The 42924-nt window shown below is 50.1% G+C and carries 27 protein-coding genes; 13 read left to right on the forward strand and 14 right to left on the reverse strand.

All coding sequences use genetic code 11. From position 1 onward, the window contains the following. Positions 1-205 precede the first annotated feature (205 nt). Both MES37_RS09920 and MES37_RS09925 read right to left on the reverse strand, forming a co-directional pair. Positions 206-1387 carry an acetyl-CoA C-acetyltransferase gene (locus tag MES37_RS09920; protein WP_064543728.1) on the reverse strand — a complete coding sequence of 394 codons (1182 nt, stop codon included), beginning with the start codon at positions 1385-1387 and terminating at the stop codon, positions 206-208. A 22-nt stretch (positions 1388-1409) separates the two neighbouring features. Further along, positions 1410-2447: a sensor domain-containing diguanylate cyclase gene (locus MES37_RS09925; protein ID WP_064543725.1), complete on the reverse strand. Its 1038-nt coding sequence runs from the start codon at positions 2445-2447 to the stop codon at positions 1410-1412. A 237-nt stretch (positions 2448-2684) separates the two neighbouring features. On the opposite strand from MES37_RS09925, the gene MES37_RS09930 reads away from it, so the two are divergent. Then, entirely contained in the window at positions 2685-3521 is an 837-nt protein-coding gene (locus MES37_RS09930) for a cycloisomerase (protein ID WP_121814977.1), read from the forward strand. 64 nt (positions 3522-3585) lie between these two features. Here MES37_RS09930 and MES37_RS09935 read toward each other — a convergent pair whose 3' ends face one another. The 9 genes from MES37_RS09935 to MES37_RS09975 all read right to left on the reverse strand — a co-directional run bounded on the left by MES37_RS09935 (position 3586) and on the right by MES37_RS09975 (position 15503). Continuing rightward, the gene (locus tag MES37_RS09935; RefSeq protein ID WP_121814976.1) at positions 3586-3942 is read right to left on the reverse strand and encodes a hypothetical protein; all 357 of its coding nucleotides are present in this window, start codon (positions 3940-3942) and stop codon (positions 3586-3588) included. Beyond that, positions 3926-4450, reverse strand: coding sequence for a chemotaxis protein CheW (locus tag MES37_RS09940; RefSeq protein WP_232886967.1), 525 nt, complete (start codon positions 4448-4450; stop codon positions 3926-3928). The genes MES37_RS09935 and MES37_RS09940 overlap by 17 nt, the downstream gene beginning before the upstream one ends. Next, positions 4447-6135, reverse strand: coding sequence for a diguanylate cyclase (locus MES37_RS09945; protein ID WP_232886968.1), 1689 nt, complete (start codon positions 6133-6135; stop codon positions 4447-4449). Before MES37_RS09945 ends, MES37_RS09940 begins: the two co-directional genes overlap by 4 nt. Positions 6136-6146: 11 nt before the next feature. After that, positions 6147-6509: a response regulator gene (locus MES37_RS09950; protein WP_064543716.1), complete on the reverse strand. Its 363-nt coding sequence runs from the start codon at positions 6507-6509 to the stop codon at positions 6147-6149. An 11-nt stretch (positions 6510-6520) separates the two neighbouring features. Beyond that, positions 6521-8665 (reverse strand): hybrid sensor histidine kinase/response regulator, encoded by a 2145-nt coding sequence (locus MES37_RS09955; protein WP_121814973.1) that lies wholly within the window; start codon positions 8663-8665, stop codon positions 6521-6523. Between the two features lie 8 nt (positions 8666-8673). After that, positions 8674-10086: a CheR family methyltransferase gene (locus MES37_RS09960; protein WP_237931220.1), complete on the reverse strand. Its 1413-nt coding sequence runs from the start codon at positions 10084-10086 to the stop codon at positions 8674-8676. Then, positions 10083-11141 (reverse strand): chemotaxis protein CheB, encoded by a 1059-nt coding sequence (locus MES37_RS09965; protein ID WP_133522177.1) that lies wholly within the window; start codon positions 11139-11141, stop codon positions 10083-10085. The genes MES37_RS09960 and MES37_RS09965 overlap by 4 nt, the downstream gene beginning before the upstream one ends. Continuing rightward, positions 11128-13227, reverse strand: a complete 2100-nt coding sequence (locus tag MES37_RS09970; RefSeq protein WP_064543709.1) for a methyl-accepting chemotaxis protein — start codon at positions 13225-13227, stop codon at positions 11128-11130. The genes MES37_RS09965 and MES37_RS09970 overlap by 14 nt, the downstream gene beginning before the upstream one ends. Positions 13228-13367: 140 nt before the next feature. Beyond that, on the reverse strand, positions 13368-15503 hold the full coding sequence (locus tag MES37_RS09975; RefSeq protein ID WP_237931221.1) for an EAL domain-containing protein: 2136 nt from the start codon (positions 15501-15503) through the stop codon (positions 13368-13370). 1003 nt (positions 15504-16506) lie between these two features. Here MES37_RS09975 and MES37_RS24860 point away from each other — a divergent pair. From MES37_RS24860 to lapD, 5 genes are read left to right on the forward strand one after another with little or no spacing between them, the layout of a single operon-like run. Continuing rightward, positions 16507-18702 carry a putative bifunctional diguanylate cyclase/phosphodiesterase gene (locus MES37_RS24860; RefSeq protein ID WP_064543703.1) on the forward strand — a complete coding sequence of 732 codons (2196 nt, stop codon included), beginning with the start codon at positions 16507-16509 and terminating at the stop codon, positions 18700-18702. Continuing rightward, positions 18692-19597, forward strand: a complete 906-nt coding sequence (locus tag MES37_RS09985; RefSeq protein ID WP_064543702.1) for an amino acid ABC transporter substrate-binding protein — start codon at positions 18692-18694, stop codon at positions 19595-19597. Before MES37_RS24860 ends, MES37_RS09985 begins: the two co-directional genes overlap by 11 nt. 1 nt (position 19598) lies before the next feature. After that, positions 19599-20447, forward strand: coding sequence for an amino acid ABC transporter substrate-binding protein (locus tag MES37_RS09990; protein ID WP_237931226.1), 849 nt, complete (start codon positions 19599-19601; stop codon positions 20445-20447). Between the two features lie 16 nt (positions 20448-20463). Next, positions 20464-21141: a cysteine protease LapG gene (lapG, locus tag MES37_RS09995; protein ID WP_133522181.1), complete on the forward strand. Its 678-nt coding sequence runs from the start codon at positions 20464-20466 to the stop codon at positions 21139-21141. A 9-nt stretch (positions 21142-21150) separates the two neighbouring features. Beyond that, positions 21151-23088, forward strand: a complete 1938-nt coding sequence (gene lapD, locus MES37_RS10000; RefSeq protein WP_121814965.1) for a cyclic di-GMP receptor LapD — start codon at positions 21151-21153, stop codon at positions 23086-23088. A 574-nt stretch (positions 23089-23662) separates the two neighbouring features. Here the strand turns inward: lapD and MES37_RS10005 are convergent. Together MES37_RS10005 and MES37_RS10010 are read right to left on the reverse strand one after the other, a co-directional pair. Then, on the reverse strand, positions 23663-23881 hold the full coding sequence (locus tag MES37_RS10005) for a hypothetical protein (RefSeq protein WP_064543693.1): 219 nt from the start codon (positions 23879-23881) through the stop codon (positions 23663-23665). Positions 23882-23939: 58 nt separating this feature from the next. After that, positions 23940-32396 carry a retention module-containing protein gene (locus MES37_RS10010; RefSeq protein WP_237931228.1) on the reverse strand — a complete coding sequence of 2819 codons (8457 nt, stop codon included), beginning with the start codon at positions 32394-32396 and terminating at the stop codon, positions 23940-23942. Between the two features lie 525 nt (positions 32397-32921). Between MES37_RS10010 and MES37_RS10015 the strand changes: the two genes are divergently transcribed. The 3 genes from MES37_RS10015 to MES37_RS10025 all read left to right on the forward strand — a co-directional run bounded on the left by MES37_RS10015 (position 32922) and on the right by MES37_RS10025 (position 38079). Then, on the forward strand, positions 32922-34265 hold the full coding sequence (locus tag MES37_RS10015; RefSeq protein WP_064543689.1) for a TolC family outer membrane protein: 1344 nt from the start codon (positions 32922-32924) through the stop codon (positions 34263-34265). A gap of 282 nt (positions 34266-34547) precedes the next feature. Next, positions 34548-36719, forward strand: a complete 2172-nt coding sequence (locus MES37_RS10020) for a type I secretion system permease/ATPase (protein WP_202914349.1) — start codon at positions 34548-34550, stop codon at positions 36717-36719. Beyond that, a complete protein-coding gene (locus MES37_RS10025; RefSeq protein ID WP_064543685.1) occupies positions 36706-38079 on the forward strand; it encodes an HlyD family type I secretion periplasmic adaptor subunit in 1374 nt (457 codons plus the stop codon). The genes MES37_RS10020 and MES37_RS10025 overlap by 14 nt, the downstream gene beginning before the upstream one ends. 74 nt (positions 38080-38153) lie before the next feature. On the opposite strand, the gene MES37_RS10030 is transcribed toward MES37_RS10025, so the two are convergent. After that, entirely contained in the window at positions 38154-38762 is a 609-nt protein-coding gene (locus MES37_RS10030) for a helix-turn-helix domain-containing protein (RefSeq protein ID WP_064543683.1), read from the reverse strand. A 627-nt stretch (positions 38763-39389) separates the two neighbouring features. Between MES37_RS10030 and MES37_RS10035 the strand changes: the two genes are divergently transcribed. From MES37_RS10035 to MES37_RS10050, 4 genes are all read left to right on the forward strand, one after another. Continuing rightward, the gene (locus tag MES37_RS10035) at positions 39390-40175 is read left to right on the forward strand and encodes a winged helix-turn-helix domain-containing protein (RefSeq protein ID WP_121814961.1); all 786 of its coding nucleotides are present in this window, start codon (positions 39390-39392) and stop codon (positions 40173-40175) included. After that, the gene (locus MES37_RS10040; RefSeq protein ID WP_064543679.1) at positions 40172-40690 is read left to right on the forward strand and encodes a hypothetical protein; all 519 of its coding nucleotides are present in this window, start codon (positions 40172-40174) and stop codon (positions 40688-40690) included. The genes MES37_RS10035 and MES37_RS10040 overlap by 4 nt, the downstream gene beginning before the upstream one ends. A gap of 148 nt (positions 40691-40838) precedes the next feature. Next, the gene (locus tag MES37_RS10045; protein ID WP_237931230.1) at positions 40839-42131 is read left to right on the forward strand and encodes a sensor domain-containing diguanylate cyclase; all 1293 of its coding nucleotides are present in this window, start codon (positions 40839-40841) and stop codon (positions 42129-42131) included. A gap of 125 nt (positions 42132-42256) precedes the next feature. Next, on the forward strand, positions 42257-42924 hold a 668-nt coding region (locus MES37_RS10050), incomplete at its 3' end, for an MASE1 domain-containing protein (RefSeq protein WP_237931233.1).

Raw genomic sequence — 42924 nt, forward strand, 5'->3', positions numbered from 1 at the left:
TCACATTAGAATGCTCACGACCATAAATAATCAAATATTTCAATAAACTTTCAGTTTATTTACTTAAGGATATTCCAGGGCATAAAAATATGAATGAGATTAGGATGAGTTTAATAACTCAAGAAGGAGAGAAAGCAGATGAGTTGTACAAATGGAAAATGCAGGGTGGATTCGCGTTAGCGGCATCCACCCGGTGTAACTGAAATTAATCGCGCTCGATGGCCAGTGCTACGCCCTGCCCGCCACCAATACATAATGTCGCCAGCCCTTTCTTGGCATCGCGTTTAATCATTTCATGCACCAGTGAAACCAGGATTCGGCAGCCGGAGGCACCAATCGGATGCCCCAACGCCAGCGCGCCGCCGTTGACATTGACCTTGCGCTCATCCCACTCCAGCATTTTGCCAACCGAAAGCGCCTGTGCCGCAAAGGCTTCATTGGCTTCGATAAGATCCAGCTCATCAAGCGACCAGCCCGCGCGCTCAAGGCAACGCTGGGTGGCGGTCACTGGTGCAATCCCCATATACGCAGGATCCACACCCACGCTGGCAAAAGCACGGATGCGCGCCAGCACGGGCAGATTCAGTTCTTCGGCTTTACTGGCACTCATCATTAACACCGCGGCGGCACCATCATTAATCGACGATGCATTACCCGCGGTCACGCTGCCCTGGCTATCAAACGTTGGGCGTAGCTGCGCCAGAGCTTCCGCGCTGGCATCGGTTTGCGGCTGTTCGTCTGTATCGACAATCACCGATTTACCGGCATTCAACTCCACCGTCACCGGCACAATTTCATCTTTAAAACGCCCGGAATCGATAGCCACCCGCGCTTTGTGCTGCGACGCCAGAGCGTACGCATCCTGGCTTTCGCGGCTGATGCCATATTCGCGGGCGAGGTTTTCAGCGGTGACGCCCATATGGTAATCGTTAAATGCATCCCACAGCCCGTCATGCACCAGGCTGTCGATCAGTTGGCTGTTGCCTAAACCTGCGCCATTGCGGCTGTCCGCCAGCACATGCGGCGCCCGGCTCATATTCTCCTGACCGCCCGCAATCACCACATCGGCTTCACCGCATTGAATTGCCTGAGTCGCCAGGTGCAAGGCTTTTAAGCCAGAGCCACACACGTCGTTAATGGTGATTGCCGAAACAGACCACGGCAAACCGCTATTGATCGCCGTTTGTCGGGCAGGGTTTTGCCCGGCCCCAGCGGTCAACACCTGGCCGAGAATCACTTCGTCAACTTCTTGTTCGCTCACACCACTGCGCTCGAGCAAGGCTTTGACAACCGCACTGCCCAACTCGGAGGCAGTGCGTGGGGAAAGCGCACCCTGAAAACAACCGATGGCCGTGCGAGCGGCTCCAACGATAACGACGTCTTTCATCATTAACTCCGCAATATTAGAATTATTTAGGGGGGTTTAATGTAGTAATGGCCAGATCCCGCCGCCGTTCTTTCTCGAGATACATCGCGGTATCCGCTTCTCGCAAGGCCTGATCATGATCGGTTAGCGCCGGATTAACCGCGATAACCCCAATACTTGGGCCAGCATAATTAATCACACTGGAATGTAGCTGATACTTGCCCATCAGCAAGTTTGCCAGGCGAATTTTGAAGGCGTCTGCCGCAAATTGCGCCTCGTCAAACTCACCAGGCCCAACGCCTGCGACCACGAATTCATCGCCACCGACCCGGCCTAGTACTTCGTGAGCGCGAACCCCCTCTTTCAGGCGTTGCCCCACTGCCCGCAGGAAATCATCGCCAGCATCGTGACCATAAACATCATTGATCTGTTTGAAATCATCGAGATCGGTAAAGGCTAACAGCACGTAACGCGCTTCATCACGCGCCCTGGAAAAGAGTTTAGGTAACTCTTCAAAAACAGCGCGACGGTTGGGCAATCCCGTCAGCTCATCAGTATAGCTGGCGGTGGTCAGCGCGACATTGGCCTGCTGTAACTGCTGTAACAGCCGCTCATTCTGGATCTGTTGAGCAATCAACTGCGCGAAGAGTTGCAGAACTTGTTCACTGCGCTCATTCAACACCCGGTGTTCGGAGCTGGCCGCACAAAGCGTGCCATAAAGTGAGCCATCCGCAAGGGTAACTGGCGTGCTGACATAAGTAGTGATACCCAACACTTTCGCGGCCTGGGAATCGCCCCAGACACTGGCGACATCGCTGGTGTAGCGCTTTCCTTCGTCCAGCGCACGCTTGCAAAGCGTATCGCCCCACGGCACAGAAAGCCCTTCGGGAATCTGCATTTGCCGGGTGTTACGGGAAAAAAGGATATGTTGGAAGCTGCCATCCGGTTCAATGCGAGTCAGGTAAGTTGACTCCATATTGGTCACCAGTTCGAGCATTTCAAGCAGCTGTCGGACAAGACCTTCGAGGGTATATTCAGATTCTAACGCCGTGGAAATTCGCTCGATAAGATTGTCAGACATAAAGCATGATTACCTGTATTAAAAATAGTGCGCAGACGAAAGCCGGGTTCAGGCTCGTTTTTAACATATTTTTAATATGAGTGCTTCTGGCGGAGTTGAGAATTGAGTACGGAGGCGAATTTTACCTATTGGCGGGGGCGCAACACTTGCCCGCCCTACTGATAGCTCTGTTTTGTCATACCACTGAAATAAAAGATAATTAGCATGCTGAAAACTAATAATTCTGTAAGGATACTTATGAAAATTAATTACACTTCAGCATGTTTACTTTGCCTGTTCGCCTCATTTTCCTCTCTTGCTGAACAGGCAATACCAGAGACGTCTCAGGCCACCACCATTAAGCGTTATTCTGTTAAGGAAGCTCGTCAGGCTGTTGCGGTAGATGGCCAGGCATTTTATGCGATAAACAATCAGACCATCGTAAAAATGGATAAAAACACCGGCCGCGAATTAGCACGCTGGCAAGGTGAAAAAGAGGGGCCTTTAAGCCATCTTGATAGCGGTGTGGTATTCGATGGGAAGCTCTATGCAGCCCATACAAACTACCCGCAGTGGCCGATGACCAGTTCTGTTGAAATCTGGGATACCGCAACATTGGCGCATGTTAGCAGTTACAGTTTCGGTATTGACCGTGGCTCGCTAACCTGGATTGATCGCGATGCGAACGGGGTTTGGTGGGGGACTTTTGCTAATTACAATCGTGTCTTTGGAAAAAGCTCTTCGGTATACGGCAATAAATATAATACCCAACTTGTGCGCTTCGACGATAAGTGGCAAGTACAGGAAAGCTGGGTGTTCCCCGATGCTTTAATTGATCTGTTTGATGACATGAGCAATTCTGGCGGTTCATGGGGAAAGGATGGCAAACTCTATATAACAGGGCATGACAACCCGGCTATATATGTTCTGGAAATTCCAAAAATGGGATCAGTGCTCAATTGGGTCAATACCATTAAGGCTGATATTTCCGGGCAAGGCATTGCTTATGATCGCAGTGTAGAAAACAAAATAATTTACGGCATTGTCCGTCGCGATAATTCAGAATCTGAAATTACGGTAAACCAGCTTGAATAAATCAGAGTGTGAGCCTTAAAGGCTGGCGGGGGCGCTGCGCTTGCGCGCCCTACGTGACGGTGTCTCACCAACTCAACAACGGGCTAAAACTTTCATCTTTCACTAACGCCCGCAGCGCCGGGAGCTGGCAACAGTGCTGCATAAGCGCGGGCAGTGGGAAAATATCACTCGCTGGCAGCGTCACATTTTCCAGCTCGCCCCAGAAATACCAGCCCTCTGCCACACCGCTGGCGGGTACCCACAAATGCAGATGCAAACCCTGCTCTGGCTCATCAGGTAAACCTAGCCATTGGCTAAAACGTGGGACGTCATCGGTTTCATAATCCACCAGCGCACAACGCTGCACCTGGTCTGCCGGAATATAAAAATGCACATCCCCAAGCGTGATACGCACGCTCGCAAGGTTAAGCGAGTGCGTCATAACCGCAGGTTTCCAGGTAACGCTCAAAAATTAAATCCAAATCTAATAAAGCGAAATACTCTTTCCCAACAGGCACAATCCCCACTACCACTTTCTGCATGGCGGCAGATAAATGCTCAGCCGCCGGATGAATCTGGCTCTGCGCGACGTCCAGCACATCGACTAATTTGTCGACCAGAATCCCGCTTTGCATTTTCTGGCCACGCCCCATCAGGATAGTGCGCTTAGCGACGTTCTCCGCCGCAGGCGTTTCAATCAGCGAGTTAAGGGTAATCACTGACTCCACGCGCCCACGGTGATTGATTACCCCTTCAAGCGAGGGCGGGCAACCTGGCACCCAGGAAATCGGGCGGTCGGCCAGAATCTCTTTGATTTGCGCGCCGTAAAAAGCAAAGTTTTTATCGGCGACTTTAAATAACACCAGGCTGCACTGCGGCTCGTCGACATTGGTAATTTCGCGCTTTTCGGTCTGATACTGGCTGAGGATTTGCTCTAATGGCTCGCTCATGCGACCTCCCTATCTTCAGCCAGGCAATAGCGATTGCGGCCACGCTGTTTGGCGCTATACAACGCCTGGTCGGCACGGTCGCGGATGGTGTCGATTTCGTCACCCGGCAGCCACGAGGCAATGCCAGCACTGAACGTGTTGCTAAAACGCGTCTGGTTGACCGAGAAGTGAATCTTTTCAAACCCCTGGCGCAGCCGTTCCACCACCGCCGCTGCCTGCTCTTTGGTGGTCCCCGGCATAATGATCGCGAACTCTTCACCACCGTAGCGGCCAACAATATCGGTGCTGCGCAGGCGATGAGAAAACAGCTGTGAGATCCCGAGGATCACCTGGTCGCCCGCCACATGGCCGTAAGTATCATTGATGCTTTTGAAGTGATCTAAATCGACCATCACCAGGCTGAAAGGCACGCCGCTATATTTGGATTCAGTGATCGCACTTTCCAGATAATGGGTGGTGGTCGAGTGGTTATACAAACCGGTCAAGCTGTCTTGCGACATACGGGCACGCAGGGTGCGCATTCTTTCCGCGCGAATCGACACCGCGTTAATCAGCTCCTGCGGGTCGGCCTGCTTGATAATGAAATCTTCCGCACCGGTGCTCATCGCGCCAAACTGGGTGGTTTTATTGGTTTCGCTGGAAAGATACGCGATAGGCAAACCGATGTGCTGCGGGATCTGGCGGATCAGTTTGGTCAGCTCTTCGCCGCTGTATTCCGGCATATGGAAATCCATCAGCACAATGTCGATCGGATGGGTATTCAGGACATTCAGCAAATGTGGAATTCGCGAAAGCACGTGTACTTCCATGCCCGCCATGCGCAGCATTTCTGCGTTGTACTGCGCCACTTCCGGCTCATCGTCAATCAACAACACCTGATACGGTTTTTTCAGCGAAGGCTGCGTTAAGCGATGCAGCTCCTGCACTAAATCGGTGGTGGCGGCGGGTTTCACGTAGTAACCATCGCAGCCCGCTTTTATCGCATTAATCCGCGCGTGGAAATGGCTGTGACAGGAAAGATAGAGCACCGGGAACGGCGTGCCGACTTTCTTTTTCAGATCCGACATTGCCAGCGGGCCGCCGTAGGCGTGCTCGGGGAAACTGACATCCATAATCACCACCGACGGCGGCTGTGAAATCACCGCCTTGGTAAAATCGGCGGTGTTGGTAAAGACATAACAAATGAAGCCAAAACAACGCAACTGAGTCGCCAGCAATTCGGCCTGCTCGCTTTCATCATCACACAGGTAAACGGGCTTGATGGTGCGGTTAATCGCCACTTCTTCCTGGCTGGAGGCAGCAATCGGGAATTTAACCAACGCATCTCCACCGCGACGCGCGCTTTCCGCTTGCTCTTCCGTCAACGCATACAACTGCCTGATAACCTGCGCTAATTTTCCAAACAGCGCCTCATCAAGCGGATGATTCACCAATAAATACTCACCTTCAGACGCCTGGCTGGAGATTTTACTGAAGCCAAACGAAGCGCTGGTGCCATGAATACTGTGCAACAGCAGATGCAGTTGCTTGCTGTCCGTTTCATTCGGCTGGGCGCTTAATTTAGCCAACAGCTCTTCGGCCTGGCCCAGCATCTTCGGGATGCGCTCCAAAAAGCGCTGGCGTAGGCGAGCAATTTTATCCTGCGCGGTATTCATCGTGGTTTGCGTCAATTCTTGTTTCATCATGATTGAGTAATCTATTCAGCCGCCGCAACTGGCATCAGTAATTCATTCACCACCGCCACCAGTCTTTCCGCCATATTCTCGTCTTTCTTCACCCAACAATCGGGGATAACGGTAATGTCGGTCATCTCGCTGGCGCTGAGTAACACAAACGGTTTGTTCCAGCCGTTGGCACGCAGCATCTCTAACAGATCCAACCCGGTAATTTCCGGCATATGGAAATCACTGATCACCAGCTCAATCGAACGGTCAGAATCCAGGTTGGCTAATGCGCTCAAAGCGCTTTCGGCAATCAGCACGTCGTAGCCGTTCATTTCCAGAAATAACGCCGCCAGTTCAGCCGCGAATAAGTCGTCATCCACAAGTAATACACGCATCTTTTTCTCTCTTAACACAGCAGCATTTTCAGTGTTTCTATCAGGCTATCTTGTTCAAAATCACCCTTGGCGATATACGCATCCGCACCGACCTGGATCCCGCGGCGGCGGTCTTCTTCTTTGGCTCGTGATGTCACGATAATAATCGGGATATGCTGGTAGTTTTCTTCGGCGCGCAGCGCCCTGGTGAGCGAGAAACCGTCCATCACCGGCATTTCGACATCCGTCAGTACCGCGTCAAACTGCGTCAGCCGTGCTTTTTGCAAACCAGCTAAACCATCTTCAGCCAGCGTCACCTGGTAGCCGTGGGCTTCAAGCACGTTTTTCTCGATTTCACGGGTGTTCATAGAATCGTCGACGATCAGCACATGCCAGGCATTCGCCCGCACTTGCGGTTTTGTCGCCGTGGCTCGCGATTGCCCGCGCTTCTGCGCCATCTCCATCAGCACCGGAACCTGCAAAATACTCACCAGTTGGTTATCGGGCGACAACACCATGCCGGAGACTAAAGCCTGCGAGCGCATGTGCTTCGGCAGCGGCTTAATCATCATGTTGCGCTCGTCGAGCAGGTTATCCACCAGCATCGCCATCTTGCCGAACTGGTTCTGAATGATGATCAGCAGCAAGCTGGTTGCCATGGGCGCGGGCGCAGTCTGGCTTGCAGGACGGTCCTGAATGCGCAGCAACTCGGCGGCGGAAATCACCGGGATAAATTCGTTATGCAGAATGATCGCCGGGCGGCCAGCAATGTCGCGGATTTCATCACGCGAGTATTTCACCACTTCCACCACATATTGCGCGGCGAGGCCAAAGAGATGGTTCTGCTGCTCGAATTGCAAAATGCGCATCATCGCCAGCGAAATAGGCAAGCGGATAATAAAGGTGGTGCCAACCCCGGCGCGGCTGTGTACCTGCAAAGTGCCTTGCAGATCCGCGACAATGGTTTTGCGCACAATATCCAGCCCGACACCACGGCCAGATAATTCGGTGACAATCTTGCTGGTTGAAAAACCAGGGTGGAAAATTAGCTCGTTACATTCCTGCTCGGAAAGCTGATCGACCACCGCCGCCTCCACCAGCCCCCGCGCCACCGCTTTGGCACGAATACCGGGATAATCCAGACCACGGCCGTCATCTTCCACGCGCAGTAAAATGCCACGCCCGTCTTGTTGGGTGGTCAGCGTGATGGTGCCACGCGCCGATTTACCTGCTGCCAGCCGTTCCGCAGCCTCGCCAATGCCATGATCGATGGCGTTACGCAGCAGGTGCGTTAACGGTTCAGACAGACGATCAATTAACTGCCGGTCAATCTCAACTTCGCCGCCCAAAATACGGCAATCCACCTGCTTATTGAGCGCGGTCGCCAGTTCGCGCACCTGCGTCGAAACCGGTTCGAACAACATCGATACCGGCAACATACGGATGGTGGTCGCCACGTCGTACAGTTCGAACATCTGCAAATGCTGAACCTGGAAATCTTCTTTAAATTGGCGGCTAAATTGCACGATCTGCTGGCGAAGCTGTGCTGCGTCCATTTGCGCCAGCCGCGGCCCAAGGTTCGCCAGGCTTTGCACTTGCTGCTCCAGGCGGTCATGGCTGGCGACCACTTCGCCCAAAATGTTTATCAGGTCATCGAGTTTCTCGAGCCTGACACGCACCGAACTGGCCTGTTTCAGCCCGTTATCCACCGCCTCAAGATTTAGCGCACTGAACGGTTTTTCCAGTGGCGGCGGCGTGCTCTGCTCCGCGCTGCTATCCATTTCGCCACGGCTGGCGCGCGCCAGTCGCTCGCATAAGGCTTCATCGGCTGGCGGTAACTGATTGTTGCCGTCGGTGGCCGAAAGCTGGGCCAGTTGATCCGAAATGTAATCACAGGCTTGCAGGATCAAGGTGCCAAGCTGTTGGTCCGGCGCGAGCTTTTTATCGCGTAGCTCGCTTAAGATCTCTTCAAGCTGATGGGTGACGTCAGCGATGCTTTGCAGCTTCAGCATCCGCGCCCCCCCTTTCAGGGTATGGGCGGCACGAAACATCTCGCCGATTTGCGCGTCGCTACTTTCGCCGGACGAGAGCAAAAACGCGCCCTCTTTTACGGTGTGTAAATGGCCATTGGCTTCATCAATAAAGCGCAGCACAAATTTTTTAAGATCGATAGCCATACGCTTCTCTATTGCCCATCCTGACCGGTGAACTGCGCCAACTGATGTTCACAAAGAAAACGAAACGAATTACTCGGAAATGACAGCGGCAGCCGCAGTGCGCAGGCGTTGCTGGTGTTGTTCAATTCCGCATTGAGCAATTGCAGAGTGATGCGATAAGTGCGCAGCGCCGGGCGATACAGCTCGCTTTGGCGATACATTTCCGCCAGGTAATAATGCGCGGGCCAGTAGCCAGGCTGTTGATAAACCACCTGTTTAAACCAGGCAATCGCCTGCTGGGTGTGGTGCTGCCACATCATTGCCAGCCCCAGCAGCATTTTCGCTTCTGCCGACCATTCATCCAGTTCCAGAACGTGTTGCGCGCTTTGCGCAGTCTGCTCGAACTCGCATTTTTCCAGCGCAATCGCCCCTTTGATAACCAACGCTTCCTGATGATGAATATCGCAATCCAGCACCTGGCTTATCCACTCTTCGGCCTGGGCAAAGCGTTTTTCCGCCACACACTCCAGCGCCTTTTTAATCCAGATTTCACACTGTTGCGTGGCACGAACGGGAACCGCAACACAAGGTGCAGCGGCAGGCATAACGACGGGTTTCACACTGGCGCTGGCGACCTGAGCACGGGAAATTTTCGGCTGGCAGAAGTAAAACAGGCCGTGTTCCTGCTTTAATTTCAGGATGCCAAAGTTATTGGCCAGCGTTTCCGCATTGCCGAAGAACAGCGCGCCATCGGGTTGTAACATGGTGAGCAAATTGAATTGCAGCAGACGCCGCGTTTCGTCATCAAAATAGATCGAGACATTGCGCAGCAAAATAATGTCGAACTTCGGCTGTAGCTGCTCTTTGACAATGTTCGAACGGTGGAACGTCACCTTACTACGAATCAGATCGTGTAACTGGAACTGGTTGCCGTTGCGGGTGAAATAATTTTGCTGCAAAAGCGGATCAACACCGCGAAACGAATAACTGGAATAGTTTGCCGCGCGCGCTTTGTCGAGAATTTTGGTGTCGATGTCGCAACCGTGAATTTCTACACGGGCGGCAAAATGGTCGTGGTATTTCTGGTGCAGTTTAATCGCCAGCGAGTAAGCTTCTTCACCGGATGAACAACCCGCGCTTAAGATGCGCACCGGGCCGCCGCGCTGCTCGAGCATTCTCGGCACCAGCGTGTCGCAGACCATATCCAGCACTTCCGGCTCACGGAAAAAGTAGGTTTCGTTGATGGTCAGCAGGCTAAGAAGCTTGTCGAACTCGCTGGTCGAGACGCAGAGTTTTTCATAGTACTTTTCGCTGCTCTCTTTCCCGCGCTCGCCCATACGCTGCAACAAAGCGGTGTTGAGCAACCCTTCCATGCCGTTAAAAAAATGCAGACCGACTCTGTCTTTGATCAGCGCTTTGAAGTCCGCAATATTGGGGATCATGGCAATTTGCCCTCGAATTTCCCTTGATGAGCCATCGCCAGCAACGCTCCCGCCAGCTTTTCCAGCGGCAAAATTTTATGGATGACGTTTTTATCGATGGCGAATTTATTCATGCCAAACACTACGGAAGTGACTTCATCTTGCGCGAGGGTTTTACCGCCCTTGTGAAAAATGGCTTCAATGCCGCGACACCCGTCGCTGCCCATACCGGTCATGATCAGCCCTACGGATTTTTCGCCATACACTTCCGCTACCGACTCCAGCAGCAAGTTGCAGCTTGGGTGATAAACATCGCTCGTCTTACGCGGAATGGTGGCTAAACGATGGTGTTTTTTAACCACCAGATGGTGCTCAGGCGGCAAGATATACACCCGCCCCGCGGTCAAAATGTCATTCTCCCCGGCAAGACACACTTCCAGTTCGGTGACGCTATCCAGCCACTGCACCATGCTTTTCGCAAAACCGTCAGCGATATGCTGGGCGATAATTATCGGGCAGGGAAACACCGCCGGTAGCGCCTGCAACAATTTGCTCAAAGCCTGCGGCCCGCCGGTTGAGCAGGCAATCGCCAGCACAAACGGCCATTGATGATGCGGGGCTTCGGTTACGCTGGCGGGTTTTGTTGGCGGCTCGGCATGGTGGCGCAACCCCTGGATATGGCGAATCACCTTTACGCCCACCAGCATTTCAACCTGGCGATGCAGAGCCTGAGTCGCTTGCAGCGATTCCCCCTGGTTGTCGACCACCGCCAGCGCGCCACGGGTAATGTATTCCGTGTCCCACTGCGCGTCGGCGTAGTAACGCATCACCATGATGGGAATCGCACAGGTCGCCATAATGGTTTCGACGGTTTCGACGTTTTCGCTATCGGGCGCACCTAAAGTCAGCACCAGCAGATTGGGCGCCATCTTTTGCACCAGGCTCGCCGCCTGTTCGCGTTGCACCGCCTGCCCGACCACGACAATGTTCTTATTCATCTCAAGCTGGCGGATCAGCGAGTCTCGCGACTCGCTGCCATGATCGACGATCAGCACGCGGATTTTAGGTAGGGTCATCAGGGTTATCCGTCAATTTGAAGGACCCGGTGGCCTGGTTCAGCTCTTTGGAGAGCTGAGTCATATCCTGGCTAATTGAAAGAATGTCTTTGATGGATTGCGAGGTGTAATTACTGGCCACCACGATTTCACGCAGCGCCATCACCACCTGATTACTCGCCGTTTTCTGCTGCTGAGTGGACAGCGAAATCTGCATCGCCGCCGTCGAAGTTTGTTCTGCGGTCGCCACAATGTCATGCAAACGGTCGGCGCTCACTTTGCAGGCTTTGGTGCCCGCTTTAATGCTGTTGCTGCCTTTTTCGGCGTTGAGCACCAGGCGGTTAATCGAGTTTTGAATCTCGCTGATTTTATTCTCAATTTCAAAAGTCGATTCGGTGACTGAATCGGCCAGGCGGCGAATTTCTGCCGCCACCACTGAGAAACGCTTGCCGGATTCACCGGCACTTGATGCTTCCAGTGCCGCATTAAAAGCAATCAGTTTGGTTTGATCCGCCACGTTGTTGATGATCACCATCACGCGGCTGATTTCTTTGGACTTGTTCCCGAGCATCATGATTTCACGCATGCTTTGCTGGTTGTCGCTATCGATGTCGGCCATGCGGGTCAGCAACTCACCCATCGAGTCGGAGCCTTTGTTGCAGTCTTCCAGCGTGACGTTGGCAATATCGACCACCGCACGCGAATGCTCGGCAATCTGCGTTGAGGAGGCGGACAACTCTTCCATCGTCGAAGTAATTTCCGCCACCGAGGAAGACGTTTCGACGCTGGTTGAGGCTTGCCCGTCTACCGCTTCGGTAATGTTTAACGCCGCTTCATGAACGTGATGAGCATGGGAAACCACTTCGCCCACCAGCGCATGCAGCGAGGCGCGCATCTTCTCATTGGCACTGAGCAAATCACCGATTTCATCGTTGTGATCAACATGCACATCAACGCTCAGATCGCCCTGCGCAATAGACTGCGAAACTTTCAGCACGTTGTTTAAACGGCGGGAAATCAGGATGCGGCTGGTTCCGGCAATCAGCAGCAAAATCACCGGCATCAGCAGCACGCTAAACAGCAACAGGCTGTTACGCACCAGATTGCTGCTTTTGGCAACGTCATCCACGTAACTGGTGGTGGCGATGATCCAGTTAATCCCTTCAATATGCTCAAACACCGAGACTCGCTTGCGCGGTGCCGCGCCGTAGCCGCTAACGGTTTCGTAATAAATGGTGCCGTTTTTGCGCGCCAGAATATCGGCATAGCGTTTGTAGCCGTGGGCGTCAGTAATATTCTCGACGTTCTGGTTGGCTAATGTTGGGTGAGCCACCATGTGACCGGGGTTAAATCCGGCATCCAGCACGTAGGCGTAACCGCCTTCGCCAATATGCACCGCCAGCAGCTCTTTAATCACCGGTTGCAGCGCCAGTTTGACGTCAAAACCAATCGCCACCGCCCCGACAACCTGGCCGTATTTATCGGCAATCGGTTCGTAATGGCTGATGAATTGTTTGCCGTATAACACCACCACGCCGGTAAAAGGTTTGTTGCGGGCTAATTCAGCCAGCGCCGGGTTGTCATGGCTGAGGACGGTGGAGGTGGCAATTCGTCCCTCTTTGCCCTGTAACGAGGTAGAGACGCGCACAAATTGATCGCCTTCGCGAACAAAGGTCGAGGCAAATACACTGGTTAATTCAGTGAAATGAGCATTAATGCTTTTGTCATTTAATAGCGCTTTTAATGGCTCGGCATCCATTGAGTGCAGCGGTACCGAAGACATATTTTGATAGTTGTTGATATAAACGTTGCTGTAGCGTTCAGCGTCGCGCGTCACGCGTTTATATTCAGTGAGAATATTGTTATGGAATATCCGGGTATTGGAACGCAGCACTTCCAGCGCATTGCTTTCCAGCTGCGTCGATAAATAATTCGACAGCAGAAATGACGCGCCAACCAGCAACACGCCAATACACGCCACCAGCATCAACCCCAGCTTCATGGCGACACCCACGTGTAACTTATGCAGCCATGCTGTCAGACCACTTTCCCTGGTAGCGGAATATTCAGCCTCTTCCTGACGCTTGAATTTAAATAAGTGACTCATGGGTTTCCATTTTTATTGTGGTGTAAGAAGGTTCTGCTGTTCGTTTCATTGCTGTTCATTGGTGGATGACGCTGCGCTTATCCACCCTACAACGGCTGTTTCGTAGGTCGGGCAAGCGCAGCGCCCCCGACACCATCGGATCACACAAGCGTAAGCAAAGGCACTGGCTTACCAATGTGATAACCCTGCAACCAGTCAACATTCATTCTTTCCAGGCAGAGCTGAATACCTTCGTTCTCAACATATTCGGCCACCACCTGCATATTTTTCATTCTTGCGACATGGCAAAACGACTCAACAATGTAATGGCTGACTTCGCTCTCGGTAATTTCACGGATAAACGAACCGTCGATTTTTAAAATATCGGCGCTGACATCACGTAACCGCGCATGGCTGGAAAAACCGGTGCCAAAGTCATCAATCGCTACCCGACAACCGAGGCTTTTGAGCGAGCGCACGGTGTTCTGCGATTGTTCGGTATCGGACAGTGCGTCTGCTTCGGTTATCTCAAAGATGATGCGCTGCGGATCCACACCAAACTCGGCCAGCAACAACTGCACGCTGTGAACAAAACTGGCGCGACACACCGTGACCGGTGCGAGATTGATCGAGAAGCTGCGATCCGGCTGCTGCTGCATGGTTTTTAGCGTGTTGCGGATCACCCAAAGATCGATATCCGGCGCGAGGCCCGCTTCGGTCGCTACTGGCAAAAAGCGGTCCGGCGGAATAAAGCGCCCTTCTTCGTCCAGCATACGCAGCAAGATCTCGTGGTAGCGCTCTTCGCCACGGGTGCTGACAATCGGCTGCGCCATTAACACGAAGGCGTCGTTATCCAGCGTTTTTTGGAGCACCGTACGAATATCAGTGCGCCCGACGATGTAACTTTCCAGAATGCGGCTGGACTGCGCTTCAAGGTTTTCAGGTTTGCCATTGACCAGCGACAGCCCGGAAACAATCCCCAGCTTTCCGGTCAGGCTGTAAACGTCATTACAGAACTGAGTTGCCCGGCAATAGCCGAGGCCGCTGCGGAAACCAAGCTGCTGATTGTTATGTGAATAACGAAAGGTGTTGGCGGATTGATACAGCAGGCTGAGCCTTCCCCAGCTCGGGTCGTCAAGCTTGAGCAGCAGGCCATAACCCGCGTGGTAGTAAATTTTCTCATCGCCTCGCAGATTGCTACGCAGGTGATCGGCGAGCTTTTTTTGGTATCTGGCGCGAAAGTGCAAACCGTAACGGCGCGAGAAAAGTTCCATTTCGGGAACCTGAATCAGGCCAACCGTGGAGTGTGGCGACTGTTTAATATCCGCCTTTAAGGCACGCAGATTCGGCATGTTGGTCATCGGGTCGGTTAACCCCATTTCCAGCAGCTGATCAAAGCGTAACTTATTGAATCTGGACAATACGCCCATGATGACGATGGTCAGCGTAAAGACAAAAATAGCCGTCGACACCAGCACCTGGTGCAACATGAAGTCGTCGTTGAGGGCAATGTAGTTTTCGTTATTCTTAGCCAAAATGATAAGCATCACCGTCCAGATTGGCGCGGTGAAGAGATAGCCGATGCGCACTGAGCTCCACAGCATCAGCGGGAAAATCAGGATCAGGCTGTAAAAGGTAAAAAAGACGTTGTCTTTGAAAGGGATGTTGAGAAAAATCATCAAGACAAGCAGCGATACCGCCCAGAGCGTAAAACGGATGTACCCGACGCTTTCTGAAAACTGTGCGCCGATAGACTTCAGGCATATCGCGGCATATTTCGGGCGGCAGATAATCCTTAACACGGTATAAAACAGCGGAATACCAGTTACGCAGCCGTTCATCACCCCCTGGATTCTGACCAGCGTTTCCGCGTTAAACACATGCTCAAACGCCATCGCAGCGCAGGGATGATAAGTGGTAAACAGGCAGACCACTTCGCTAAACACGGTATTGAGCAAGGCGTTGCACAAGCACAGCCAGATGAGCCGTTGACTGGTGAGAATGATGCGCCCAAAACTGGATGGGCTACGCCAGCCGGTGCTTTTGGCATAGAAGAAATAGCTAATCAAGGCGGCGGCCAGATAGCCAAGCAGCTCATAAAATTCAGTCAGAGGGCGCAATAACAGGGTTAATACGCTGAGCAAAGCCAGGCCTGCTACGGCGCGGTAGCCAAACAATACCAGTACGGCAGAGATGGCCGCTAATTCGAGGTCATAGACCACCAGAACCTGGTCATCAACGATGAGATGGCTGCTGAGCAGTTGCGCCAGTGCGTAAAGCAGGCAGGGGAGAATCAACGGTAAACCCCACCGTTTATTAGTATGCGCTGTGCTATCGCTCGCTATAGAGTCCAAGAATTTAACCCGTGTTGTATGCTTTAGAGTGCTATTTATGTGATTTGGAGAATGGACAGAATATTGCAGAATACATAATCAAAAAAAACAAATACGCTGTTAAATTAGCAAGTAATTAACAACTATAATTTTTAACTATTCTTTTTAATAATACCGAAGATGATGAATCGTAAAAATCATCGGCACACTGAAAACGTTTTGGATTGTATTCATTTTTTGTTCAGAAAAGAACAGTCATTTATAGGTAAAAATGGACATTAATTAGTACGATGACAATTAATTAAGCACAACATAAAAACCACCTAACACACTGATAGTTATTAATATATTTATTTTAACGGTAATATAAAACTGTCTTATATTGTGGATTGCAGAACAAAAACAAACAGCGACAAACGTCTTTATTTAACGCCATTGTTAAAGAGAATCAATCAACAGAACAATTAATGTTTGAAGGGTATTCTTAATGATTGACTTGACTATCAGGGTTATCTATAGTCCTGCCGCGTGTTTTGTCATTATTTATTTTTTCAGCAGCGATGTTACACAACCGTTATTTGTTGTTGATACAACACACAACTCTATTAATAAAAAACTCACATAATAATCGGCTAATAAACGGTGGATGACGCTGCGCTTATCCACCCTACAAAATCTTAACCGTAGGTCGGATAAGCGAAGCGTCACCCGACAAAACCATAACCGTAGGTCGGATAAGCGCAGCGTCACCCGACAAAACCATAACCGTAGGTCGGATAAGCACAGCGTCACCCGACAAAACCATAACCGTAGGTCGGATAAGCGCAGCGTCACCCGACAAAACCATAACCGTAGGTCGGATAAGCGCAGCGTCATCCGACAAAACCATAACCGTAGGTCGGATAAGCGCAGCGTCATCCGACAGCCCCGACAAACCCAAGTATCATTCTCAGGAAGCTGGTAATCAGTGGCTAAAAGTTTTATCTCGCTCAAAGGCGTAAAAGGTTGGCACCATTCCATTGCCGGGAAAATTACCCAGTTTTTGCTGGCGGGTATCCTTATTGCCTTTGGGGCGGGAGCCTGTGCAGGCTGGGGGCTGATTGACAGCTTCTCTTACCAGCAATGGGTACACCAGGCTGAAGCGAATGCCCAGATAATGACCTACATCGTGCGTAACGTGTATACCAATGTCGCGGTGGGGACCAGCTCTACGGGGCAAATAACCCGCATTGTTTCTGAACACAAATTGGGTGACCCCGACTCGGTAATCCAAACCGGTTACAACCCTGTCGATGTGCTGGCTCTGGCATCAGTGCAAACCCGTAACCCGACCTGGCTGTTCCTTTACACGCCTGAAAAAGGCTTCCAGGGCATCAGCAACAACTCAGAATCGCAAGACGCCAGTATCCGCTTCAAGGGACACCGCGCCACTGATGTGCTGGTTAACTACTATATTGGTTTTGCCACCATCAACGGCAAAGAGTGCTTTATCAGTGCCGTCCCTATTCTTGCGCCTTCAGGCGAAATCCTTGGCAGTTTGATCAGCAGCATTGGCAACAAAAGCCAGCTTTACGCGGCTTATGACGCGATGCTCAAAAAAACGCTGGTGATTCTGGCGCTGATTTTGCTCGGCACGCTGGCCCTGGTGACGCTGTTTATGCGCCGTCTGTTCCGCCCGGTACCGCTGTTGATTAACTCTTTGACGCGCATTGCTCATGAGCAAACCGACCACATAACCCCTTACTTAGATCAGGATGACGAAATCGGCCGGTTAGCAGCAGCGATTGAAAAACTCCGTATTGCGATGGTGGAGCGTGATTACCTGCAACGCATGCAGGATATGTCGCAAAAAATGGAGTACATGGCGCACCATGATTCACTGACCGGTTTCCCGAACCGCGCTTCCTTTAGCCAGGCGTTGGATAAATGTATCCGTGAAATGAATCAGAACGGGCAGCTATTCAACCTGTTGCTGATTGATCTGGATAACTTCAAACCGGTGAACGATACCTTCGGCCACTCGGCGGGTGATGAAGTGCTGATCGGCGTGGCACAGCGTCTTTCTTTGCTGTTAGGCCCAATGGATTTTGCCGCACGCTTAGGCGGTGACGAATTTGCGATTTTGCAGAGCGTGAAAGCAGACAATTGCCAGGAAGCGGGCGCGCTATCGCAAAAAATTGTCCGCGCGTTGAGTATTCCATTCACCTACGGCACCAACACATTCGCCATTAGCTGCAGCGTCGGCATTGTTACCGCCCCCGATCAGGGCAACAGCGCGACCACGCTGATGATTAACGCCGACCTCGCCTTGTATGCCTCAAAGCATAGTGGCCGTGGCTGCTACCACTTCTTTGAAGATGGCATGATGATGAAGCACACCAATAGCGTGTTTGTGAATCAGGAAATCATCAACGGCATTGATAACAATGAGTTTGTGCTGCACTACCAGCCGATTATCGATCTGGAAAATGAAACCGTTTGTGGCTACGAATCACTGATCCGCTGGAACCATCCGACCAAGGGGATGATTTACCCGGACTACTTTATTAATATCGCCGAAGAGTCCGGTTTAATTATCCGTCTTGGCGAATGGATTATTCGCCAGTCCTGTATGGCGGCGGCTAAGTGGCCAGAATCCACCAAAGTGGCGGTTAACATTTCGGCGTATCAATTACATGGCCCAGGCTTAATCGATATTATTATTGATGCCCTAAAACAGAGCGGCCTGGCGGCTAATCGACTGGAAATTGAAGTCACTGAATCAGAAAAACTCGATCAGTCGATTGCCCTGCCGGTATTTAAGAAAATCCGTGAGATGGGTATTTCCATTGCAATGGATGATTTAGGCACCGGATATGCGGCGCTGGATTACCTGCTTATTTATCCGTTTACGCGTATTAAAATTGCCCGCACGCTGATTATGAAACTCGAGAAAGAGAGTGCCAGCCAATATCTGGTGGTGATGCTGATTCAGTTTGCGCAAAAATATGGCATGAGCGTGACGGCAGAAGGGGTGGAAACCGAGCAACAACGGACTATTTTGCGGCGTATTTCTTGCCAGAATGTGCAGGGCTACTATTACAGCCGACCGTTACCAGAAAAAGATCTGCAACCGACTTTTGGTAACCGAGTCATCGATGGGGAAATTTGCAATGCAGTCTAAGTCTTTGCTTTGCCATTTCTTTCTCGGGCTGCTGCTGCTGAGTAGCCCGTTGTGTCGGGCGCACAACCTGCATAGCAAGAAAACGCTCGAAAAAATAACCGAAACCAACACCATCTCGCTCGGCTACCAGGATGACGCCTTCCCCTTTTCCTATGTCGAAAACAAACAGCCAGCAGGCTATTCCATCGAGATTTGTAATAAAGTCGTTGAGGCGATTAAAACTAAACTGAAATTAAAAGATCTGAAAGTTCGCTGGATAAAAAGCAGCACCGCCTCACAGTTTGTGTTAATCAAAAACCATGCCACCGATATTATGTGTATTCCGGCTTTTTACTCTGAGGCGCGCCACCAGAAAGCTGAGTTTTCCATCCCTTACTTCTTCTCCAGCACCCGCTTTATTACACGTAAAAATAACCACACCGACACCATCGAAGATTTAGCCGGGCATAGCATTCTGGTCAAAAGTGGCACTATCTATGTTGAGCAATTGCATAATATAAACAGAACCAACGATCTCAACTTAAATATTGAACTGGATAACAATAACCGCGCCGCCTTTGAAGAAGTGCAGAGCGGTGAATTACCGGCACTGGTTTCCAGTTCAGCGATCCTGAAAGGCATGCTGGCACTTTCCCCGGAGCCGGACTCATTAGAAATATCTGATGAAACGTTAAGCCCACCGATCCCCGCAGGTTTATTACTGCCGCTCGATGACAATGAATTCAAAAGTTTCCTCGATGAAACGTTGCTGTCATTGATTACCAGTAAGGATTTTACCGCACTCTATCAGCGCTGGTTCCTGTCACCGATCCCGCCGAAAGCCATAAATCTTAATATTCCGATGTCGGCCGATCTCAAAGCACTGACCACAACAACGGCTAAGTATGTGTACTAATATGAAAAAGACATTTTCCAGCAAGCTTAAATTGTTGTTCCGAACGGTTTCGTGGTTGCCATTAATGTGTGTTCCCCATTATCTGGCAGCCGCCCCCACTTCCGTCACTCTTGAACATATCAAAGCAAGCCACATCATTAATATCGGCTATCGCCAGCTGGAGCCTTTTTCGTTTCGGGATAATAGCGGCGAAGTATCCGGCTACACCATTTCACTGTGTAATAAAGTCGCTGATGAAATAAAACATTCGCTGGGGCTGAAAAAGCTCGACATTCATTATATTCCCACATTGTTTACCGAGCGTGTTTCAGCACTTAACTCCAGTAAAATAGATTTTGATTGCAGTGTGAATACCGATGCACCTGAAAGACAAAAGAGTGTGTCGTTTTCCATTGATTATTACACGGCCAATATGCGTATTGTTTCGCTACGCCAAAACAATATTCAGACGCTTAATGACTTAAAAGGCCATACCGTTAGCGTGCCACGGGGCTCTAAAGATCTGTTAGAGTTGAATCGGGTAAATCGTGAGAAACATCTTAGTCTGTCGATTATTACCTCAGATACGGTGGCCGATGCTTTCGATATGGTGGCGCAGAAGCGCACGGCAGCAGTCGTGCTGGATGATATCCTGGCTTATCCATTCATCAACCAAAGCGAGAAGCCTGAAGCATTCACGGTTTCGCATGAGATTGTCGGTGAAAAGATGAAATACGCCATCATGATGCGCAAAGAAGATCCGCTGTTTGTGGCGTTTGTCGACAAAACGCTGGAGCACATTTTCGATTCACCACTGAATACTCAGTGGACCAATAAGTGGTTGACGCAAAAAGTGGTGTTAAAAAATTAAGCCTGGGAAATGGTGGATGTCGCTTACGCTAATCCACCCTACGAAAATATTCATCGCGGTGTTGTTGATATTTGCGGGCAGCACGTTACGTGCCGCCTGGGATTTCACCACCATTCAACAGCGCGCGGATAACCTCTATGGCCCCGCCAGCCCTGAGGGTGGAAAACGTATTGATGCCTGGCAGCAATTGCTTATGCAGCAACGCAATAAAAGTGAGTCTGAACAATTAACCGCGGTGAATCTCTTTTTTAACCAAAAGCTGCATTACCGCGAAGATAGCGATATCTGGAATAATATTGATTATTGGGCCACGCCGATAGAATCGCTGCGAAAAGGGGAAGCAGATTGCGAAGATTATGCAATCGCTAAATATTTCACATTACGCCAGTTAGGTGTTTCAGGCGAAAAACTACGGATTACTTACGTTAAAGCCATCCGTCTTAATCGCGCGCATATGGTATTAACCTGGTATGAAACACCTAATGCGATCCCTGTGGTTTTAGACAGTTTGACGAATAATATTTTACCCGCAACACAACGTGCAGATTTATTACCGGTTTACTCTTTTAATGATAGCGGACTGTGGTTACCTGGCAGTCAAAATAATAAACGTGTCGGGGATAGTAAACACCTTTCTCGCTGGCAAGATGTATTGAAAAAAATGCGCGAAGAAGGATTCCCGATTGATGAATAGGATAAGCCTGTGTCACTTTTCAAACAGCTTCTGATAGCTATCTTTGTTTTTATGCTGATTATTTTCAGCGGCAGTTTTGTGGTTAATCTCGAAAGTTCGCGGGATCAATATACTAATCAGCTGCTGTCTCATGCTCAGGATGCCGCCACCGCATTAGGCCTGTCGCTGACCCCGCATGTTGACGATCCGGCGATGATTGAGCTGATGGTCAGTTCGATTTTTGATAGCGGCTACTACAATACGATTCGCATTGTTGACCAGAGCAACGGCAAAACCATTCTGGAGCGCAGCACGTCTACGTCTATCCCGGATGTGCCGCACTGGTTTGTCGGCCTGGTCGATGTGAAACCACAAGCGGGTGAAGCGACGATTATGCGCGGCTGGCAACAGGCGGCGCGCGTCGAAGTGGTCAGCAATCCGGTGTTTGCCATCAAACGTTTATGGGACAGCACGCTGGCGAATTTGCTGTGGATGCTGGCGTGTTGCGCCGTGTGTATTCTGGCAGGTGCCATGCTGTTGCGCCGCCAGTTACGCCCACTCAATTATATGGTGGAGCAATCACAAGCGATTACCCGCCGCGAATATCTGACGCAGCTCGATTTGCCGAAAACCCCAGAGCTGCGCCGTGTCGTCGAAGCGATGAACCTGATGGTCACCAAGCTTAAATCGCTGTTTGAGGATCAAGCTGAACACAGCGAACGTCTGCACAATGAAGCCTATCTCGACAGCCAAACCGGTGTTGCCAACCGCCGCGCCTTCGACCTGCAAATGCAGTCGCGTTTGAGCGATGAAGAAACCGCGCCGGGTTATTTGTTGCTGCTGCGTATTCAGGATCTCAGTGGCCTGAACCAGCGTTTTGGCGGCCCGCATACTGATAATTTGCTGAAGCATGTCGCCGATATGATGAGCGTGGTGAAAAGCCAGCACGCCAAGGCGGACAGTATTCTGGCGCGTATCCGTGGCGGCGAATTCGCGCTGTTGTGCCCGGGCGTGACGCACGCCGAGATGCTGAATTTGCAGCATGCCCTCACCCAGCAGCTTTCGGCATTTTATGCCACCGGCATGTCGGACATTAACCCGGTGGCGCATACCGGAATGGTGCCTTTTAATTCCGGCGATACGCCGCAGTCGCTGTTCGTGCAGGCTGACCGCGTATTAATCGAAGCCGAAACGCGCACCACACACCAGACAAACGATGTGCCCGCCATCGACAATGCCGCGACAGAAGATCAGCATTTGTGGTTTACCCGTCTTGATAATGCGCTGAGCCAACGGCAGTTCCAGTTATTCTTCCAGCCGGTAGTGGACTGTAAAAATCCGAAGAAAGTGATTCATTACAAAGTGTTGTCACGCATGGTGGATGAAGACGGCAATAGCATTACTGCCGGGCGTTTCCTGCCGTGGGTGCATCGTTTTGGCTGGAGCCATCGTCTTGATCAGGTGATGCTGGCGCTGACGTTGAAGCAACTGAAAAGTTATCCGGGTTCACTGGCGCTGAGTTTGTCGGGGCATTCGCTGGCCAATGAAGCCACGATTAAGCAGTTGCTGAACCCGTTGAAGGTCAATTCCGCATTAGCCAACCGGTTAATTCTGGAACTCGACGAAAACCAGTTGCCGGAGCCTGCGCAGATGGAAGTGTTTGTGAAGTCGCTGAATCAGTTTGGTTGTGGGCTGGGCTTGCAACACTTCGGTAGCCGTTTCGATATGATTGGCCATTTCTCGCAGTGGGGGCTGGCGTATCTGAAAATCGATTCCAGCTATATTCGCCATATTGATATTGAGAGCGATAAGCGCTTGTTTATTGATGTGTTGCACAGTGCGACCAACAATATCGATTTGCCGTTAATTGCCGAGCGTGTAGAAACCGCAGGCGAATTGCGCGTGTTGCAAGAGGTGGGGATTTACGGCGCGATGGGCCAGTTGTTGGGGGAGCCTGCGCCGTTTTAATTTGGGTAAATGCCCTCACCCCGGCCCTCTCCCACAGGAGAGGGAGAAGACCGTCTTATCTACTGGCTCGCAGGCTGTCTCTTAGTCACATCTCGCTCTGGCAATCTTGTCAGGGCGAGATCTGTTAGCCTCGCAGGTTTTCCGTTCACCCGTGCGTTCAGTTATCTCTTTAATTCCTGCAAACGGTGAACGTATCAAGGTGTTAACGCCAACCCCTTGATAATCCAGGCGCCCGGCAAATCAATCGCCGCTAAAGCGGTAAACACCGTTTTTCACCCAACATTCGGGGTCGTTCGCGATTCGTTCCAGACGATCGCTCTCTCACGTGGTTCCCGACCACGTGACCCCAACTGAAGGGTGAAAAACGGTGCGACTGAAGCCGGGAACAAGGTCAAAACCGGCCTGGTTTTTGACTTTGACCTTGAATTTCTGGTCCGGCTTAAATCGCCTGGTGAACGGAACCTTCTCCGAATTGGCAGGAACTGTTCTTCAAAGTTGTGACTAAGAGACAGCGCCCGCACCGTTCAATCCCCACTCCCTCAGGGAGAGGGTTAGGGTGAGGGTGGTTTAATCACTAGAAAATTCCGTTATCGTCGCTATTCAATAAATCTTCCAGCCCACCTAATCCCTGGCGCGCCTGCGCACGGTTCATCAACTTCACCTGCGCCATCTCTGGCAAATCGGTAATGGTGATCACCCCTTTCTGAATCAACAGAAAAATCAGGTCATCCAGAACACGTACCATTTCCAGGTCGCTTTTTTGCAGTAGTTCACGATGCTGAACGTCATTCATTTTTAATACCTTAAATTGCCGGTGATTTCACCGCCCGGTGAAGGGCGGTGACTATCAATTAGTGAGTAATATGCTCAGGTTTTGCGATGAGGTGATCCAGCGAGTAGTGCGATGAGCCATGTGAATCCTGCCCCATATCCCCCGCGCTGTGCACCGAATGCGTTGGGTTTGCCGCATCGCCTTTGCCACCATGAGGTTCAGCGCCGCCTTTAATCAGCTGCGCAATGTCGCTCACTTCGTGCAGTTCATGAGCCAGCGAGCTGAGATCGTGTTTACTGTCGTGGCGGTCATCTTTTCCGGTAAAGACTTTAGGATCTTGCCCGCCTTGCAGGCCTTTACCGTCTGGATGCAGCGCAAAGGTAAGCGGTTCGTGGCTGTCATCAAACAGGTTGCTTAAACCATGATCATGCGCCGCCGCGTGATGGGCTTTGTCTGCAACGTCCGTTCGCTGGTCGCCGGAGTGGCGCGGTGGCTCTACCGTGACATCCACCGTCTGGTAGATTGGGGTTTGGTTGCCGCTGGCATCGTGCGCCGTCACTATGACCGTCACGTTGTTATGCCCGGCCGCAAACTCCGAGGTATGCACCGGAAGGTCATACTTCATTTCACCGTTTTCTAAGTAAATGTTGGTGTGGTGCGGCTTGCCGTTGATCATTGCCGTCACCTGGTCGCCATCCTGCACTTCACCGGTGATGTGGCCGGTAATATGGGTGAAGGTGTGACGGGCTTCGCGATCGCCATCAATGTGGTTATCACCGGTGACTTTATCGAGGACGATCACCGCGTCGGCGTGGGTGTCGAGCTCAATATGGTGAGTATCAGTCGAGGTCGCCACGTTACCAGGCTTATCTTGCCCGGTGAGCGTGACATCGATCTTGTTATCCCCCTCTTTTAAGAGGTGGTTATCCACCGGAATTTCAAAGGTTTTCAGGCCATCATGCAGGGTATACACGCCTGGCAGTTGTGTGCCATTAAGCGTTAACGTCACGGTGTCGCCGTTCTGCGCATCGCCCGTGATTGTGCCTGTGACCAGGGTGGTAGGGTTGCTATGCTCCGCAGCATTCACCTTGTCGTCACCGGCAAGAGTGTCGATATGGATGCTGTTGGCCGCTTGCTGGTCGATGGTGATGTCGTTGGTTTTGACGACCGTTAAGGTATTGCCGACGTCATCTTCGCCAGTCACTCGGTAGGTAATCGTCTGATCCGCGAGCAGCTCAGAGGTAGCCACATCCAGTTTGAAGATGAACCCACCATGCCCGTCACTGTGCAGCGCTGCTGGCAGTTCGTGGCCATTAACAGTAAGAATAACTTTGTCATTCTCTTTCACATCACCAGTGACTTTGCCGCTAATTTCCGTGGTGGCTTTGCCACTTTCGACAAGGTTAAGGATGTTATCTTGCGTGACGTTATCGAAGGTCAGCGTCACCACGGCGTGGTCGTCAATGCTGACCGCTTTGCTTGCACTCTGGCTAAAGTCATTACCGGCGTCGTCTTTGCCGGATACCGTCACCGTGATATCCGGGTGGTTTTGTAACTCCACTTTTAAATCGTCAGTTTTGACATCCAGCGAGTAGCCCAACTGCCCGTTCATATTCGGCAGTTCGATCACTTTAGTGTCATACGGGATGCCATTAAGTATCACCGTCACTTTGTCATCCACTGCGGCATCCCCACCGACAGTGCCGCTGATCCCGGTAAATTCTGCGCCCAGATCTTTGGCGCTGAGGATATTGTCACCAGAAACGGTATTAATGGTGAGGGTCGCGGCAGCAGCGAGGTCGGTTGAATAATGCTGTGTGGCGTGACCGACAGTGATGTTGTGAGCATCATCATGGCCGGTCACTTGCGCTGTGATGGTGTCGCCTTTCTTCAAATCATCAGTTAAGACATCAAGCGAATATTTCAGGTTGTCATCAATCTCAACGTCTTTATATTCCACGCCATTCACGTTCAACGTGACATGCTCATGCGGCTTCACATCGCCGGAAACATGGCCGCTGATGGTGGTTTTTGGCTGCTGGGTTTCAGCCAGGTTGAGGATGTTATCGTCAGTGACCTTGTCGATAAAGATATTGGCTGAAACGTCCGTATCCACGGTGATGGTTTTATCGTCGCTCACCGTCAAAGTGTTGCCCTGGTCATCATGCGCGGTGACGCTAACGGAGACATGCGGGTCCTGGCGCAGATCGGCAATGCTGACTTTCTGGTTGAATCTCAACTCCCCGTTACTGTCGGTATGCACCTGGGTGGTCACCTGGTGACCGTTAATCATCAGCGTCACATTGCTGCCGTCATGGATGCCATCACCTTTGACGGTACCGGTGACGGTAGTCACCCCATTTTGGGCTTCGACAATGTTGATAATGTCGTCGCCCGCAATGGTGTCGAGGTGGATTTCGGCCGTCACATCGGTATCAACCTGCACAGTTTTATGTGCATCCACTTTCATCGTCTTACCGTCTTCATTGTGCGCGTTGACACTAACCGAAATATCCGGGTGATCCATCAAATATTGGGTATCGACTGCAATCTCATAGCCCAATTCACCAGGCAAATTAGGGCGTTCTTTAATCTCAACCTCAATATTTTGCGTGCCAATATGCAGCATGACGTGATCGCCAGGCTGCACATCGCTACTGACGGTGCCACGGATCACCGTTTTACCTGCCTCAGATTCGATTTGGTTGACAACATCGTTACCGGCAATCGGGCTGATGGTGATTTCCGCATGAGGTTTGTCGTGATGCTCCGGCGTGTTATCCGGCGGCGTGGTATTGCCATTATTGTTAACGAAAGCAGGAAGATGCGCCTGGATATGATCAACTGCCGTCGTCGTGTTGCCGAACTTATCGGTGCTGGTGACTTCGATCTGGATATCTGGATGAGCGTAGACAATGAATGGAGAAACCGCATAGTTAAACCCTAAACCACCGCCCTTGAGTTTGATCACTTCGGTGTCAAAGGTCTTATCACCAATGGTTATCAGAACATGGTCATGCTCCTGCACATCCAGGCCTGTGACACGCCCCGTCACGTAATAATGGTCAGGTCCGTTTTCGTTATCACCATCGGCTCTATCGTCCGTAATGTGGACATCGGCACGCGTATCAACGCCCACATCATGGTCGGCTTCAGCCAGCACGGTGTTACCCACCTCATCGTAGCCGGTGACCGAGGCATGTATTGTCGGGTTCTCTTTAGAAATCAGATCATCGGTGCTGACTTCAATGCTGTAACCGAGGCCCTTAGTCCCGAGATCGATAACATCGCCGTAGTAGTGCACCCCGTTAACATCCAGAGTGACCTGATCCCCCAGATGAACGTCACCCGTCACCTGACCGGTGATGGTGGTGTGCGGCTGGTGCGCTTCGGCATTATTAATCACATCGTCGTCAGTCACCTTGTCAATGGTGATGGTGGCAACTGCCTGGTCGTCGTGTTTGACGTCGTGATCGGCATGTACCGTGATGGTGTTTCCGGCGTTGTCCACGGTGCTGACGAAGGCTTCGATATGCCCGTCGGCCACCAAACCGGAGGTTTTCACCTCAACGGAATAACCGAGGCCGCCATTGAGATACTTCTGCGGTTCAACTTTGACGGTGTATTCATGGCCATTGACGAAAACATGTACCACATCGCCTTGATGGACTTCGCCACCCACGCTGCCGTAAACGGTAGTGGTCGGGTATTTTTGATCCAGTTGGTTAAGAGTATCGTCGCCAGAAACCGTGTTGATGGTCAGCGAAGCATCGGCATGATCGTCGATATTTATTGGCCGATATGCGGTGGCAGTAGCGACGTTGTGTGCATCATCTTCCACCGTGATGCTGGCGTGAATATTCGGGTCCTGATGAAGATCGGTAGTTTCTACCAGGATGTGGTAAACCATGTCGCCATTAGCATCCTGCTCAACTTTTCCTGGGTAATCATGGCCGTTGATCTTCAATACCACTTCGTCGCCCGGCTTCATTTCACCGCTCAGCGTGCCGCTCACCAGCGTGTAGTGATGGTTGAGCTCTTCACCATTTAAGGTGTCATCTCCCGAAACCTTATCAATGGTGATCACCGCTTCAACTTTGGTATCAACCTCCACTGTCCTGTCCGCCTGCGCGGTAGCCACGTTATTGGCGTTATCAGTGGCGGTGACAGAAGCGGTAAAGTGCGGATCAACCATCAGGTCGTGGGTGCTGACCTCTTTGGTCCACACCAGATTACCATTGCCGTCTTTGGTCACTTTCGCCGTCAGCTCATTGCCGTTAATCACCAGGTGGACATAATCCCCTTCTTTAACATCGCCGCCGACGGTGCCGGATACCGTGGTGAATTCGTGAGTTGATTCATCAGCGTTGATCTTATCGTCGCCGGCTACCGGATCGATGTTAATCGTCGCTTCCGCTTGCAGATCAATATCGACCTGGTAGGTCACGTCGATGTGATTTTCGTTACCGGCAGCATCGTGCGCCACCACATGAACCGTTGGGTAAGGGTCGGCCAGCAGATCTTTGGTGACCACATCCAGGCTGTAGCCCAACGCCCCGTTTTGATGGGGCAGCTGGATGACCGTGGTTTCATAGCTGATGTTATTGACGGTGATGAAGACTTTATCGCCAACATTAATTTCGCCGGTAATGGTGCCCGTGATGTGTGTGTGCTGCTGTTTTGATTCGAGGTGGTTAATAACGTTATCGCCGGTCACCAGATCAATGGTCGCATTGCCTACGGCGTGGTTATCAATATGGACGGTGTGAGTGGTGGTTTTGGTGACTTCGTTATCCAAAATGTCGTGGGAGGTGATCGTGGCTTTAAAGGTCACATCGGTATCAATCTTGCCGTAATTATCACTGAACGAGCCGCTATCAACTTCAATACGGAAGCCAATTTTACCGTTATCCAGAGCAATGACTTTGCCTGGATAGGGAATGCCATGAACCTCGATAACAATCTTATCACCGACTGCGGCATCGCCATCCACCCAACCCGTGATCATCACTTTGGGCTGCGCCAGTTCGTCGTGATTAAGCACGTTATCAACCGTCACTTTATCAATATGAATGCTGGCTGCCGCTTTAGTGTCGACCGCAATATCGTGCGTGTGCGTGGTGGTGACATAATTGTCGAGCGCATCGTGGCTGGTGACAGACACTTCCACATTGACGAGCCCATCATGAAGCGTGCCCGCAGGCAGCGAAACTTCGTAATACAGATGGCCGCCAGCGTCGGTTTTCACCTCACCTGAATATTCCACACCTGCTACCCGCACCACGACCGGATCGCCATCTTTGGCATCCACGCCGGTGACATCGCCGCGAATGATGACAGGCTGTTGAGATTCCGCTTTGCTAACCCAGTCTTCGCCCGCCACGGTATCGATGGTGAAATCGTTTACCGCAAAGTTATCAATATGCAGTGTGTGCGTGGTGGTAACGACAATTTCGTTATGCGCAAGATCATGGGAAGTAATTGTCGCTTTGAACGTAAGGTTTTCATCGATCTTACCGTTATTATCAGCGAACTGCGCCGACGGTACGGCAATATGGTAGCTCAGGTCATTTTCGAGGTAGCCGGTGAATTTCATACCGTTAACTTCAATGACCACTTCATCTCCCGGCTTCGCATCGCCACCGCCAACGCCACTGATGATGTGCTCTTTCTCATCCAGTTCAGCGTGGTTGAGGATATTGTCTGCGGTGACATCGTCAATGGTCAGCGTGGCGTTGGCGTGGTTATCAATATAAACCGTGTGATCGGTGGTCTGAATGGTCACGTTGCCCGCGGCATCGTGGGAGGTCACTTTGGCGTGCACATTGACGCTGTCGTCCACTTCACCTTTGTTATTGCTGAAAATTCGCGAATCAACCGGAATGCGGTAACCCAATGTACCATTGCCGATATCAAACACTTCCCCGGTAAAATGATTGCCATTAATGTCAATATCAACGCGATCGTTAACCGCCGCATCACCATCCACCACACCGTGCACCCACCACTTCGGCGCGCTCAGTTCATTGTGGTTGAGGATGTTATCGTCAGTCAGATCCTCAATGGTGATGGTGGCATTGGCGTGGTTGTCGATCTGAACTTTATATTCCGTGGTTTCCACCACTTCGTTACCCGCAGCGTCGTGTGCTTTGACGCTGGCAATCACTTTGACAAAGCCGTCCACTTCACCTTTGTTATCGCTGAATACGCGCGGGTTGACCGGGATGTTATAGCCCAGTTGATCATTGCCGATGGCAATCACTTCGCCACGGAAATGCGTGCCGTTAATCACCAGATCAACCACATCCCCTTCACGGGCATCACCGCCGACCACGCCATGAATAAACTGGGTTTTCGCTGCCAGCTCATCATGATTGAGGATGTTATCTTTAGTGACCGCGTCAATGGTGATGGTGGCGTTAGCGTGGTTATCAATATAAACCGTGTGTTCGGTGGTCTGAATGGTCACGTTACCCACATCATCGTGGGATTTAATGGTGGCATGGACTTTAACTTTGCTGTCGATTTCCCCCTGATTACGGCTAAACGCCGCAGAGTCGACTTCAATGTTATAGCCTAATTCCCCATTACCGAAATCCACCACGGTGCCGGTGAAATGGTTGCCGCGAATATCAAGGTCGACCACATCTCCCACTCGCGCATCGCCGCCGACATTGCCGTGGACAAACTGTTTCGCCGCATTCAGTTCATCGTGATTAAGCACGTTGTCTTTAGTGACATCATCAATGGTGATCGTGGCGTTAGCGTGGTTGTCGATTTGAACTTTATGTTGTGTTTTTTCAATCACTTCGTTATCAACGGCATCGTGCGAAATAACGCTAACGCTGACTTTCACAAAGCCGTCCACTTCACCCTTGTTATTGCTAAAGTCGTGTGGCTCGACCGCTATCTGGTAACCGAGTTGATTCGGGCTGATGTAGATGACTTTTCCGCTGTAATGCTTACCGTTAATTTCCAGATCAATGGCATCACCTTCGCGGGCATCGCCCCCGACGGTGCCGTGAACCCACTGCTTTGCGGCGTCCAGTTCACTGTGATTAAGAACGTTGTCTTTGGTGACACTATCAATGGTGACGGTGGCTTCAGCCTGGGTGTCGAGCACCAGGTTCTTGTGTTCGATTGCCGTGGCTTCGTTACCCGCCGCATCATGGCTGGTTACCTGTACCTGAATGTCGTTATTGCCTTCTTGCAACAGACTGCTCGGTACCGGGATTTCATAGCGCAACTGGCCGTTATCGTTGACCACCACGCCGTGGAAATCTCGGCCACCGACGGTCACCGTTACCGGGTCGCCTGCTTGCGCATCACCGCCCACAACACCGGTCACCATCGTCGGCATACGCGATTCGTTGCGGTTGACGATGTCATCGTTGGCAATGGTTTCGATAGTAATCGAATTATGAATATCGAAATCGAGATCAACATGGTGATCGCTCGACGCCTGAGTGGTGTTTCCGGCTTCATCAGTTGAGGTGACGGTGGCGTGAATATTTGGGTCAGTCAGCAAGTCTGGGGTTAATACGTCGATGCGATAACCCAGTGCGCCATTCCCGAGGTCGATAACCACGTCGCTATATTCGTGGCCATTCACCAACAGGGTAATTTTATCGCCTGGTTTGGCATCCCCGCCGACGGTGCCGTGAACGGAGGTTTTCGCTTCATGGGATTCAGCGATATTAATCACGTTATCAGCGGTAACATCATCAATGGTGATGGTGTCGTGCAGGTCGACGGTATCAATCAGCGCATCGGTAGTGCTTTGCGCGGTGCGACCGGAGATATCCGTAGCCGTGGCGATAACGTTAATTTCGCCTTCCGCAAGAGCGGTTAAATCGGGGTCCGCCGTCCAGTGCCCGTCTTTAACATCCACCTCAAACGTCAATGTGTTTTTTTGGCTATCAGTGAAAGTCAGCGTGACATGTTTCTGGTTACTGGTGCCGCTAATGTGGGCGTGGTTTATTTCATTTTTGTTAACGTAACCGTCGTTGCCCGCGAATTCGTCGATGTGAACCTGCGGAGGTAGAACCGGAGGTGAGCCAGCGTTTAAGCCGCCTTCAGGTAAGTTATGTTCCCAGGTCGGCGCGCCCAGCCCCTGAGTATTAAAACCGGCTGTTGGATCAACAATCTGCGCGGTTAAATCTAATTGCACCAGAGTATGGCCGCCACCACCGCCTTCAATTTGCACGGGCGTTTGGTTACCCGCGGCGGTCGCTTCTAATGATTGTGTTGGGTCAGCACCGTCGGCAATAGCTTTTTGCAGGGCGGCGACATCTTGCGTGTCATGTGCGGCGCTGCTTACCGCATTCAGGCCATGCTCTGTCCAGTGGCTATTACGCCCAAGATCCAGCGTTTTACCATCCGGTAAAGCGACGCTAACCGCCCCGCTGGCACCCGTGACAATTTCCTCACCACTGTAGATTCTGTCACCTTCTTTCAAGAGACGCTGTGAGCCATCGGCTTCGATGACATAAACCTGACCAATGACTGCTTTGATTACACCGAGTAAATTGCTCACCGTACCCTCTCGAATTATTTTGGATTTTATTAGTATTGTTTTTCGATAATTTAAATAATTAATAACATTATTCTTTCATTCACTAAATATCGCCAAATATAGCCATAAATGCCCATTAATGGACATTGCTCATTTGGCGCTAATTTATAAATGTAGAAAAAAACACAGTTATTAGAATTCTATTATCGTGCGCTTGACTGAGTTCTAAATATAATCAAAAATGACACAAAGTGAAACATCACATTACAGAACATTAAATTTCATTTCGAATGAAAGTCTGTTTAATGCCTGACAGATAAACACCGCGTGTTAATTGATATGATGTTTCGTGTTAAAAACAGAAATGGAATTCCCCAAAATAATTCGAGTTGCATGAAGGCGGCAAGCGAGGGAATCCCGATGAGCTTACTAAGGTAAGTGATTCGGGTGAGTGAACGCAGCCAACACATATGCAGCTCGAAGAATGAAGGGGATATAAAGCGTGATATAGGGATATCGTTAACGCATGTAATAAGGCTTCATAAAATGAAGAAGTTTTTTGTTTTTATCCTGGGTTGTTTATCTGTACATTCTGTTAATGCAGAAAGCTTACCGAATACCGTCAAGCAAGCGTTATCCACTCATCCAGAAGTGAACGCTTCGGTAAATAGCCGCTATTCGGCGGAACAAGATTTACGTGCGGCACGCGGCGGTTATCTCCCTTCTTTAAATTTAAATGCCGAAGCGGGTCAAAAGAACCTCGATGACGCGACGACACGTGCCGGTGGTGATAATAACGGGATGAATCTTTCCCCGAATGATGCCACCGTCAGTCTTGACCAGAATGTCTTCGACGGCTTTGCCACCACCAGTGAAGTGGGCCGCCAGAAAGCCACCGTTGATTCGCGCGCCTTTAGCGTGATGAATATTAGCGAAACCACGGCATTAGAAGTGGTTCAGGCTTATCTCGATGTGTTGCAACGCGAAGAATATGTTCATTTGGCGCAAGACGATTTAGCCAACCATGAACGTATCTACGACCAGATTCGTTTGCGCACCGATCAAGGCGTGGGGCGTTCTGGCGACTTAATGCAGGCAGAAGCTCGTCTGGCACAGGCTCAAAACAATTTACTGACTGAGCAGACCAACCTTGAAGATGCCAAAACATCGTTTACCAGCGTGACTGGCAGAGAGCCAGAAAACCTGAGCTTGCCTGAGAATATTGCGGCTGAGCTGCCGAAATCCCTGAAGGACGCTAAACAGGTGATGGAAGCCAACAACCCGCTGTTGAAATCGGCTAACGCCGATATTGAAGCCGCCCATCAGCAATATGAAGCTTCAAAATCAACGTTTTATCCGCGTGTTGATGTTTCCCTTGCCCATAGCGTGAGTAACGATACCGATACCACGCGTGCCCATGCCGAAGAGTGGCAAGCGATGGTGAAACTGCATTACAACTTGTACCAGGGCGGTAGCGATAAAGCCACGATGGATTCCCGTGCTTATTTGCAAAAACAAGCACAGGACGTGAGAAATAACACGCTGCGCCAAATGAATCAGGAAATTGGCCTGGCATGGACGGCATTAAAAAATGCCCGCGACCAATTACCGGCAGCGGCAGAATATGCCGACCGCAGTGTAAAAGTGCGTACCGCTTATCAGGATCAATTCAGCCTCGGCGAACGAACACTGCTGGATTTATTAGACAGTGAAAACGAAGTGTTCTCATCTAAACGCCGCCTGGTTGAATTACGTTATCTGGAAATATCGTCCGGCTACCGAATTTCCGCGCGCATGGGTGAATTATTAAAAGACCTGAAAGTTAGCCCAACGCCAGCAGCTCAGCCAATTGATTCGGCGAGTAATAATACGTTGCCAGAACTTAATTAATTTCGCGTTCAATGGTGGATGACGCTGCGCTTATCCACCCTACAAAAATGTTTCGCGTAGGTCGGATAAGCGCAGCGTCATCCACCCGACAAAAATGTTTCACGTAGGTCGGATAAGCGCAGCGTCATCCACCCGACAAAAATGTTTCACGTAGGTCGGATAAGCGCAGCGTCATCCACCCGACAAAAATGTTTCACGTAGGTCGGATAAGCGCAGCGTCATCCGACAAAAATTATTTCGTTCATCCGACAAAACTCATCAATGAATTTACAAGTTGAACCCATGAATACAATGACAGAGGCTCCTCCACTGGAGGAGTCGCATTATCATGATCCGCGCAGCCGCCATGACGATCCCCTACTCGATTGCCTGCTGGTGCTTTGCACTTTGCATGGTAAATCGGCAAGCCGTTCAACTTTAAGCAGTGGCTTGCCGCTGGAGAACGACCGCCTGACGCTGACCATTTTGCCGCGTGCTGCGGCACGTGCCGGGTTAAAAGCGCGCATCATTAAACGCACGCTTAATAAAATCCCGGTCATGTCGCTACCGGCGATTCTGATGCTGCGCGAGGGTGGAGCTGCGGTATTGCTCGGCTGGAACGCCGATGGTTCCGCGCGTGTGATGCCAAGCGAAAGCGAAGGTGGTGAAATTCGCGTTGATGCGTCAATCCTTGAAGAAAGCTACACCGGACAGGTGATTTTTGCCCATCCGCGCCATGAGTTTGATTTGCAGTCTGAATCCTTCTTGCCGCGCACCAAATCCTGGTTCAAAGATACGCTGATGCTGTCGCGTTATCTGTATATGGATGCGGTGCTCGCCAGTTTGCTGATCAACCTGATCGCGTTGGGCACGCCGCTGTTCACCATGAACGTGTATGACCGCGTGGTGCCGAACCATGCCACGGTGACGTTATGGGTGTTGGCGGTCGGTATTTGCCTGGCGTTCGTGTTTGATTTGATCTTAAAAATGCTGCGCGGTATTTGTCTCGATATTGCCGGGAAAAAGAGTGACCTGATTATCTCTGCCACGCTTTTTGAGCGCATTACCGGCATGGAGATGAAAGCCCGCCCGGCGCGAGTCGGCAGCTTTGCACAGAATATTCATGAATTTCAGTCGCTGCGCGATTTCCTCTCTTCGCTGACGCTGACCACGCTTATCGACTTGCCGTTTACGCTGGTGCTGTTGCTGGTGATCGCGATTATCGGCGGCTCGCTGGCGTGGATCCCGCTGCTCACCTTCCCTATCGCGCTGCTGATCAGTTGGGCGTTGCAGAAACCGGTGAATGCCGCCGTTGCCAAAACCATGAGCCTGGCCAGCGAACGCCAGGCATTGCTGATTGAAACACTCAGCGGCCTTGATGCGATTAAAGTGAACAACGCCCAGAGCGAGCGCCAGTACCAGTGGGAACAGACGCTTGGCAGCTTAAGCCGCCTGGAATTGCGCGTCAAAACGCTGTCGAGTTTTGCCAGTAACCTGACCGGTTGGTTCCAGCAAATGTCCGGCGTGCTGATGATTATTGTTGGCGTGTATATGATTATTGGCGGCAAGTTGAGTATGGGTGGCCTGATTGCCTGCTACATGCTGAATGGCCGCGCGCTGATGCCAATGGGGCAACTCACCGGTTTAATTGCCCGTTATCAGCAGGCGCGACTGACCATCAACAGCACAGAAAAAATGATGTCGATGCCGCAAGAACGCCGCGAGCATGAGCATCCGCTGAAACGCGAAAACTTCCGTGGCAGCATTGAGTTTAAAGACGTCGATTTCAGTTATCCCGAGCAGAAAAACCCGTCGCTGCACAAGATAAACCTGACCATTCAACCGGGCGAACGCGTCGGTATTATTGGCCGTAGCGGTTCCGGCAAAAGCTCCATCAGCAAGCTCATCATCAACCTTTACCAGCCTTCCAGCGGCAATATTTTGATTGATGATGTCGACGCCCGCCAGCTGGACGTTAACGACCTGCGCCATAGCATTGGCTACGTTCCTCAAGATATTCAGCTATTTAATGGCACGCTGCGCGATAACCTGGTCACTGGTGCGCGTTATGTCGATGACGAAACTATGCTGCGCGCCGCTGAGATTGCGGGCGTGAGCGAGTTCGCACGCATTCACCCTGATGGCTACAACCTGCAAGTGGGTGAACGCGGGATGCAGTTATCCGGCGGGCAACGCCAGGCGGTGGCGCTGGCACGAGCATTGTTACTCGAGCCGCCAGTTTTGTTGCTCGATGAGCCGACCAGTTCAATGGACAACACCAGTGAAGACAAGATTAAACAGGCGCTGGTGCCGTTTGTTGCCGATAAAACCTTGTTACTGGTGACTCACCGGGCGTCGATGCTGACGCTGGTTGATCGCCTGATAATTGTAGATAAAGGACGCATTATTGCCGATGGCCCGAAAGCCATTGTGATGGATGCGCTGAAGAAGGGGCAAATCAATGCGTCTCGCTGAGTTAATTTCCCGTTATCGTGAGCCGCTGCGCCGCTATTTTCAGGGGCGCGATGAAAATCAGGCTGACAATATTAATGAGGTAAGTCATGCACTTATTGATGATTCCCCGCGTGTTATCCGCCTGACGCTATGGACGATTCTGGCATTAGTGGTGCTGGCATTCATTTGGGCGGGTTTCGCCAGGCTGGACGAAGTGACGCGTGGCGAAGGCAAGGCCATCCCTTCTTCTCGTCTGCAAAAAATCCAAAACTTAGAAGGCGGTATTGTTACGGAACTGTTTGTTCATGAAGGGCAAATCGTTGAAGCCGGAACACCGCTGCTGCACCTGGATGATACGCGATTTGCGTCAAACGTCGGCGAAACCGAAGCGGACAAGCTCGGCTTACAGGCGAAGATTGACCGTCTGACCGCAGAAGCGGAGGACAAAGACTTTGTGATTTCAGATGACATCGTCAAGCTCGCCCCACAAGTGGCGCGTGGCGAAGTTGATTTGTTTAACAGCCGTCACCGCCAGTTCCAGAATGAGATTGAAGGCTTGCAAGAACAACTGGTGCAAAAACAACAGGAACTGCGCGACCTCAAGTCGAAACAGGATCAGTACAAACACAGTCTCGGTTTGCTACAACAAGAGATCAAAATGTCTGAGCCGTTGCTGGCGTCTGGCGCGATTTCTAAAGTCGAGATCCTGCGTTTACGCCGCACCGAAGTAGAAACTAAAGGGATGCTGGACTCTATTACGCTTTCCCTGCCGAAGTCTGCGTCGGAAGCGAAAGAGATTGAGAACAAGATTGGTGAAAGCCGTAACCGCTTCCAGAGCGATGCGTTATCGCAACTCAATGAAGCGCGCACTAACCTGAGTAAAGCCGAAGCAACGGGCAAAGCACTGGAAGACCGGGTGAACCGCACCATGGTGGTTTCACCGGTGCGCGGTATTGTGCAGCAGGTGATGGTGAATACCATTGGCGGGGTTATCCAGCCAGGCAGTGATTTGGTTGAGATTGTTCCGCTTGATGACAAGTTGCTGATTGAAGTGAAAATTCAGCCGCGCGATATCGCCTTCCTGCACCCAGGACAGCATGCAGTGGTGAAATTCACCGCTTACGATTACACCACGTATGGCGGCCTGAACGGTGAGCTGGTGCAAATTAGCCCGGATACCGTCACCGATAAGCAAGGCCACAGTTACTACGTTGCGCGCCTGCGAACCGATAAGAATTACCTTGGGAGCAAAGAGCACCCGATGTTGATTATTCCGGGGATGGTGGCGACGGTTGATATTCTGACGGGTAAGAAGTCGATTCTGAGTTATCTGCTGAAGCCGATTATTCGGGCAAAGGCTGAGGCATTACGGGAAAGATAATAAAAAAACCGCAACGGGTAACGTTGCGGTTTTTTACCAGAATCGTAGGTCGGGAAGGTGTTGCGCCCCCGACATTACGAATTAAAATTACAAGACGCCAACTTCCCACGATTCAAAGACAATTTCTCCTCGTTCACTAACTCCTGCAAAACCTTATGAATCGCGCTGCGCGAGATATGGTTGCGGCTCAGGATAAAGGTATATACCGAGGTTTTTTCGCGGATCTCAGGTTCAAGAGACCAAATATGCTTCACATGTTCCGTCACAATTTCGCGGATAGTTTTATGAGAACGCATATTTTCACGCTGGAAGTAGCGCTGAAGATGGCTGGTTAAAATATCAAACGCGTGAATCCATAAGCTCTTTTTCGTCAGCAGCTCATTGGCATTCGCGGTGCTCATGACCCACATTTCACAGTCAGAATCACATCGTAAATAATGCGACGCCACTTCACTACGCATCTGCGCCAGACCAAGTATTGCTGGAGCTGCGAGGCTTATCGTGACGAGATCATTTTCGACTCGGTATACGGAGACTGTTCCTTTCTCCAGGAAAAATAAATTGCCGTCCTTTCTTAGCTCAATGCGCTGACGTTTTTTTCGCAACGAAAAATACGCATTTTCCGATCTTTTTAATTCATCGCCAATGAGCATGACCGATTCATCTACGTTAAGGCTGGACATCAATTTCTCTTACTTAGATTGTGGATATAGATTATCTCCATTCACTGAGTGAAGGAGACTGCCCTTAAGCAATTTGATAACTCATTACTCTTCACTTATATCAATATAGGATATAAGGGCAAACCTGCACTTAATAAGCCAACGTTTTTAAGGTCGCTGCCAGGCGACTTTAAATGATCAAACTTATAGTTTACCTGGTAAAATAATACGCAATAACTCACCCATTGTTATAAACAGAGGTATTTAGCGGTGAGTAAAGGCGAGTAAAACACTCAGGTATTATATTCTAGCGGCACAATCGAGTGCATTGACCGTGAAGAACATCTTCCAGGTGTCAACTTTTATGCCGTTATGTGTCTGAGTATATTTATCTGCGGGTTTAACGTAATGTTTTTCATCTTTGCGGCGGGATCTTTCTCTTTGCAATTAAAAAAGAAAACCTAAAAATATGTAACACATTGATTTAAAGCTAGTTTTAATGTTCGTTATGTGTGTGTTATTTGTTAGTAGTATTGTGAATAGCTGAAATAAAGCGCAACGCGGTGCAGGTCAGATGAAACATAAGGTTATTCCCTGCACCAATATGCTTATAATGACACGTGTAAATACCAGCCTGAGTTAACGAGCATGCCCGAAGCAGATAATCTGTTTTATCTCATTGAAAATAAAATACTATTCATCCCTGCAAAGCAGTCTCTGGTGCATATGGATAGCCACGAACAGATAAAACTCAAGCCAACTGCTGCGTTATGCCTTTTGTTGCTGCTCAGAAACCATGGTGCCATTGTCACGCAGAATGAGTTGCTCGCGTTCGCATGGGGAGAAAGCCACAGGCAGGTGAGTTTTAACGCGTTTTATCAAAGCATTCTTTCTTTGCGAAAAACTTTTGCGCAAATGAATGTTGAGAAACAAATAATCACCACGGTTCCACGTAAGGGTCTTATCATCCAGCGAGAAATAAGCGTGGAAGAACAGCAGGACCCAGTGCCAGAAGCACAACCGGAACCATCACCCTCAGAAACCATTACTGAATCGCTACCTTATAAAGCGACAAATGATAAGCGTTCTATTTTAAATCTGACGGAATGGTGGATGATTATCGCCACCGTGATAATCATCGGCATCATTATCTATCCCCGCGTATTCAACGAACAATATTTTTCCGGCTATGTTTCGCCAATGAAATATGATGGACAATGCCATTACTTTTTCAATGGAGATTCCAGTAATCATCTCCGCCATAAGGAATTCATCCAGCAACATCCTGATATGTGCCAGGACGATAACTACCTCTATATCACTGCGTATCCAGAAACAAAAAATATTTCAGTCATTCTATGCACCACCAGTATGGAGTTATCACGCGGTAATTCCTGCCAATCCGTCTATTATCCTCGGTACGATAGTCAATGAAGATATTCACCGCGATCTCCTCACTCCGAACCCAGACGCGCGTCATTTTTTTAGTCTGCGTCGCGATTGTAACCGGCCTGGCGGTGTATCTTTATCAACCGCCCAATGACGCACGACACAATCTCGTCTGCCGTGCGACGTTACAGATAAACAGAGATAAGGCTTCTTTCCGTGGGATTATCGATTTTAAATCCGGCGACGGCAAAGGCATTGCCCACATTAACGGCATCATTAATGTAAGTGCCCAGGAGGAGTATACCGTCCAGCGAACCATCCTCTTTACCCATGCGGATTATGGGCTCAGCCCTGTCTGGGTATCTCGCCAGATAATCGTATCAAACCGCGAAACCGCGCCTTCAGGGGTACTCCAGCAATTCCTCCCTGACTTTTATCTCAAAAGTGCTGGCGTGACAGATATCGATATCTTTACCCTGAACAAAGATGCCGATCTCATCACCCGCGAAGGTATTCCCTATTTATACTGCCAGAAGTACATGTTGCCTGAGGACGAGTAAGATTTGCCCAGGATAATATTGCCCCCTGGTGCCAAGGTGATATTTATCCTACCTAAGTACAAAGCTATTACATAACGCTATTACGCTGCGGGATAATTCAGTTTATAATAAATAAGCATGCCTCCTGAGAGTAAATTTTAAGTTAAATATGTTATTTAATTATGATATTTCATTAGTTTTACTCGCTATAATTATTTCGGGCATAGCTTTTTATGTCTCTTTTTGGCTATGTAAAGCAGGCGCGCGTAAAAAACATTATTGCTGGCCTTTATTTAGTGGCCCAACAATGGGCTGCGGGATATGGGTTTTGCACTATATGGTGATACAGGCACATCATCATAGCCACGTTATTAATTATAACATTCAAAAAACACTGGCCTCATTGCTGATCGCTATAGTCGGTTGCTCGCTGGGGTTTGTGTGTTTTTTATTCAAAAGACTGCGTGGGCAACACTATCTTCTGCCTGCTTTAATCTTTTCTGCGACAGCCGCTTCTATGCACTATTTGGGGATGGCCGCTATCATCAATGCAGGCGATTGGTACGTCAGCAATACTAAAATCATCCTGTCGTTGATTGCGATTTTTATCACATCGTTAGTCATGTTGCGCCTGACCCATCTCATGTTGGTCATTACCAACAAAAATGATATTTATGCCAACTTCTATCGACTAAGTGCCACTCTTACGTTGTGTTGTGGTGTCGCCATCATGCACTTTTTAGGGTCATGTGACATCAACATGGGCTCTATTCCGATGTCATCAATGCCTAAGGATGACTATATCGAAAATACCATCGCCATGACATTGATCGTACTTGTCGCGCTGGTATTTCTGCTGGCAATATTTATTTGGTTTGTTAATTTTAAAGAACATTTAAGTAATGAACTACTCAAGCGCGAGTTAATTAAAAAGAACTTGCAGCTTAAACAAATGACACAGCATGATTCATTAACGCAATTGCCCAATCGGCTGTATCTGCAAAAACATCTGAATACCCTTTTCACCAACCAGACAGACCTGTTGTTTATCATGTTTATCGACCTGGATGGGTTTAAACGCGTCAACGACGTCTGGGGTCATGCGGTGGGGGATGAACTGCTGGTGAAAATTTCACAAACCCTCAAAGAAAATATCAGTCGCGAAGGCTTTGTCGCCAGAATTGGCGGTGACGAATTTATTGTCGTCGTTTGTCAAAAAGATAAACAAGTGGTTATTCAACTGGCGAATAAGTTGCTTGCGCGGATTGCTGATAACTATGAGCTTTCAGCCACTAGCGTAGATTTTATCTCTGCCAGCATTGGCATCTCCATTTACCCGGAGCATGGTAATGATGTCGCCACTTTGCTTAAAAAAGCGGATGTCGCGATGTATTACATCAAAAATCGAGGAAAAAATAGCATCACATTTTATGATGAAATAGAGATGACATTGCCGAGTTAATCGGCACTTAAAAACGAAGAGCAGTAAAGAATTAGCACAACCGAGTAGCAAAATACTCATTCTTAAGCAATGGATGCTTGTGAATCACTCCAAAACCTGGATTTAGTGAAGAAAAGCTAACATTGATGATGAAACTTTCTACAGCATATAACAGATATAAAGATAAATGGTGGGCGTTGCCCCTGGTGCTACCGTTTATGCTCTACCCCATCACCCAGTATTTGAGCACCTATGGCACGGTGGATGGCTTTGAAATCCCGTTCTTTTATCTGAACATGGCTCTCACCACCATCCTGACGGTGATTTATGGTTTTAAGGCACTGCCCGGGATCATTCTGTGTATCTTTTACCGCGTTTACCCGGACCGTGGTTTAGAACCCGCGTTAATGTCGATACTGCACTATTTTACCTCAGTAGCGATCTGTTGCGCGGGGTACTATTACTTTACTGGTAAAAGAGGCCGCGCAAGTTTTGGGCGATATAACCTGACGTGGCAACGCATTTTTTGGCTGGTAGTGGTTAACGCTACGCTATTTCTTAATTATTTTCATGCCGAGCTCTATTTAGGGTTATTCGGGATGAATCCGTCCATGATGTATGTCAGCCCTTTCACGACCCGAACATTAATCAACTATCAGGGTATGTTAGTGGGGAATATCATTGGTTTGCCGATGCTATATCTGGTCATTCGGTCGATTAGAACCCCTGCCTACACATTGAAATATCTGAAAAAAATTCGTCATCAGGTGGCCAACGATTTGCGGTTGCCGGAACTGACATGCTTAGTCTGTTC

This window comes from Buttiauxella sp. S19-1 (assembly GCF_022134725.1).
Lineage (GTDB): Bacteria > Pseudomonadota > Gammaproteobacteria > Enterobacterales > Enterobacteriaceae > Buttiauxella > Buttiauxella ferragutiae.

Excerpts from the sequence above, each read along its gene's own strand:
- MES37_RS09985 (WP_064543702.1), top strand. The coding sequence starts at position 18,692 with ATGCAGTCTAAGTCTTTGCTTTGCCATTTCTTTCTCGGGCTGCTGCTG.
- MES37_RS09940 (WP_232886967.1), bottom strand. The coding sequence starts at position 4,450 with ATGAGCGAGCCATTAGAGCAAATCCTCAGCCAGTATCAGACCGAAAAG.
- MES37_RS10035 (WP_121814961.1), top strand. The coding sequence starts at position 39,390 with ATGCCCGAAGCAGATAATCTGTTTTATCTCATTGAAAATAAAATACTA.
- MES37_RS09990 (WP_237931226.1), top strand. The coding sequence starts at position 19,599 with ATGAAAAAGACATTTTCCAGCAAGCTTAAATTGTTGTTCCGAACGGTT.
- MES37_RS10020 (WP_202914349.1), top strand. The coding sequence starts at position 34,548 with ATGAATACAATGACAGAGGCTCCTCCACTGGAGGAGTCGCATTATCAT.
- MES37_RS09945 (WP_232886968.1), bottom strand. The coding sequence starts at position 6,135 with ATGATGAAACAAGAATTGACGCAAACCACGATGAATACCGCGCAGGAT.
- MES37_RS10045 (WP_237931230.1), top strand. The coding sequence starts at position 40,839 with ATGTTATTTAATTATGATATTTCATTAGTTTTACTCGCTATAATTATT.
- MES37_RS10025 (WP_064543685.1), top strand. The coding sequence starts at position 36,706 with ATGCGTCTCGCTGAGTTAATTTCCCGTTATCGTGAGCCGCTGCGCCGC.
- MES37_RS10040 (WP_064543679.1), top strand. The coding sequence starts at position 40,172 with ATGAAGATATTCACCGCGATCTCCTCACTCCGAACCCAGACGCGCGTC.
- MES37_RS10005 (WP_064543693.1), bottom strand. The coding sequence starts at position 23,881 with ATGAATGACGTTCAGCATCGTGAACTACTGCAAAAAAGCGACCTGGAA.
- MES37_RS09965 (WP_133522177.1), bottom strand. The coding sequence starts at position 11,141 with ATGACCCTACCTAAAATCCGCGTGCTGATCGTCGATCATGGCAGCGAG.
- MES37_RS09955 (WP_121814973.1), bottom strand. The coding sequence starts at position 8,665 with ATGGCTATCGATCTTAAAAAATTTGTGCTGCGCTTTATTGATGAAGCC.
- MES37_RS09930 (WP_121814977.1), top strand. The coding sequence starts at position 2,685 with ATGAAAATTAATTACACTTCAGCATGTTTACTTTGCCTGTTCGCCTCA.
- MES37_RS10030 (WP_064543683.1), bottom strand. The coding sequence starts at position 38,762 with ATGTCCAGCCTTAACGTAGATGAATCGGTCATGCTCATTGGCGATGAA.
- MES37_RS09950 (WP_064543716.1), bottom strand. The coding sequence starts at position 6,509 with ATGCGTGTATTACTTGTGGATGACGACTTATTCGCGGCTGAACTGGCG.
- MES37_RS09920 (WP_064543728.1), bottom strand. The coding sequence starts at position 1,387 with ATGAAAGACGTCGTTATCGTTGGAGCCGCTCGCACGGCCATCGGTTGT.
- lapG (WP_133522181.1), top strand. The coding sequence starts at position 20,464 with ATGTCGCTTACGCTAATCCACCCTACGAAAATATTCATCGCGGTGTTG.
- MES37_RS10015 (WP_064543689.1), top strand. The coding sequence starts at position 32,922 with ATGAAGAAGTTTTTTGTTTTTATCCTGGGTTGTTTATCTGTACATTCT.
- MES37_RS09960 (WP_237931220.1), bottom strand. The coding sequence starts at position 10,086 with ATGATCCCCAATATTGCGGACTTCAAAGCGCTGATCAAAGACAGAGTC.
- MES37_RS09925 (WP_064543725.1), bottom strand. The coding sequence starts at position 2,447 with ATGTCTGACAATCTTATCGAGCGAATTTCCACGGCGTTAGAATCTGAA.
- MES37_RS09935 (WP_121814976.1), bottom strand. The coding sequence starts at position 3,942 with ATGACGCACTCGCTTAACCTTGCGAGCGTGCGTATCACGCTTGGGGAT.
- MES37_RS09970 (WP_064543709.1), bottom strand. The coding sequence starts at position 13,227 with ATGAGTCACTTATTTAAATTCAAGCGTCAGGAAGAGGCTGAATATTCC.